This window comes from Micromonospora sp. NPDC048947 (genome assembly GCF_040649495.1).
In the GTDB taxonomy this organism is placed as follows: domain Bacteria; phylum Actinomycetota; class Actinomycetes; order Mycobacteriales; family Micromonosporaceae; genus Micromonospora; species Micromonospora alfalfae.
The window spans coordinates 1-44,778 of sequence record NZ_JBEZFO010000033.1; the positions used below are offsets into that span (position 1 = coordinate 1).

Genomic DNA, 44,778 nt, shown 5'->3' on the forward strand with positions numbered 1-44,778 from the left:
CTCGCCAACCCCCGCCCCGGCTTGGGCCCCCACCCCGTTTTTGCTCCGCACATCGCGGGGTTGGGCGCCCCCACCCGGGGTGCGGGGGCCCCCGCGATCCGGAAGGGCAGTTCGTGGCACGAACCGAACTCGGCGACTTCCTGCGGGCTCGCCGACAAGCGCTTCGCCCGGCCGACGTCGGGCTCCCTTCACGCGGGCGGCGCCGCACCCCCGGCCTCCGCCGTGAGGAAGTCGCACTCCTGGCAAACGTGTCCGTCGACTACTACGAACGACTCGAGCAGTCGCGCAACACCAGCCCCTCGGAGGCTCTACTCGGCAGCCTGGCCCGGGCGCTGCGACTCTCCGTCGACGAACGGGACTACCTCTACCGCCTCGCCGGGCATCCGGCGCCGACGGCCTCCACCATCAGCGGGTACGTCGATCCCGCGATGATGTTCCTCCTCGACGCACTCACCACGGTGCCCGCGCACGTCATCGACGACCGCACCACCATCCTCGCCCAGAACGCCCTCAGTCGCGCGCTGCTGGGCTCCTGGACCGACGGCGACGACCGGCACTCGAACGTGACCTGGCGCTGGTTCACCCACCCCGAATCCCGCGCGCTCAACGTGCCGGAGGAACACGAGGCGATCGGCCGCGGTTACGTGGCCGACCTACGGGCAGCCGCCGCGCGCGGCGGCCACGACCCCGTATCCGAGCAACTGATCGCCGATCTCACCACCGTCAGCCCGGAATTCGCCCAGTACTGGTCCGACATGCAGGTCGCCCCGCTACAGACCACCCGCAAAATCCTCGTCCATCCGCAAGCCGGGCGGCTGGACGTACAGTGCGACTTCGTTCTCAGCACCACCACGGGTCAGCGCTTGGTCATCTTCCGGCCGCAACCCGGCACGGCCACCGCCGACAGTTTCGACTTCCTGCGCGTCCTCGGCGAACAATCCTTCGATCGCTCCTGAATCGCTACGCCGATTCCGTCACTGTGCTGCGGCGGCCCGCTCCTGTGCGGCGTCTGCTCCCCAACTGGCCAGCAGCCGAAGCGCCTCTTCCGAGAGCGACCCGGGCTCGGCGTGGTAGGTGCTCAGCAACTGCTCCAGATCACCGGGGAGCGCGAGTGTCTCGTAGCGAAGAGTCAACTCACCCACGAGTGGGTGTGACAGGCGCATGATGCCGTGCGTCTTCTTCTTGACGTCGTGGGTGGCCCACAGCCTGCGGAAGTCCTCGCTCTTCAAGGACAGTTCGCCGACCAGGGACGCCAGCAACGGGTCGTCCGTGTGCAGGCCGGCACCCAGCCGTAGCTGTCCCACCACGTCGTACGCCTTGGCTTCCCAGTCAGGGAACAACGTCCGGGAAGCCGGGTCGAGGAAAGTGATCCTGGCCCAGTTCCGGTCCGCTGAGGCGCGAGCCGCCCAGTCACCGAAGAGGGCGGAGGCGGTCTGGTTCCAGGCCAGCACATCGGTGCGGGGGCCCCATACGTACGCTGGCACACCTTCCAGGGCGGCGAGCAGGTCTCGGATCTCGGGCCGCACCTGCTGGCGCGGTGGCCCGGGCCGGCGCTGAGGCCGCTTGGGCTGGGCGAGTCGCACCAGATGGGCGTGCTCGACTTCGGAGAGTTCGAGTACGCGGGAGATCGCGTCCAGCACCTCACGCGAGACGTTGCGGGCGTTGCCCTGCTCGAATCGCGTGTAGTACGCCGCGGAGACCCCCGCGAGTTGCGCGAGTTCTTCCCGGCGCAGGCCCGGGACGCGGCGGCGTCGGCTGTGGTCGGTCAGCCCAACATCTGCCGGTTTCCGGCGTGCCCTGCGGGTGCGCAGAAACTCGCTCAGTTCGGCGGCTGAGGAATCGCTCTGGGCGGCGTGGCCAGTTGCCATATCTCAATTGTTCCACGCTGTGGGCAGCCCAGCCTGTCCCTGCCAGTGATAGTCACACGAGACGTAGACCAAGCAGGTGGCTGGTTAGCACTGCGCGCCTGAAGCAGACTCGACGTGTCCTGAGGAAACAGTTTTCAAGCCCATCCGGGCCACGCAGGATTTCCGTCATCGGTCCACCCGGATGGGCTCACCGCCCTATTTCTGAAAGAGCACCATGACCACCACCGCATTCACAGGCCCGAGTCCGACGACCGCACGGCCGGGCCGCCTTCCGGGAAAAGCATTGTTCGGCCTTTTCTTGGCCGGCTTTATCAGCATCCTCACCGAATGCCTGCCGGCGGGCCTGCTGCCGGAAATGAGCCGCACTCTGCACACGAGCGTCTCGCTCACGGGCCAGACGGTGACGATCTACGCGCTCGCCACAGCGCTCGGCGCCATCCCTCTCGCGTGGGCGACAGCCAGCTGGCCGCGCAAGCACGTCCTGCAACTTGCCCTGGCCGTGGTCGCCGTCACCAACGCGCTCACCGCGCTGTCCGATGACTACAGGCTGACGATGGTGCTGCGCTTCGTCGCAGGTCTGGGAACCGGACTCATCTGGCCTCTTCTCGGCGGCTACGCTGCCCGGCTCGCGCCCCAGGGACGACAAGGCCGTGCCATCGCCATCGCCCTTGCCGGGACCCCGATCGGGTTGGCCCTGGGCATCCCACTGGGGACCTGGCTGAGCACCCTCGGGGGCTGGCAACTCGCCTTCCACGCCTCTGCTGCCGTGACCGTCATGACCATGGCCTGGGTCCTGGTGGCGGTGCCGAACCTGCCCGGCCAACCGGTCGACGCCCGTTTCAGGATCTCGCAGGTCCTGGTTGTGCCCGGACTGCGGCCCATTCTGTTCGCGCTGGCCACGTACATGATCGCTCACAACCTTCTCTACACGTACATCACCGACCTCCTGCTTCACCTGGGGATGGCCGACCAGACCGGCTGGGTGCTCTTCGTCTTCGGAGTCACCTCCGTGCTCAGCGTCCTCGTGGTCGGAACCCACATCGACCGCCACCTGCGCAAGCTAGCCGTGGGCAGCACCCTGCTCTTCGGGGCCAGCGTGCTCGTCCTGGGCGTCGTCGCGGACGCACCGGCGCTGGCCTACGTCGCCGTCGCCGCATGGGGCTTCGCGTTCGGCAGTTCCCCGAGCCTGTTCGTGGGCGCCACGATCAACGCCACCGGACAAGCCGCCAACGTCGCTCAGTCGATCACCATCACGGTCTTCTCGGCTTCTATCGCAACCGGCGGTCTCATCGGCGGTCTCCTGCTCGCCGGCCTGGGCACCGCCTCGATCACCTGGGCGGCACTCATCCTCCTGATCGTCGCGGCCGCCACCGTCGTCGGCGGCAAGAAGTACGCGTTCCCCAGGAACGGCTGAAGCCGGGCGGCAGCGGCGGTGAGTGAACCGTGTTCGAGCCACAGTTGGCAGTGCGCGAGAATCGACAGATGGAAGATCTCCTGAGATTCCTTCACCACCGGTACGAGGCCGACTGCCACGCGTACACCGACGTGTTTCACCGCTTCGGGAGCGAAGCTCTCCTCGACAGCCAACTGCCGATGCTCGACCTGGTCGACATGCTGGCGAAGGAGTACGAGGCGATGGACCCCGGCGACGAGCGCTTCGCTGGTCTCGCGTACGCGCTCCGAGTGCTCGTACAGTCGTACAATGAGCACCCCGACTACCGCAAGGAGTGGCGTCCCTAGCTGCTCAGAGGCCGCCGCCCGATGAGGCAGGTCGAGACGCGCGAGATGCGTCTCCTGCTGGGTGACAAGGGGTACGCCCGAAAGCCGGTCGGAACGGAAGGCTGCGGTGGGGTTGGTTCGTCGCTCTCTGGCTATCCCGATCGAGCTGACGTGATCCACGGATGCCCGGGGACAACCACGCTCTCCAGCGTCCGTGGGTCGATACTCCACTGACCGGCGAGCGTGAGCACGGTTTCCTCATCCGGCCACGGCGAAGTCTCGTCATCGTCGTCCCACGGTTCGTCCTCGTCGGGGGCGACCCCGACCCCGAGCGCCTGCTCTTCCATCGTGCGTTCGCCGACGTCGAACAGCACCTCGCCGCGCTCGCCGAGGTAGGCGAATGCTCGCTCCACCACGCCGTCACGGGCGCGTCCCCACCCGTGGTATTCCACGACGCGATGGGTGCCGAAGTACTGCACCTCACCGAGCAGTCGGCTCAGCGCCGCCAGCCAGGCGGCGAATCGGTCGTCTTCGGGCGCGGAAACGTCTCTCGAAGCGGCGAGCGTCCACCGGTCAAGCGGCGGCGTGACCAGCCACTGGCCGTGATCGTCATACGCGGCGGCGACCGCATCACGCCAGTTGGCGGGAGTGGGACGGCTGAGGTTCAGCGCGGCAGCGACGGCATCGGCGTCCCGGTCACGTACGGCGAGCCAATCAAGCTTGTAGCCGAAGCCGAGCGCGGCATCGGGAGCCATCAGCGGTTGAGGTAAGCGGTCAGGCCACCGAGCTCCTCGCTGGCGATGAACACCGATCGCACGTTGAGGATGGCCTCTTCGACGTGGGCGGGGCAGCCCCACGCCGCGTCGCCCCACGAATCGGCGATCTTGACCTCGGCTCGCGCGGTGCACCCCGCGGCACCGCCGAGCTGGCAGTGCTCGGGGTGCGGCGTGGCGGCCTGCGCGGCTGCGGCGGCACGCATCTGGGTGGCGAGTGCCGCAGCGGCGGCGGCGCGCTGCTCGGCCTCGGCGCGCAGTTCCCGCTCCACGCGCAGCACCTTGGCCAGCTCGTCATTTGCCGACTTGGCGCGTGCCTCGGCGGCGAGCTTCGCCTGCTCGATGTGGTGGCGTTCGATGGCCAGGGCCGCGGTGCCGGCGAAGAGCCGGGTGAGGGCGAGGTCGGTGTCCTGCGGGACGCGCGGGGTGCGGTGATACATCGCGAAGGTGCCCAACAGGCCGCCGTCGCGGGCCAGGATCGGCGTGGACCAGCAGGCCGCCAACCCGGCCTGGTCGGCCAGGCCCCGGAAGTCGTCCCAGAACGGATCGGTGGCGATGTCGGTGACGATGACTGGTTCCCGCCGGTGGGCGGCGGTGCCGCACGAACCGACACCTTCGCCGGTCGCGATGCCGTCGATGGCCTGGTTGTAGAAGTCGGGCAGGCTCGGCGCGGCGCCGTGGCGCAGGTGCCGGGCGTCGGGATCGGCGAGCAGGACGGAGACGAGCACCTCCTGCGGTGCGAGGTTCTCGATACAGCGGGCCATCCCGTCGAGCACCTCGGTCAGGGGCGCCTGGCGGGCGATCTGCTCCAGCAGGGCACGGTGTTCGGCCATCAACCGTTGGGCGTGCTTGACCTGCGTGGTCTCCACGCCGAGCACACGGATCCCGGTCACGTTGCCGTCGGCGTCCCGACGCGGCTCGTAGGTGAAGTCGAAGAACGCCTCCCGCGCCTGCGGGCCGTTGCCCAGCACGACCCGGACGTCACGGCCGGTGTACGGCTCACCAGTGCGGAAGACCTGGTCCAGGAGCGCGATGAATCCCTGACCGGCCAGTTCGGGCATCAGCTCGGCGATGGCCACCCCGACCCGGGCCCGCTCCTCGCCGATGGTGGCGAAGAACGCCGGGTTCGCCGTCTCCACCAGGTGCGACGGCCCCGCCAGAGACGCGAAGACGGCGATGGACTGCCCGAACAACGCGCGCAGGTCCTCCTCCGCTGCTTGCTCGGCAGCCGCCGAACCCGCAACAGCAGTAGACCGTTGGCCTGGTACTGCGGTCATGGTGTGGCTTCGCCTCTCGTCTGCGGATACGGGAACGCCTGTGGTGCCACCCGGGCGGTGAGGGTGGCCGTGGTGCGGAGGTGCTTGGCCGAGGCCACCGCCGGTGCAGCGTACCCATCTGCCCGACACTCAGGTCCTACCCACCAACCAGGCACCGCAACCCGGCACTCGAACGGCCACGAGAGCCAGCGAACCTGGTCCGGCCGGCTGTGTTCATCAGCCCAGCTGAGGTGTGTGCTCTGTCGGGGCGGGCTGGGGTTGCTGTTGCCAGGGATCATTGGAGGCGCCGGCGGCGAGGTGTTTCTCGTAGCTGGCCACTTTGCCGTTGATGAGTCCGAGGGTGTCGTGCAGCTGCGTGAGCTGCTCGCTGATGTGGAGCTGGTGTTCGCGAAGCAACGCGAGCCGCTCGGCCTCGTTGCCGCTGCCCTCGCGTACGAGCTGGGCCAGGCGGCTGATGGTGGTGAGCGGCATCCCGGAGGCACGGAACTTCACGCAGTTTGCCAGCCACTCGACGTCCCAGGCGCTGTAGACGCGCCTGCCGGACCCGTCGCGCCGCACCTCGCTGGCCAACAAGCCCTCACGCTCGTAGAGCCGCAGGGTGTGCACGCTCAACCCGGTGCGCTGCGCCACCTGCCCGATGCTCAGGCCGCTGTCCGCCATGGCGTCGACCGTAGCCATTGACCTAGACCTCGGTCTAGCACCTAGCGTCCGCGACATGAGCAGAGACACGACCCACACCAGGTTCGGTGCCCACAGTACGGCCGGAGACGTCCTCGCCGGGCTCGACCTCACCGGAAAGACCGCCCTCGTCACAGGCGGCTACTCCGGTCTCGGTCTCGCCACGACCCGCGCGCTCGCCCGAGCCGGGGCTCGGGTCGTCGTCCCAGCTCTCCGTCCGGATGCAGCGCGGCAGGCACTCGCCGGCGTACCCGGGGTCGAGGTCGACCAGCTCGATCTCGCAGACCTCACCTCCGTCCGCGCCTTCGCCGTACGGTTCCTCCGCAGTCACCCCGCGCTCGACATCCTGATCGCGAATGCCGGCATCATGGCCTGCCCGGAAACCCGGGTTGGACCCGGCTGGGAAGGGCACTTCGCGGTCAACCACCTCGGCCACTACGCGCTGACGAACCTGTTGTGGCCCGCGCTCACCGCCCCCGACACGGCTCGCGTCGTCTCGGTGGCCTCCGGGCGCAACCCGGCGTGGTGTATCCGGTGGGACGACGTGCAGTTCCAGCGCGGGTACGACAAGTGGGAGGCGTACACCCAGTCCAAGCTCGCGAACATCCTGTTCGCCCGCCACCTCGACCTGCTCGGCAGGCCGCACCGCGTCCGTGCCTTCTCCACAAACCCTGGCTGGATCCTCACTCCCCTGCAGCGGCACCTCGCAGCCGAGGAGATGGTCGCCGCCGGCTGGATCGACGCTGAAGGCGCTCCCACGCAGGGCCTGTTCAAGACCGTCGAGCAAGGCGCGGCGACCCAGGTCTGGGCCGCCACGTCACCCCAGCTCGACGCGAACGGCGGCGACTACTGCGTGGACTGCTGCATCACCGACGGCAGCCCCACGGACAGCGGCGAGGCGGCCCGCCTCTGGGCGCTCTCGGCCGACCTGACCGGCCTCGATCTCCTCGGGTGAGTCAGAGCCGCAGTCGGAGGTCAGATCAGGGCCGCGGCGAGGGCGCGGAACGCGTCGGCGGGGAACGACGTGTCGTCGCCGCCGTTGAGCACCTGGATCGCCACCTCGTCCGCGCCGGCCTGGTAGTGCTTCTCCAACCCGGCCACCACCTCCTCGACGCTGCCCCACGGGATCAGGGCGTCGACGAGGCGGTCACTGCCGCCGGCGGCGAAGTCCTCGTCGGTCCAGCCGAATCGCCGCAGGTTGTTGGTGTAGTTCGGCAGCGCGAGGTACCCGCTCGTGTACTGGCGGGCGGTGGCACGCGCGGTGGTGGGGTCCGCGTCGAGAACCACAGCGACCTCGGGGGCGAGCAGCCGGTCGGGCCCGATTGCCGCCCGCGCTTCGGCGGTGTGCTCGGCTGGGACGAAGTACGGGTGCGCCCCTGTCGAGCGGTCGCGGGAGAGTTCGAGCATCCGCGGGCCCAGTGCCGCCAGGATGCGCCGCTCGGGCGAAAGCCCGGCCGCGTCGAGGCCGTCGAGGTACTGCACCATCCGTGAGTACGGCTTGCGATAGTCGGTGCCGCCGCTCTCCACCACCACCGCGTGGCTGGCGCCGAGGCCGAGCAGGAACCGGCCGGGATGCGCCTGCTCCGCGTCCTTGGCGAACGCCGCCGCCTCGGGAGGCGACGAGTGCCAGATGCTGACGATCCCGGTAGCGACCCCGATGCGCGTGGTCCCGTCCAGGATCTCCCGGAAGCGGGGAGCGACGTTCTCGCCGAAACCACCGGAGAACCAGATCCGTGAGTAGCCGAGGTCCTCCAACTCGGTCGCGGCGTCGATGGCCGCGCCCTGACTCTCGCTAGCAAGGAAGAACGGTTGCCATACGCTGACGAGTCGTTGTGCCATAGCGCAACCCTACGACCCATCAACCGCCGACGGTGTCAGCTAGCGCTTCCAAGCCCGATGTGAACGGGCCGACGGGGCCGCCGGCAGAGTCTGTGGGATCAAGCGCCGAGCCGGTCCACGGTAGCCTCGCGGCATGGGTTCAACCTGGTCGATGACCAAGCGGCTCAGCCTGATGTGGATATCGACCGTGCTCCTGCTTGTGCTGTTCGCGCACGGACCGCGTGTCGAGTACCTGCCGATCGAGGCGGTCACCGGCGGCGTCTGGGCGGCGCTCCTCGGCGCGGGGGCGATCCTGTCGACCAGGTTGGCCAGGCGGGGGCACGGCAAGAGTGCCATTGGGCTGCTGTGCGTGGCGGCCCTGCTTGCCTGCGATGTCGCCGTCGTCGTCGACAGTGCGTTGATCTACGACGGGGCCGGTTACTGGACGCTCAACGGTGGTGTCGGCCTGCCGTACTCGTACGCGCCGTTGTGGTATCCGGCCTCGCTGCTGCCGGGGACCGATGTCGTCGGCATCGACCAGACGGCCATCACGGCCGGCGATGTCGAGTGGCAGGCCGAGCACGTCGCTCCGGTGGCCGTGGTGCTGACCATCGCGTCGGCCCTCGTCATCGCCGTCGTGGCGAGGGCGCTGACCGGGGGACGGCAGGCCAGCCCGCAGCGCCGGCCGATCCGCGCCGGCGCCTGACTCAGGGCGTCAGGCCGGCCTGGATCGCCAGGATGGCTGCTCGTACCCGATCGCGGCTGCCGGTCTTGGCCAGCACGTTCGTGACGTGGGTCTTGACGGTGCTCATGGACAGGTAGAGGCGTTCGGCGATCTCGTTGTTGTTGAGCCCCGCGCCGATCAGGGCGAGCACGTCGGTTTCCCGGGCGGTCAGCTGGTAGGCCGCCAACTCCACGCGGGTGGCCGGGCCGGTCGCGCGGACCCGTTCGAGGACGGCGCCGGTGACCTCGGCGGAGAGGACCGCCTCGCCGGCCGCGACGGTGCGCACCGCGGCGATCAGGTCGCGGGCGCTGGAACGCTTGAGCAGGAACCCTCGTGCGCCGGCGGCGATGGCGTCCAGGACGTAGGCGTCGTCATCGAAGGTGGTGACGACGATGACGGCCGGGGCGTGGGGGATCGTGGCCAGCTCGCGGGTGGCTTGCAGGCCGTCGAGCACCGGCATGCGGATGTCGACGAGGGCGACGTCGATGCGGGAGTCTCGACGTACGGCGTCGAGGAACTGCCTGCCGTCGGCCGCCTCGGCCGCGACCTGGATGTCGGGTTGGGACCGCAGGATCAGGCTGAAGCCGTCCCGGACCAGTTCCTGGTCGTCGGCGATCGCGACGCGGATCATGCGTTCGCCACCGGCAGGTCGGCCTGCACCACAGTGCCGCCGCCGGGGCGGTGGCTCAGCTCCCAGCTCCCGCCGCGCGCGGCAACGCGCTCCCCGATGCCGAGCAGGCCCGAGCCGCTCGTGGGGGCGCGGGGCGGCCCGATGCCGTCGTCGCTGACCCGAAGGCGGACGTGGTCGCCGACGCGGGCCAACTCGACCCAGGCCGCCGTGGCTCTCGCGTGGCGGGCGATGTTGGTGAGGGCCTCCTGGGCGATGCGGTAGGCGGTCAACACGCCGATCTCGTCCAGGCCCGGCTCGGGGTCCACCTGGACGCGCACCGTCACGCCCTGCTGGCGCAGCGGCTGGGCGAGCAGCTCGTCGATGTCGGACAGGCGAGGCGGGGCGCTCACCGCTATCGACGCGTCCGGATCGCGCAGGTGCACGACGAGCGTGTCCAGTTCGCTCAGTGCGGTGCGGCCACTGCCCGCGATCGCCCGCAGCGCCGCCCCCGGATCGTCGCTGAGCTGGCCCGCCTCGGCCTGCACCACCATCGCTGTGACGTGGTGGCCGACCACGTCGTGCAGCTCGCGGGCCAGATTGGTGCGCTGTTCGAGCCAGGCGGCCTGGCCGCGCAGGTCGTCGGTCTCCCGGGTGAGGGCCTTGCCGCGTGACCACGATCGCAACAGGATCGCCAGGAGGTAGCCGGCCGTCACGAAGAAGAACGGCTGTTCGTACAGCCCGTGCCCGTTGAGCAGCGCGACGCTGAGGGCGCCGGCCGCGCCGGCCAAGCCACCCACCCACCCCAGCCACGGGTGTCGGGCCGGGTCCTCGCAGACCGAGACGAACACCAGGCCGGCGGCTGCCAAACCCAACTGCACCGACTCGCCGGTGCTCACGATCGCCACGAACCCCGCGCAGACCGCGAAGACCGCGGTTCGGTAGCGGGGGCGCAGCGCTATGGCCCCGAGGCCGACCGGCAGCACCAGCCACGCCCAGCCCGCCGGCACCGACACGCCGTCCTCGACGGTGGTGACCACCGCGGCGATGATCAAAACCACCGCGGCGTACGCGAGTCGGCGCACTCGCTCGGGGTCGCGCACCAGTTCGCGGATTCCAGTCATCACCTGCACAGTCTCCGTGACCAGCCGGAAGACCGGCCAGTACCCAGGTACCGGATCGGCCGGCACCCCGGTGCCGCCCTCGGAACGAGATCGGCACCGTGGCACGTTCTGCGACAACGCTCACCGGACGACTCTGCGGAGGTGACTCTCGTCGACTCCCGCGCCGCCATCACCGTCGGCCCGCTCCGTACGGTTCCCAACTACATCACCGCCATCCGCACGGTCGCCGCTGTCACCGTCGGTATCGTGGCCCTCGTCTCCGGGTCGGTCGCATTGATGGCGGTATCGTACGGTATCTACTGGTTCGGTGACGTGCTCGACGGCTGGGCCGCCCGCCGGCTCGGACAGGAGACCCGCGCCGGGGCCGTCTTCGACATCGTGAGCGACCGCGCGTGCACCGCCGTACTCTGCGTGGGCCTGGTCTCCCTCGTGCCGGACGTCGCGGTCGTGGCAGTGGTCTTCCTGCTCTCGTTCCTGGTGCTGGACACCATGCTGTCGCTGGCGTTCCTGTGCTGGCCGGTGCTCAGCCCCAACTACTTCCACCTGGTCGACCGGCGGGTGTGGGTGTTGAACTGGTCGCCAGTGGCCAAGGTCGCCAACACCGCCGGCGTCATCGGCGCCATCGCGTTCGGGCAGCACCTGCTCGCGCTGGGCGTCGCCGTCGCCGTCGTCGCGGTCAAGCTGTGGTCGGTCGCAGCGGTGGTCCGGCTGCTCGAACGGGACGGCCGGGCATGAGCAGCCTCGCCGAGGCCGTGGTGGCGCTCGGCTACGGTGTCGCTTCGGCGCTCGTCCCGGTCGTCAACGCCGAGGCGTACGCAGTGGTCGCCGGTCAGCGTGCCGGCCACGCTCTCGTGGCCGTGGTCGCCCTGGCGCTCGGGCAGACCGCCGGCAAGCTGCTGCTGTTCGAGTCGGCGCGTCGCGGATCGGGACGGCTGGCCCGGACGGTCGCGAAACGGGAAAAGTCAGGTCGCGCGGCGGCTCGGGCCGCGCGGTGGACCGAGCCGATCCGGCGCTGGCTCTCCCGCCGCCGCACCGCCCTACCGACAGTGCTGGCCTCCGCCGCGGTCGGGGTTCCACCGCTGGCCGTCGTCAGCCTCGCCGCCGGCACCGCCGGTCTTCGACGCTGGGAGTTCGCCGTCGCCTGCCTCTCCGGGCGGGTGATCCGTTTCGCCCTCCTGCTCCTGCCAGCGGTGCTGGCCTGACCCCGGCTCCCCGTCAGAGGAGCCGACCGTCGTGGGCGAGCAGAGCGATCTGGGTGCGGTTGTCGAGATCCAGCTTGGTCAGGATGTGCGAGACGTGGGCCTTCACCGTCGTCACGCTCATCAGCAGCTCGCTGGCGATCTCGGCGTTGGAGCGCCCCTGCGCGATGGCCAGTACGACGTCGCGTTCCCGGGGCGTGAGCAGGGCCAACCGCTGCTGCGCCCGCTCGTGGGACTCGGCCCCCGACGCGACCCGCTGCATGAGGCGGCGCGTCACGCCCGGAGACAGCATCGGGTTGCCGGCCGCCACCGCGCGGACCGCCTGACTGATCTGCTCGGGCGGGGTGTCCTTGAGCAGGAAGCCGCTCGCGCCAGCCCGGAGGGCTCGCACCACGTGCTCGTCGGTGTCGAACGTGGTGAGCACGATGATCTCGGGTGGCCGGTGGCGGCGGCGCAGGCGCTCGGTGGCGGTGATGCCGTTGACGCCGGGCATCCTGATGTCCATCAGCACCACGTCGGGCAGGTGCCGGTCCACCGCCGTGATCGCCGTGGCGCCGTCGGCGGCCTCGCCCACGACGACGATCCCGTCGGCGCCGTCGAGCATCAGCGTGAGCATTCCCCGTACGAGGGGATCGTCGTCCACGATGACGACCCGGATCGGAACCGTCACGTCAGCCACGGCAGCCACGCGCTGAGCTGGAACCGGCCGGCGGCGTCGACGTGGTGGTCGACCCGACCGCCGGTGAGCGCAGCCCGTTCGGCAAGGCCGATCAGGCCGGTGCCTGCGCTGCCGGTGGCGCTGCTGTCGGGCGTCGTCGGGTTGCTCACCGCGATGCTGAGGCCGGAGCCGGGCGCGCCGCCGAGCACCAGCCGGACCGGCTGACCGACGGCGTGCTTGCGGGCGTTGGTCAGTGCCTCCTGCGCGATCCGGTACGCGGTGCGACCGACAGTCGGGGGGATCTCGACCGGCGGGCCGAGCCTGTCGTCGACCTCGATCTGTTGCCCGGCGGCCCGCGCCTCGTCGATTAGGCACGGCAGGTCGTCGAGGGTCTGCCCGGGTGGCGCGTCGGTCGGCGAGTCGGTGTCGTCGCTGCGCAGCAGGGTGATGACCTCGCGCAGCTCGTCGAGGGCGTGGTGTGCGCTGGCCCGGATCACCCCGGCGGCGGCGCTGAGCCGCTCGGGCGGCGCGTCCGGCCGGTACTCCATCGCACCGGCGGCGGCAGCCAGCAGTGACAGCCGGTGTGCCAGCACGTCGTGCATCTCCCGCGCGATCCGGCTGCGCTCCGCCGCCCGCGCCTCGTCGACCCGTCGTTCCTGCTCCTGCTCTGCCCGCCGGGCCCGGTCCCGCAGCGCCGCCAACAGGGCGTTCCGGGCCTGCGCCCAGGTGCCCCAGCCGAGCAGGGCCGCGTAGGCGATCGTCATCAGCACCAGCCGCCAGCCGTACGGCAGGCTGGGCACCGGTCGCCAGAACGCCTGCACCGCCTCGCCCGCCACGCCGACCGCCGCCACCGCCGCCGCTTGCCGAAACGGCCGGTTGCGGGCGATGAACAGCACCGCGAAACTGGCCACCGGCGTGAGCACCGGAGACAGCGCGACGAGCAGGCCGGCCAGCACGCCACCGACCTGCGGACGGCGGACGACCACTGGAACGAGGGCCAGGGCGGCCACCGCCAGCGCGACGTCGACGCCGACCAGGCCAGCGGAGCTGGACCGGGTGGCGGACCACAGCATCGTCGCGACGAGGACGCCGATCGCCACCGTCGTCACCACCACCGGGACGGAACGCCACGTCCGCGGCGGCTCGACCTCGCACGTCGCCGCATCCACATCGCGCACGCTACTGGGCTCGCGGCGGTCCGGACCACCTCCTTTGGTAGTACGCCGAGCGGCCGGCGGACGTACCCGCTGCGGCGTCTCGACCGACGCGTCCGGCAGGGCCCGGTCCGCAGACTCAGGCCATGACGAACAACCTTCTCCTGGGACGGGCCGCGGCGGTGGCCGGCGCGACAATGGTGGCGGTGGTCGAGTTCGCGCTGCTGAACTCGGCGGCCGGCGTCGACCTGGCGGTCAGGTCCGCAAACTCGACCCGGCAGATCACCGTGGCCGCGGTCATCGTGGCCACCGTGGTCGCGGCACTGGCCGGCTGGGCGCTGCTAGCGGTGCTGGAACGCCGCACCAACCGCTCCCGCGTCTGGTGGACCTCGATCGCGGTCATCGTGCTGCTGCTGTCGCTCGTGGTCGGGCCGCCGAGTGGCGTCGGCGGGGGAGCGAAGGCGACCCTTGCTCTGCTGCACCTGAGCGTCGGCGTCATCCTCATCCTCGGCCTGCCCCGGTCACGTCCGGCAGGGGCGAACCGATGACCACGCTGACCGTACGCAAACAGGACGGGGCCTTCGTCCTCGACTCCGGGGCGCGCGCGTCGCTGCGTACCGGCTGGACCTGGCGGTGCGGCGAGATCCGCACCGACACCGGCCGCTGGACCGTCGCGCCTACCGGCCGCCGACGCATCGGGTTCACCGCCCAGGGCGAGCACGGCGTGCCGGTGCGGCTCGATCCGGGCCGGTCGCACGTGCCGGGGCCCGGCGGGGTGGCCCGCTGGTCGCCCGGCCGCTGCGGCGGTGAGCTGGTACGCGACGGGCACCGCCTCGCGGTACGCCTGCCCGGCCGGCGCGGCGGGCCGATCCGCGTCGAGGTCACCGGCGAGTGGGCCGAGCTGGAGTTGGTGGTGCTCACCGCCTGTTTCGCGCTGATGAGTCAGCGGCGGCGACGCACCCTGATCGTGATGGCTGTCGTCAGCGCGGGCAGTGGGTGACCGCCGGCCCCGACGGTGAGGGTGAGTGCTCAGACGATGCGACGGAGCACCGTCTCCACGGCGTCGATCAGTGGATCACCCTCGGTCCGGGGGTGCCGGGCGAGACCGAACTCGACGTCCGGCAGGGCGGGCAGGGCATCAGTGTCGCGGCAGATCATGACCGGTTCGAGGTTCGCGGGCATGAGTGCCGCGACGCCGAGCCCGGCCCGTACCGCGGCGAGCACCCCGACCAGGCTGTTGCTCTCGAAGGCCACCCGCCAACGCCGATCGGCGGTCTCCAGCGCGTCCAGCACGGACGTACGCCAGGAGCACGGGTTGGAGAAGAGCACCACCGGCAGCGGATCGGCGCTCACGTCCACACCCTGCCCGGTGGCCCAGACCAGCGGGGCGCGCACCGTCCAGCGCGGCGGCCCGGGAATGTCCGGTACCGCGTCCAGCACGAGTTGGACGCGGCCCGTGTCGTAGGCCTCCCGCATGGCGACGTTGGAGCAGCTGAGCACCTCCAGCGTCGCGCCGGGGTGCAGCCGGGCGAGGTCGGCAAGGGCCTGCGGAAGGTGGGACGCGGCGAGGTCTTCGAGCAACCCGACGCCACAGTGGCCGGTGAGCGCGCGTCCGGTTTCGGCGAGCGCCTGTGCGGAGAGCGAGAGGATGCGTTCGGCGTACGGCAGGAGTTCCTCGCCCGCCCGGGTCGGCGATACACCAGACGACGACCGGTGCAGCAGTGGACGACCGACGACGCTTTCGAGCTTGCGTAGCTGCTGGCTGAGGCCGGGCTGGGTCTGCCCGAGAGCGGTCGCGGCACGGCTGATGCTGCCCTCCCGCACGGCCGCGACAAACGACCGCAGCAGGGCGGTCTCCAGGTCCTTCGCCATAAGCAATCATTATGCCAGCCTCAACGAAATCGAGTCTTCTTATGGCGGGCGGGCGGAACTAGCGTCAACCGGGTGACCAGCTACCGGCAGGTGCTCGCCGTGCCAGGGATGGCACCGCTGCTGGGCGTCTCGTTGCTCGCCCGCACCGCGATAACGGCCGACGTGATGGCGCTGACCCTCGTCGTCGTCCTCGGCCTGGAGCTGAACTACGCGGCGGCCGGTGCTGTCGCGGCGGCCCTGACCGCCGGAGTGGCGCTGGGCGGGCCGCTGCTCGGCCGCATGATCGACTCACGGGGCCTGCGCCTCGTCCTGCTGGTGACCGTCACCGCGCAGGTCGTGTTCTGGCTGGGTGTGCCGGTCCTGCCGTACGGGTTCCTACTGGTCGCCAGCTTCGTCGCCGGCCTGTTGATGGTGCCGGCCCAGGCAGTGAGCAGACAGGCGATCGCCGCGATGACGACGGCGGAACAGCGCCGGGCCGCGTTCGCGCTGGAATCGGTGCAGGGCGAACTGTCGTACATCGTGGGGCCGGCGGTGGTGATCCTGGGCGCGGCGACGGTGTCCCCCGACGTGGTGGCGTGGGGGGTCGGTGCCGCGATCCTGGCCGGCGGCGTCGGAATCGCCGTGCTCAACCCACCGATGCGCGGCCAGGACGAGGCGGACGCCGCAGCGGCGGAACGACCTCAGCGCCGGCAGTGGCTGGACGCCAGGATGACCGCCGCGCTCACGATGGCGCTCGGGACGACGACCCTGCTCAGCGGCGTCGACCTCGCCATCGTCGCCACCCTGCGGGAGGCAGGTCAGGTGTCCTGGGCAGCCGTGGTCGTCGTGGTGTTCGGCGTGTCGTCGGTCATCGGCGGGCTGGTCTACGGCGCGCTGACCAGGCCACTGCCCACCTGGCTGCTGCTCGGCCTGCTCGGGCTCGTGACGATCCCGGCCGGGCTGGCCCGCGACTGGCAGTGGTTGTGCGCGGCCGTCGTCGGCAGCGGGCTCCTCACCGCGCCGACCCTCGGCACGGTGGCCGACGCGGTGAGCCGGTTGGCGCCACCCGGTGTGCGGGGCGAGGTCATCGGTCTGCAGTCCTCGGCGCAGAGCGCCGGCTTCGCGCTCGGCGCCCCGCTGGTCGGCGTGGCGATCGACCTCTCCGTGCCGGCGGGTGGCTTCGCGACGGCCGGGCTCGCCGGCCTCGGCGCCGCACTGACCGGATATCTGCTGTCCCGCCGCCCGCCCGCGCGGACAGCGGAAACGAGCACGCCGATCAGCGTTCAGACCCGCGTGCCGTAGCTGAGGGACGAGCGCCGGTCGACGCCGGCCCGACGACGCGGCCCCGACGCGCGTCCACGGCGAGCAGCGTCAGGGCGGCCAGCGTCAGCAGACCGCCGGCGAGCGCCAGCGGGCGTGCCCCCAGGGCGGGCAGGAGGGCGCCGCCGAGCAGTGATCCACCGGCGATGCCGGCGTTGAAGGCGGTGCTCACCCCGGCCGACGCGATGTCGGTGCTGCCCGGGGCCAGTTGCAGCATCCGGTTCTGCACGGCGGAGCCGAACGCCGCGTATGCGAGGCCGATCCCGGCGAGAAGCGCTACCACGCCCGGTTTGAGCGCGCCGAGCGCGTAGAGCCCGAGCAGCGAGGCCGTGCCGATGCCCAACGGCGTCAGCAGCGAAGCGATCGGTCGGGTGTCCAGAGTCCGGGCCGCGACCAGGGTGCCGACGACACCGGCCGCGCCGGAGACGAACAGCAGCGGCGCCAGCACCGCGTCGGCGAAGCCGCTGACGTCGAGCAGGAACGGTGTCACGTAGGTCTGCAGGGTCATGAAGCCGCCGATGCCGAGGGCGGTGGCGATCAGCAGGACGGCGAAGCGCCGGCCGTCCGGCGCGCTGCCCCGGGCGGCGCCGCCGGCGGCCGGGGGATAGGAGGGGAGAAGGAGCAGCACCGCGGCGGCGATCGCCACACCGATCCCGGCGAGCACAGCGAACGCCGCGCGCCAGCCGGCTTGCTGCCCGAGCCAGGTGCCCAGGGGTACGCCGAGCACCGGAGCGAGCGTCGCCCCGGTCGCGAACAACGCCACCGCCCGACCGCGCACCGCGACCGGGAACGGCCCGATCACGGTCGCCGTGGCGACGGACCAGAACAGCGCCTGGGCGAGGGCGGTCACCAGGCGGGTGCCGGCCAGCACGGCGTACGTCGGCGCGAGCGCGGCGGCTGCGTTCGCGGCGGCGAACAGGAACATCGTGACACCGAGCAGGTGCCGCCGGGGGACCCGCTGGGTCAGTCGGGTCAGCGGTACGGACGCCAGCACCACCACGATGGCGTACCCACTGACCAGCAGGCCCACCTGCGAGCGGGAGCGGTCCAGATCGGGTGCGATGCGGGTCAGCAGACCGACCGGCAGCAGCTCGGTAGTGATGAACGCGAACGCGGCGAGCGAGAGCGTGACGAGCACCGCCCTGGCCCTTCGCGGCGACACCTCCGGTGCCATGGCCCCACCCCCCAGTGAAGTGGTCACCGTAACGAGGGCCTGACCTCGGGCCGCTCGCGGGCCTCGACGGAGGTGGACCACGTTGACGGAACAGTCCGGCCGCGCGCCGCGTCCGGCGGCCGGGCCTCCGGTCAGGTTCGGGTCCGGAACGGGGCAAGGACGGCGCGGATCTGATCGGCAGCGCCCCAGTCGTCGTCGAACTGGGCCAGCACCGCGAGGTGTTGTCGCAGCTGGATGACCGGCATCCGGGCCTCCCAGCCGGCGTCGAGCGCGGTCAGCTCCGCGTAGACCTCGAACATCCGTCGTGCCTCGGGCGGGGGCGAGGTGGACCACACGTGCGCGAGGTCGACCTCGGCCCACAGGTACGACACGGCCGGGTCGATCAGCGCCGGCTCTCCGTCCGCGGTGGCCAGGACGTTCTGTGCCCACAGGTCGCCGTGCGTCAGACACGCCGGACGCTCCGGCAGCAGGTCGGGCAGCCGGTCGCAGAGCCGTTCCAGCGCCGACCGGTCCTCCGCGTCGAGCGCCGCCCCGACGCGGGGCTCGTCGAGCCAGCGCAGCAGCCGGTGCTCCGCGAAGAAGGCGAAGCCGTCGTCGTTCCACGTGTTGACCTGGCGGCGACGGCCCAGCCAGTTGTCGTGGTGCCAGCCGAAACGGGGATGGGTGGTATTCAGGTGCAGGTGTGCGAGCACGTGCGCGAAGTGCTCCCAGAAGGCCTCGCTGCGCGGCCTCTCGCTCAACACCGACAACACCAGGACGTCCCGGTCCGCCAGGATTACCTCGGGTGTCGCCACACCGCCCAACTCGCGCAGGGCGGCCAGCCCTTCCGCCTCGGCGACGAAGACGTCGTCGGCCGGCGGGTCGTCGAATGCCTTGACGAACACCGGCGGGGCATCCCGACGGGTGGCGATGCCGGCGAGCGCCGCGAGCCCGCCGGTCACCGGCCGCACCGTGACGACCTCGCGCATACCGGCCAGGTGCAGACGCTCCAGCAGGGTCACGGCACGCTCCTCAGGTCCGGCGTACGAGGTCGTCCGATCCTATGTGGTTGATCACGGCTCGCCCTGCCGGCGGCGGGGGCGTTGGACGCTACTGGGCATGGGTCACGTGTCGGTGGATCAGCAGCGGCTGGAGCGGACCGTCCAGGAGTTCGGTGCCCGGTGGACCAGAGACGCCGCCGACATCGAGGCCTACCTGGCCGCACAGGTCTCCGAGGCCAGTCTGATCCGGGAGGTCTCTCGTACCGTCACGAGCCCCACGGGATGACCGGAGTTGATCCGGCGGTGGGCGCGGTCGAGAATCGACGTCGTGGATCTACCTCAGGACTGGGTCTCGCTGCTGGGCGAGCTTGACCGGCAGGTGTCGTCCGGGCGGCTCTCACCGGACACGGCGGCGCTGTCCGAGCTGATGAGCAGCTACGACGTGCCGGGGGTCAGCATCGCCGTCGGCCAGATGGGCGCGCAGGTCCGGGCGGCAGGGTTCGGCGTCACGGCGGCCGGGACGTCAACTCCGGTGACCGCGAGCACCGCCTTCGCCGCCTGTTCGATCAGCAAGCACGTCGCGGCGTTCGGCGCGCTGCGACTGGTCCAGGCCGGTGTCCTGGACCTCGACGGCGACATCGGCGATCACCTCACCTCGTGGCACCTGCCCGGCCGGGAAGACCAGCAGGGAGTCACGGTACGACAGCTGCTGGCGCACACTGCCGGACTGTCCGACACCTGGTACCGCGGCTACGCCGCGGATCGCGCCCCGTCGCTGTTGCAGGTCCTGGACGGCACCGGCACGACGAGTACGCCACCGGTTCGGCCGACCCTGTTGCCGGGTAGCCGTTTCCGGTACTCGGGCAGCCACTACTCGGTGCTTCAGCAGGTGATGGTGGACGCGACCGGAACCCCGTTCGAAGACCTCCTGCGAACTCTGGTGCTGGAACCGCTGGCCATGGCCGACAGCAGCTTCGACAAGCAGTTTCCGCACCGGCGACCGGATCAGGTGGCGCATGGTCACCACGGCGGCGGCACCAGGATTCCTGGCGGCTGGCGAACGCAACCGGAGCTGGCCGCGGCCGGACTGTGGAGCACCCCTACCGACCTGCTCCGGCTCGACCTCGAGATCGCCCGGGCCGTCTCGGCAGGTTCGAAGCTGCTCGACCACGACCTGGCCATCCAGATGTGCACGACGCAGATTCCTGGCGGCAGCTACGGCCTCGGTACCGAACTCGACGAACGCGCCGAGCGTCGTCGTTTCGGGCACACCGGGTTGAACGTCGGCTACACCTGCTTCTCCTACGTCTGGCCGGACAGCGGCATCGGGGTAGCGGCGATGACCAACTCGGAGGATGGCTGGGAGCTGCTGGTCAGCATCCGCGCCGCCGCGGACCGTCGCTACGCCGCCGCCAGAGTCACCGCCGCGCCGCCTGCGGATGTCACGGGCCGTTACGTGCTGCGCGACGACTACCCGATCGACATCGCGCTCACCGACGGCCACCTGACCCTCGCCGCCTCAACCCAGCAACCGGTTGTCCTCCTGGCAGGACCGGACGGTAGCTACCGACACCCGGACCTCGATCTGGAGGTGCGTTTCGTCCGGACCGACGACCAGCCCCACGTCCTCGAACTGCGCCAGGAAGGGCTCACGCAGACCGCGAGGCCGGTAACCGGGGGGCAACTGGAACAGCCAACGCTGTCAGGGTCGGTTGTGGACGAACCACGCGTCACCGGCCGGTAGGGCGACGGCGACCTCCCACTGGCTCAGTTCGAGGTCCGGAGCGAGCGCCTTGAGCTGACCGGCGGCAGCCCACGCCTCGTCACCCGGCGTCGGGCGACGACCCACCTGGAACTGGAGCATGGTGTCCCATGATGCGACCAGGCGGGCGTCCCACCGGTGCCGCCACCGCGCCAGCACTTCGGCGAGCCCTTGGTGTTCCTCCTCGGTGAGCGCACCGTAGAAGTCCACCCAGTACGCCGAGGCGCGGACGTCGCTGGTGGGCAGCAACATGAGCAGGACGCTGTCCGGCGTATACCAGTAGTCGGTCTGCGTCACGAGCCGCACGTTGCCAAGCACCTGGGCGTGCAGGTCGGCGTCGGCGAGCAGCCCGTCGTACAGCGCCCGCTCCAGCACCGGAAGTGGTGCCGGCAGCACCACATCCGGCACCAGGGCGCTCAGGTCGACGCCGGTCGTGCCACGCGCGTAGAACTCGATCTCGTCCTCGGCGACCTGGTGGTCCTCGCTGTGGTGGCGGTAGGTCAGCCAGGGTTCGCAAGACGCCGCCGCCTCGACGAACGCGCGCAGCTCCGACTCCGACGGGCCCCGCTCGGGCTCGGACCGGATGGTCAGCGCGTCGTCGAAGTCGTCGGTGACCATGACGGGTCGGCGTCCGATGACCGGCACCAGCGCGTCGGCGGCCTGCCAGACCTCGTGCAGCCGATCGGGGTCGACGTCGGCGACGAGGAGGGTGCCCGACGGGCCGTGCCCGATCGGCAGGCCGGCCAGTGGCGTGCCCACGAACGCCGCTTCGACCTGGGCCAGCTCGTCTCGCCCGTCGACGGGTTCGCCGATCACGCGAAGTGGTCGGCCAGCTTCGTCAGCTTGCTGACGTACGCCGGCCAGTCGTAGTCGTTGGGGATGTTGGGGTTGCCCTGTCGAAGGCCGATCGTTGTGTCGTGCTGTTCGCGGATGATGTCGGCGTGCCCGGCGTGACGGGCGAGATCGCAGGTCACGTGGATGATGATCCGCTGCAGGGTCACGTCCTGCGCGCCGGGCCGCCACCACGGCACCTGCCCGGGCGCGTCGAGCGACAACTCGTCGATCGTCTGGTCCGCGAACGCGCCGACCCGGCGATACAGGTCGATCAGCCCGTCCTTCGTCTCGTCCTCCCGGGCGTACCAGTCTGCCTGGGGGTCCTCGTCGAACGCCGCCATCGGGACCAGCTCGTCAGGGGTCGGGAAGTCGCGGCCGAAGGTGGGCCCGAAGTAGCCGGCTTCGACATTGAGGCAGTGCTTGATGATGCCCAGCAGGTTGTTGCCGGTCGCCGTGCGGGGCAGCCTGACCTCACGTTCGCTGAGCCCGTCGAGCTTCCAGATGAGGTCCTCGCGGGTCCCGCGAAGGTAGGCGTGCAGCGCGGCCTTCGCATCGCTCAGATCAGCCATGCCGGCCAGTCTTCCCTATCCGGCGGGCCGTCGCGCACCCACGGCGGGCCGGTGCCGAGGCACCGGCCCGCCGAGCGGATCGATTTGTCTGGGGTGTCAGCTTCCGGCGCAACTCGCTGTGGCTCCGCTGCCGCTGCCGGTGCCCTGGAATCCGAAGCTGGTGGCCTGACCTGCGGCCAGCCTCCCGTTGTAGCTCTGGTTGGCGACGGTGATGGTCCCGCTGGTGCCGCTGCTGACGCCGTTCCAGAGCGAGCTGACCGACGCGCCGCTCGGTAGGGTGAGGGTGACCCGCCAGCCGGTCAGCGCTGTGGATCCCGCGGTGACGCTGACGTTGGCGACGAATCCGCCGTTCCACTGGTCCTGGACGGAGTAGACAGCGGTGCAGCCGGGGGTGCCGGTCGGCGGCGGTGTCGTCGGCGGTGGCGTGGTCGGCGGTGGCGTGGTGGGAGGCGGAGTGCCGTCGTCGAGCGTCAGGTTCTTCTGCTGGACGCTCCACTGGCTGCGGCACAGACCGCAGTCGGCGCCGACGAAGTTGCGGCCGGCGGTGGTGTCGCCCTTCAGTCGCCATTTGAGGTAGAGAGTCGCCACCCGGCCGAACTCGCCGCCGTTGGCCTGGTCGTAGGTGCCGCCATGCCCGACGTTCAGGTTGCCCATGAACGCGGGCAGGCCGGCGGGCAGCTTGCCCCAGTCGTCGATGGCGTTCGGGTAGGCGATGTCGCTGGGCCCGCCGACGAAGTAGGCGATCGGCTTGGTCAGTCTCCTGAGCTGGTAGTCGTCGGCGTCGTTCAGCAGTCCGCTGCTGAAGATGCCGGTCGTGGTGACGCGCGGGTCGTTCGAGACGGCGTACGCCTCCAGGCCTCCGCAGGAGAAGCCCGCGACGGCGACCTTGCTCGTGTCGATCTTGTTGTAGTACTTGCTGCCCTGCCGGGAGTTCTCCGCTACCGCCCAGTCGATGGACTGGGTGAGCATCTGGGAGGTGGTGGAGCCGGAACCGTTCGGGGCGCCGTTGGCGATGGCGAGGAAGCCGTGGGAGGCGATCTCGCGGAGGAAGTTGCCCTGGGAGAGGCCGTTGGCCGAGCAGCCGCCGTTGCCCCACACGACGATGGGTAGGCGTTCGGACGGGAGGGTCTGCGGTCGGAAGATGGTGTGGTTGGCCAGGGTGGCCGAGGTTTCGTAGTCGGCGGGGTAGGGGCCGGAACCGCCGATGGCGGCGGACGCCGGTGTCCCGCCGAGCGCCATGATCACGGAGGTGACCGGGACGATGGCGGCCGCCAGCCCCGCGTAGATCTTCGCTCGCCTTCTCATTGCACCCTCCAGGAACAGTCACTGTGGCGCTCCCCGCGGTGGCGGTTGGGTCACTCGCGTCCCGACGAGAGTGGTCAGCGCTGGCCACGGGTCTGGTCGACGGGGGCGCGTCGCGGCCTGAGTGGCGGCCGTGCCCTCGGTCGCCACTGCCCGCTCATTCAGCGCCGGCGACCGCCCGGCCGCGGTCCCTACAGGCGCTCCGATGGGAGCTGTGTGCAGTTACTATCACTGTCGCAACGAAAAGTGTCAATGTCTGGTTGGCTCTGAGTGGCCGCGACGCTGTCAGCCGGGGCGTGGGCCGCTGCCGTGGGTTCCGCCGGTCGGCTCGGGCCTTGATGGATCCCTCGACGCCTGGAAGTGGATGATCCACGAGGCGGCATCCGGCCAGTGCGGAGTTGCCACCTCGACCAGGCGCGCCTGAGCGAGCGAGCCGAGCGTGGTGTGGATGTCGAGGAAGGTCTCCCTGGCCTGCTGGCGAGGCCAGTGCTCCGGCAGCAGGTGCGGGGGGAGGTCCGGGTCGATGTCGGCGAACTTCCGCCAACAATCCATCGCGGAGGTCCGAGCCACCAGCGCCCGGGCCGGATCCACCTCTCCGGTGCGCGCGGCTGCCCGCAGCTCCGCGTACTGCTCGATGAAGGCCGAGTACGCCGAGGCGAGGCCGGTCAGGTCGTACGCGGAAGCCGGCCCGTGTGGCCCTGCCTCCTCGTCGAACCGGGCGTGCAGGACCGACCATCGGGCACCCTCGACGTGCTGCAGCAGCGCGTGCAGCGCCTCCCGCGCCGGCGCGGCGTCGGATCCCGGCCGGATCCACACGCTGTCGTACAGGCCCACGAACCCCAGTGCGGTGAACGACCTGCGCAGCGCATGGCGGGACGCCTGGCCGGCGCTCGGAACGGAGAAGGAGGCCAGCACCCATTCGCCGGTCCAGGGCGTCGGGTGGGAGCCGAAGTTCAGGAAGTGCCGCATCCGGGAGCGGTGCTTGGCGATCGCCTGCGGCGTGAGGTGGTAGACCGGCGACCGGTCCTTCCTCCGCGCCGCGATGAGACCACGTTTGACCAGCCGGGACAGCGCGGCACGGGCGCTGGACTCGCTGATCCCGAACTCGCGCAGAATCGCGATGACCGCCGTCGACGGCAGGTCGGCGTCGGAGGAGTCCAGGTACTCGCCGAGCACTGTCGTCAGCAGATGCTGCGGGCTCGACCCCGCCTGGGCCCGGGGCACTCGGACGTCGTCGGCGTTCACCTCATCAGACTGCCGCACCCGGATGCCCACGGCTTGTCAGGTGCGGCGGGGCAAGGCGCCTTCCGGGGCGGGTGGAGGCACTATCGTTTCGGCGTGCACATCCGCTTTGACGTTCCCGCCGATCCCGCCTACCCGAGCCGGGTGGCCGCTGCCCTCGGCAACGTCCGGCTACGCAGATTCGGCTACATCGGGGCGGTCCTGACGGCGGTCGGGGTCATCGGTCTCGTCGTCTCGCGGGGGCTCGGGTGGGGCGAGCGGAGTTCGCCGCTGTGGACCGCGCTGGTGGTGGCCGGCGTGCTGTCGATGCTGTACCGGCCGTGGGTGCTGGCGCGCGCCCGACGCCGTTCCGGTAGTTACGCCGTCGAGGGCGCCTACGACATCACCGATGACAACATCATGATGCGCAGCGGCTCGGAGTCCGGCGGCATCGCCTGGGACGGGGTCGCCCAGGTGCAGGACGCCGGCGACTTCTGGGTCGTGTACGTCGGCCGAATGCCGGCGACCGTGATCCCCCGCTGGCTGATGTCCGCCGAGGATGCCGAGACGTTGCGGGCCTACATGACCGAACGAGGGCTGCTGCCCCGTCGGTGAACTCGGCATCCCCGCCCCTGATCGTCTGCGGCTACCTATCCTCGACGGGGATGCACCATTCCGAGTCATGGCCGTCGGCCCGACGGCTCACAGGAGGCCGTCATGAGCACCAAGGATCGACCTGAGGGGATCAGCCCCACAGCGGTGGAGTCAGCGCCAGGGCTGTGGCGGATCGATCTGCAACGGCACGACCTCAGCATCCCCGGGCGAGAGGTCATTCAGACTCGGGTGGAGTTCACTCCGGATTCGCCACCGTTCAAGCATTTCCACCCCGGCGAGGAAATCATCTGCGTTCTGCAGGGAACGCTCGAATATCGGCTGGAGGGGCAGCCGCCGGTGGTGTGCAATCCCGGCGACGCGCTCACCGTTCCATACGGTGTGCACCACCAGGCCCGCAACGTTGGCGAGGGTATCGCCGTCGAACTGGCCACGTACGTCGTCGAGAAGGGGAAACCACTTCTCACGAAGGTGCAGTGAGATCTCCACGGTCGGCCGTGGACCACCGCCGTCGTTTGCGCGATCGGCGCGCTGGGCAGAAGGCACCCCATGACGAATGAACGGGTCAGGTCTGTTGGTGGCTACACCATGCGGATCCTCGGCGTGCTGGCGGTCGTCGTGGGCGTGCTGGGGATCGTCTCCAGTCTGTCTCAGGGCAACCTCGTCGGGGTGATCCTCGGCGTCGTCTTCATCGTCGGCGGGGCGTTCCTGCTCAAGCGCTCGGGCCCAGCGGCGACACCGAGGCCGCGCAGCACGCACTGACGGCTGCGGGGTTCTGGTCGCCGGGGCCAGGCGAGGTCGCCTGGCCCCGCACGTTCGGGCTCGGTCAGCCCAGGTACTTCTCCCACGGACCGGTGATGGCCAGGGTGAGGCCCGGGTCCTGCATGTTGACGAAGAGCACCTTGCCGTCCGCGCTGAAGGTCGGCCCGCAGAACTCCGAGTCGTTGAGCTGGTTGCGGGCGATCGCGTACGTGGGCCCGCCCGGGATCGTGCTGAGCACGTGCGAGGCGCCGGTGCCGTCCTCGGCGAGCACGAGGCTTCCCCACGGAGTGACTGTCACGTTGTCCGGGCCGTCGAAGGTGAGGTCGGTGTACTTGACGGCCGCGCCCTCCTCGGACTGGGTCTGGTGCGGGAAGTACGTCACCAGCTGGATGGTCTGGTTCCGGTAGTTGTAGAACCACACCATTCCGTCGTGCGGCGCCGCGTCCGCCGGCAGGTCACCCTCATCCCAGGCGTACGAGTTGACCACGTACACGCCCTCGTCGGTGGCCCACACGCCTTCGAACTTGCGCCCGCGGGTGACCTGACCGTCGGCGAACTGCTCGCGCACCGACGTGGTGCGCGCGTCGCGGTCCGGCACCTCGATCCAGCGGACCGGGAAGGGGCGGCCCAGCTGGGCGGAGGTCAGGTACGCGACGTCCGGCAGCACCGAACCGTCATCCATGATGATCTGCATCGCGGCGAGGACGCCGGCGTTCGGTGCGAGGCGGGTGAGCACGCCCGGGCCCAGCTTGACGCCGTGTGGCGCGGTCCAGCGGTAGAAGAGGCCGTTGGGCTCGTCGGCGTCCTCGGAGAGGTAGATCCGGGTGCGGTCCTTGTCGACGGCCAGGGCCTCGTGGGAGTAGCGGCCCAGGCACTTGATCGGCTTCGGGTCGGCGCTGCCGTCGGCCCACACCTCGAAGACGTAGCCGTGGTCCTTCTGGTAGACGCCGGTCCGGCCGCCCTCTTCCCACGTGTCGCCGGCCCGGTCCTCGGTCTCCTCGCAGGTGAGCCAGGTGCCCCAGGGGGTCGGCCCGCCGGCGCAGTTGGAGATGGTGCCGGAGAGCGCCACGAACTCACCCAGGTTGCGGCCGGCGAGGTCGGTCCTGATCACGGTGCAACCACCGGCGTCGACGGCGCCCGCGTCGTAGACAGTGCCCTTGACGTGCGGCACGCCGAACTCGGCGCCCGGGTCGATCTCGTGGTTCTGGATGAGGGTGTACCGGCCGCGGCCGGCGTCGTAGACGGCCATGCCGTCGTGGTCCGACGGGGTGACGCCCTGGCCGCGGTCGAGTCGGGTGACACCGGTCCGGGTGACCACTGTGTAGCTGAAGCCCTTGGGCAGGGCCAGGATTCCCCTGGGGTCGTCCACGAGCGGCGGGAAGGGCACGTTGCCGGGCTTCACCGGCGGGTGCGGCCGGGCCGGGCTGGCCTGGGCCAGGGACGGCAGGCCGCCCGCGACGGCGAGGCCGACGCCGGCGGCGGCGCCACTGGCGAGGAAGGTACGACGAGAGGAAGGCACGTGGATCAACTCCTGGTCCAGGCAAGTGCGACGTCTGGCAGCCAACTCCTTCGGGCGAACAGCGACACGTCACCAATGGGATCGGGCGGTGACATCGGAGTTAAGAGTCAGGGTCGCGCACGCTTCGCCGGCAGCAGGGCGGGCCAGTCCTGGGCGGCGGCCCAGTCGGCGAAGCTGTGCCAGCCGACCTCGGGGTAGTCGCGACGCAGCGCGGCGACGTCGACGGTCAGGCCCACGGTGCTGAAGTAGTCGAACATGGCCGCCAGGTCGGTGGACCGCTGTCGAACCTGGGCCAGCGGCACCTGCACGTGGGTGATGGGGCTGCCGATGGCGCCCGCCAGGATCTCGGCCAGTTGGGTGGGTGTGCGTTCGTCGGAGGCGATGTCGATGCGGCGCCCGGCGAACTCGTCCGAGCGCTGGAGGACGAGCGCGGCGAAGGTGCCGATGTCGACCGCCGGGATGAGGGCGAGCGGCCGGTTCGCGGGCATCGGCCAGGCGAAGGTGCCCCTGCGCAGGCCGTCGAGCGTCCAGCCGCTGGCGTAGTTGTCCATGAAGGCGGCTGGCGCGATGACCGTCCAGGGCACCGTCGAGGTGCGCAGATGCTGCTCGACCAGGTGTTTGCTCTCGTAGTGCGGGACGCCGGTGTCGCGGTCGGCGTGCGCGACGGTGGTCAGCACGAGGTGGCTGAGGCCGGCGGCCGCCGCGGCATCGACGAGGGCCCGGCCCTGCCGGACCTCGGTGGCGAGGTCGCTGCCGAACGGTGTGGTGACAGCGAACAACGAGTCGGATCCGGCGAGCGCGGCGTCGAGGGACGCGCTGTCGTCGAAGTCGGCCTGGCGTACCTCCGCCCCGAGGTCGCGCAGGGCTTCGGCGGCCGGCGAGGTGGGCTGGCGGGTGATGGCGCGCACCCGCTGACCGGCCGCCAGCAGGGCGCGGGCGGTGGCACCGCCCTGGGCTCCGGTGGCGCCGGTGACGGCGACGGTGAGCATGGGTCCTCCAGGAGGTAAGATAGCTGCGTAACGCATTAACTGCGCCACGCAGCAGATTATGGCGGATTGCTGCGTCGCGCAACTGATTGGGATGTGATGCGGATGACTGCGAAGCGTCGAACCCGGCTGTTCGAGGAGCTGTCGATGGCGTCCCGGCGCTATCTGGCCTCGTACGTCCTGTTCAACCAGGCCATCGCCGACCACCTGGGGCTCCACCCGACCGACGTGCAGTTCCTGAGCCTGCTCTCGGCGGCTCCCGCGCCGCCCACTGTGCGCGAGGTCGCCGAGATGACCGGCCTGACCACGGGATCGGCCACCCGACTGGTCGACCGGCTCGAACGTGGCGGCTACGTCAAACGGACGCCCGATCAGGAGGACCGGCGTCGGGTGCTGGTCACCCCGGTGCCGGATCGCCTCGACCGGGTCACGGCGGTCTGGGACGACCTCGGCCAGTCCTGGCAGGCACTTCTCGACGAGCACACCGACGAGGAGCTGGAGGTGGTCACACGCCACATGAACCGAGCGCACGACCTCAGCCACGCCCAGATGCGTCGCCTGCGGTCCCAACCCAAGCCCGACTGAGACCCGCGGCACCGGGCTTGACCTTGACGCTGCGTCAACCCTCCATGCTGCCGCCATGAGCAATTCGCACACAACAGCTCAGGCCGAGCAGCCCGCGATCCACGTACACGGCCTGGAGAAGTCGTTCAAGCAGCTCACGGTGCTGCGCGGCGTCGACATCGAGGTCGCGCGGGGCAGCATCTTCGCCCTGCTCGGCTCGAACGGTGCCGGCAAGACCACAGTGGTGAGGATCCTGGCCACGCTCCTCAGGGCCGACGGCGGGACGGCCCGGGTCGCCGGCTTCGATGTGGCGACCCAGGCCGCCGACGTACGGCAGTCGATCAGTCTCACCGGGCAGTTCGCGGCGGTCGACGAGATCCTCACCGGGCGGGAGAACCTCGTCCTGGTCGCCCGGCTGCGGCACCTCAAGGAGCCCGGTTCGACAGCGGACGACCTGCTGCGGCGCTTCTCGCTGACCGAGGCCGGCGCCCGGAGGGTGCGGACCTACTCCGGCGGCATGCGTCGCCGTCTCGACATCGCGATGAGCCTGATCGGGAACCCGCCGGTCATCTTCCTCGACGAGCCGACGACAGGGCTCGACCCCGAGGCGCGCATCGAGGTGTGGCAGGCGATCAGGGAACTCGCCCGCGGCGGCACGACGGTGCTGCTCACCACCCAGTACCTCGACGAGGCCGAACAACTCGCCGACCGGATCGCGATCCTCCATGAGGGACGGATCGTCGTGAACGGCACCCTCGAAGAGCTCAAACAGCTCCTGCCACCAGCCGAGATCGAGTACGTCGAGAAGCAGCCGACCCTTGAGGACGTCTTCCTCACCCTGGTGGGCGCCAAGACCGAGAAGGAACAACGATGAACAGGCACTTCCTCGGCGACACCACAGTCCTGCTGGGACGCTCGCTGCGCCACATCGCCCGCAGCCCGGACACCATCATCACGACGGCGGTCATGCCTGTCGCCTTCATGCTGCTGTTCGTCTACGTCTTCGGCGGCGCTATCGAGACCGGCTCCGACTCGTACGTGAACTATCTGCTCCCCGGCATCCTGCTCATCACGATCGCATCGGGCATCTCGTACACCGCCTTCCGGCTCTTCCTGGACATGCAGGGCGGCATCTTCGAACGGTTCCAGTCCATGCCGATCGCACGATCCTCGGTGCTCTGGGCGCACGTGTTGACCTCACTGGTCGCCAATCTGATCTCGTTGGTCGTCGTCGTCCTCGTCGCTCTGCTCATGGGCTTCCGCACCGGGACGGGCGTGCTGGGGTGGCTCGCCGTGGCCGGCATCCTGGTGCTGTTCACCCTGGCGCTGACCTGGATCGCCATCATTCCCGGCCTCACCGCCCAGTCAGTCGACGGTGCGAGCGCCTTCTCGTACCCGCTGATCTTCCTGCCGTTCGTCAGTTCGGCCTTCGTGCCCACCGCGTCGATGCCCGGCCCGGTGCGCGCCTTCGCCGAGCACCAGCCGGTGACCGCGATCGTCAACGCGATCCGGGACCTCTTCGCGCAGGAGCCGGTCGGATCGGGCATCTGGACCGCCCTCGCCTGGTGCGTCGGCATCCTCGCGGTGGCCTACCTGTTCGCCAACCTGACCTACCGCCGCAAGATCTCCTGAGCTGGATTCGGGTGGGGCCGAGCGAGTCGAGGGGCAGGATCAGGGCATGCTGACGATCAGTCAACTGGCGGCGTACGCCGGCGTCACGGTGCGGGCGGTACGGCACTACCACCAGATCGGCCTGCTGCCGGAGCCCGAGCGGGACGCCTCGGGCTACCGGCGGTACAGCGCGGGAGCTGTGGTGTCCCTCATCAGGATCCGGATTCTCGCCAACGCCGGCGTGCCGCTGTCCCAGATCGGTCAGATGCTGGAGGCCGACCCGTCGACCTTCGCGGCCGCGGTCGAGGAGATCGACAGGCAACTGGGCGACGAGATCGCACGACTGGAGGCCAGCCGGAAGCAGATCGCGCAACTCGCCGCCGGGGATCGTCTGGCGCTCGCACCAGAGGTGACCACCTACCTGGACCGGCTCCGGGACATTGGCGTCTCCGAGCGGGTGGTGGCGGGTGAGCGGGACAGTTGGATCCTGATGTCGGCGCGCTGGCCCGATCGTGTCCGCGAATGGATGCCTGACAAGATCGCGCAGCTCGACGACCCGCAACTCATACGGCTCTATCGGATCCTGTCGGAGATCTTCGAGAGTGACAGCGGCGACGACGCGGGTCTGGTGGAGGCTGCCGACATCCTGGCCAGCCTGGCCGAGCAGGCATACCGCTCTGGCGAGATCGACCTCGGTGAGGTGGCGCAGGACGATCTACCGTTCGACCTTCTGGACGCGCTGGCCGTCGAGGCGGACCCGCGGGTGAAGCGACTGCTGGGTCTGATGCGTGAGCGTGGCTGGGATGGTCTGGCGCGGCTGGAGCGGCTGGCAGAGCCGCCGACATGATCGACTGTCAGCTCTGTTGGTAGTTCACCGCGGCGAACCCGCACGGCTGGTGCAGGTGCAGGTAGTAGGCGCCCTCGCCGACGTCGTCCAGGTCCGCGCCGCCGATCAGACCCAGGTAGTCCATCGGTTCCCCGCAGCCGGGGCAGTCGGCGTGCTCGGCGTCCTGGATCCAGTCCGGTCGGCCACCCAGGGTGGAGCCGCCCTGATTCCAGGCGCTGGCCTGGTACGGGCTCGCCAGTGCCGGCCCCGCAACCGGGAGCAGTGTCGGCGGGTCCTCCGGCCCGGCATCGGCGCCCAGGTAGCTCGGACGGGTGTTGTCGGCCCACCAGGTGGTGGCGCCGGCCGGCGTGACCCGGCTGTACAACGTCGTGTAGCAGGCGCAGAAGTGGCAGGTCTCGATGACCAGGCGGCCGGACCAGCCGGTGTGGGCCAGCGCGGCACCGATGGCGGGGTCGGTGGTGTCGAGGTCGGCAGCGACCCAGAGCGGAGACGCGCACCAGGGGCAGGCGGTGCGGTCCGCGGGCGCCGGCGCGTCCCGCATGACCCATCGGTACGCGACGTCAGCGCACAGGTCGCGTCGGTTGCCGTCCGGGCCGATCGTCCAACCGCCCTCGACCGCGTAGCTCAGCGCGCCCACGTGCAGGTCGTCCGCGCCGGCTGGCGGGTGCGTCGACCAGCGACGCAGGGCGTTCTCGGCGAGTGGGTGGGCGCTGTGGGCCAGGATGAGGAGCAGATGGTTGAGTCGGTCCGGTGTCCGCCCGCCGTCGACCTGCTCGACGACCCGGCCGACCACGTCGGCGCCCGCCGCCCGGTACAACGTCGGCGGCCACAGCAGGTCGAGGTCGAGAAGGGCCCCGTGGTACGGCGACAGCCTCTGTGGATCGGCAGCGGCGATCTCGCTCAACTCCTCGATCGCGTCGTCGTCCTCGTCCGCCGCTCTCCTGATCAATTCCTCGATCACCTGCGGATGGTAGCTCCCTCCTCCGACGCTCAGCGTCGCGCTGCCGGGGCCGGCCGAGGATGACTATCTGTGGACGCGTCGGGCTTGACCGGCCACCAACGGCGTGACGCCAGCGCCGCCAGCCCGGCGCCCGCTGCGTTGAGCAGGACGTCGTCCACCGAGGACACCCGGTCCAGCCGCAGTACGTACTGGGCGGTCTCGACCACTACCGAGCAGCCGGCCGCGAGGACCAGGATCCGCGGCACCGACGCCAGCGCCGGGATCCGCAGCGGGGCGAGGATCCCCAGAGCCGCGAAGACCAGCAGGTTGCCGACGACCTGGACCGTCGCCGTCAGCGGCCCCCCGTCGGAGAAGATCGTGAGCAGGTCGCGCAGCGGCACCAGTGTCACCCGGCCGGAGACGGCACCGGCCTTGTCACCCGGCAGCATGATCATCCATACCCAGGGGACCGTGCCGTAGACGATGCCGACGTCGGCCAGCGACGTCCGCCACGCCGACGTGGCGCCGGCGGCCCGTCGGCGGCGGGCCAACGCCCACACCGCAAGCGCGGCCAACGGCAGGACGACCACAGTGATGAGGACGACGCCGTTGAACGTACCGAGCCAGCCGTGCCAACCCTTGACCATCCGACCCCCGCTGTTCGCCAGCCCCGAAACATACCCGCACCGGGTCGCCGGCCGGCGCAGCTGCGGGCCGCCAAGCAACTAAAGGTCGTGCCGCCCCCGGTGGCACTGCGGGGGCGGCACTGGTGATCAGTCGTGCGGTGGGTCAGCTGCGGGTGGACCACCGTTGGTTGGTGCCACCGTTGCAGGCCCAGAGAATGAGCTTGGTGCCGTTCGCGGTGCCGGCGGCGTTGGCGTCGAGGCAGAGCCCGGACTGGACGCCGGTGATGGTGCCGTTGGAGTTGAGGTTCCACTGTTGGTTGGTGCCGCCGTGGCAGTCCCAGATGATGGCCTGGGTGCCGTTGGTGGTGCCCTGGCCGAAGGCATCGAGGCACTTGTTGCCGTACACCTGGAGTTGTTTGCCGGCGGTGTAGGTCCAGCGCTGCGCGGTGTTGCCGGTGCAGTCCCAGAGTTGGACCTGGGTGCCGTTGGTGGTGCTGCCGTTCGGTACGTCGATGCAGCGGCTGGACTGGGCGCCGACGACCTGGACGTTCTGTTGCGGGTTGCCGCCGCCGGACGGCGCGTAGGCGGCGGCGTTGATGTTGGCCTGGACGGCGTTCTCGGTGGCCGCCGTCGGGTAGCCGGAGGTCAACACGCCCTCGAAGAAGGTGCCGCGACCGGTGATGCTGTTGTCACCGCCGATGCCGAGCAGGATGGCGCCCTCCTTCTTCATCGGGTGGTAGCCGTTGGGGCGTGGCCCGTCGAAGTAGGTCGTCAGGCTGCCCGACTGGGCGTTGCCGCCCCGGATCGCCCAGTGGTTCGGCTCGCCCTTGACCATGGCGGTGACGAAGCGGTGGTTGATCGACGCGATGTTGTTGTAGCCCGCGTTGACCCCGGAGAACAGCCCCCACTCCAGGTCGGCCATGATCCAGGGGCCGGCTCCCGCGCCGTAGCCCCACTGCTTGTTGGCGCCGAAGTAGACGGTCTCCATGATGGCGCGTTCGTCGGCGAGGCTGTTCGTCTGCGCGTTGCCGTAGTCGAAGCAGCACCACTGGTTGTAGTGCGTGCCGTCGACCACCGCGTAGATGCCCTCGGGCTGGTCGCCGGTCGCGACCCCGTTCGTGTTGTTGTTGCGGTAGCCGGTGCCGGGGGCGATGTAGACGCCGTACGCCTTCTGCCCGCCGACGGTGACCGGCGCCGCCTTCGCGTCGGCTAGGTTGTCGAATCCGCCGGGAGCGGGGCCGACGAAGTAGCCGGGGGGCGCCTGGGTGAGACGGTTGTTGCGGCCGGACTGGTCGTAGATGATCGTGATGACGCAGTTGGTGTTGGCGCAGAACGTGTCCTGGGTGGCGGCGTTGGCGTAGCCGCCCTCGCTGAGCACACCGACGTCGCGGGTGGTGTTGTCCGACGATCGTCGGACCTGGTAGAGCGGGCCGTTGTACGCGCCGTACAGCGCGCGGGTGGTGCTGTGCGCGGCCACGCACGGCGTGCCGCCGGAGGCGTAGATGTCACACGGGCCGGTGCCGGCGGCGTGGGCGACGCCCGGCGCGTCCGAGACCGCGTAGGCGCCAGCGCCGACGACGAGGACGAACAGGGTCCCGGCGGCGGCCATCAGGCGACCCAGTCTTCTCTTCACCTTCATTGGAACCTTCCGGTGGGTGGTGTGGGGTGGGATGCGGCGATGGAATTGACGTCACACGTCATACCTGTGACATTAATGGTCGTCCATCTATTGGCGCTAGTTGGCACGCGTTGGTCATCGATCGATGAGCCTGAGGACGGATATGCTGGTCAGCGGAGCACGGTGCGTCCCCGTATCGGGGCAAAAATCGATTCGAGGGCGATTGATGAACATCGGGGAGATCGCTCGCCGGGCGGGGGTGTCCCGCAGCACCGTTTCCTACGTGCTCAGCGGAAAACGCAGCGTGTCGGAGGCGACCCGACAACGGATCCAGTCGGTCATCGACGAGTTGGACTACCGGCCGAACGCCAGCGCCCGTGCTCTGAAGGAGGGGCGCACCCGTACCCTCGGGCTGGTCATCCCGCCAGCGAGCCAGCGGTTGACCGACATGCAGCTGGGCTTCGTCGCCAGCGTCGTCGAGGCCGCCGCCCGACACGACCTCGACGTGCTGCTGTCCCCCTCCGGTGGCGACCATGACCGGTCGTTCGAACGGATCGTCACCGGGCGTCGGGTGGACGGCGTGGTCCTCATGGAGATCCGGTTGGCAGACGACCGGGTGACCCGGCTGACCAGGGCCGGGCTGCCGTTCGTCACCATCGGCCGGACGGCCGAGCCGCACGGGATGAGCTGGATCGACATCGACTACGCCGGGCTGATCGCCCGGTGCGTGCAGCACCTGGCCGATCTGGGGCACCGGCACGTGGCACTCGTGAACCGCTCCGCCGAGTTGGTGGCCGCCGGGTACGGCCCCAGCCATCGCGCGCTGACCGGCTTTCGCGCGGCGGCGGTGGAGCGGGGGTTGACCGGCGTGGAGGTCTGCAGCGGCGATGACACCGCCTCCGGCGAGGCGTGTATGGAGCAACTGCTCGCGACGCACCCGGAGGTCACGGCGGTGGCCACCATCAACGAGGCCGCACTGCCCGGAATGCAGCGCGCGTTGACCGGCGCCGGGCTGTCCGTGCCACGCGACTTCTCCGTCACCGGAGTCGCCGCGCAGCACTGGGCCGAGGATTTCCGTCCGCCGCTGACCGCCGCCGACGTGCCGATGGTCGAGATGGGCGCCGAGGCGGTGTCGCTGCTGCTGGAGAGCATCGCCGCCCCCGGCGCCGTGCCACGACACCGCCTCTACAGCCCGCCCATCTCGTTGCGTTCCAGCACCGGCCCGGTCCGGGCCCGCTGATCCGAACCGGCTACCCGCCGGTGACCCGCCGTTCCTCCTGGGCGGCGGCGAGGATGAGATAGCTGCTGGCGGTCCAGGTGTAGGCACGGTCCCGCAGCCCGGTGCCGGTCTCGGCGTCGAAGTTCTCCGCGAAGCCGGACTTCTCGCACAGCGCGAGGAAGCGCCGACTGATGTCGCCGGCGATCCTGGTCTGCCCGGCCCGGCGCAGGCCGTCCTCGACCAGGACGGTGGAGGGTGCCCAGATCGGGCCACGCCAGTAGCCGTCGGCGAGGTAGTGGGCCGAGTCCGTCGGCTCGGTGGCCAGCCCGTGCGTGGTCAGGTGGGTTTCGACGCCGCGGGCCAGCGCGGCGGCGACTGGGGCCGGTAGGTCGGCCCCGAGCGCGACGGGCATCAGGTCGAGCAGGCTGCGGCTGGGTCGCCGGTGCCCGGTGCGGGGGTCTCGGGCGCAGAAGCGTTCGCCGTCCCACAGGTCGCGCAGCATGGCCTGATGGATCCGGTCGGCCTCCCGGGACCAGCGGGTGGTGGGCTCACCCAGCTCGGTGGCGAGGTCGGCGAGGCAGCGCAGCTGCGAGACCAGGAATGCGGCGAGGTCAGCCGTCTCGAGGACCCGGTTCTCGTCGAAGGTGGTGGCGTTGTCCCAGCCGCTGTCGTTGCCGTGCTGGTAGTGCGGCAGGTCGTGGCCGGGGGCGCGCCGCGCGTCGAGCCAGAACCCGGTCCAGCGGGCGAGCCGGTCGTACGTCTGCGCCAGCGCCGCCCGGTCCGGCGGCTGGGGAAGGCGGCGGCGCAGGTGCCGCAGGGCCCAGCCGTGGATGGGGGGCTTGACGTAGTTGTGCAGGACCTCGGAGTGGGTGACCGAGTCGGGCAGGGCGCCGGCCTCGTCCTGGTGGTCGAAGGGCAACTGGAACTGGTGCCAGGCCAGCTCCGGCTCGCCGGCAGCCAGGGCGATCGCGTTGAAGCAGTGGTCCCAGCTCCACACCTTGTCCATCCAGTGCTTGGACATCAGGACGGCCGGCCGGGTGACGAAGCCCGCCGGGGCGACGGTGGCCGACCACAGGACGTACGCGGCCAGCTCGGCGGCCGGGGTCTCCGGGCCGCGCCAGGGCGCGATCGCGTCGACGAACGCGGTGAACTCCGCGAACCGGTCACGGCACAACTGCTCGAACGGAACGGATCCGGCGTACGGGCGGCGGGCGGTGGCGTACTCCTCGATCGCGATCTCCCAGGGCTGGTCGCCGGGAAGGTCCAGGAACCGGTCGGCGGTGCCGAGCGCCTGGGCGCCGTTGGTGCGCAGCAGGGCGCCGGAGAGCACAGTGATCCGGTATCGGCGACCGGTCTCGTACGAGGTGAACACGTGTGATCCGTCGACCGGGTCGGCGTACAGGTAGGTGCCGCTGAAGGGGGTGAGGGTGGGCGCGGCGGCTGCCACCCGCAGGCCGAGTCGGTGGCCCCGGATCCGGACCGTGTCCGGCCCGTCGTAGACGGCCTCGATCCGGTCGGCCCCGTTGCGCCAGGTCAGCAGCGCGGGCGTGGCGACGACGGTGGTGCCGGCGACGGTGGGGGTGAGCCGCAGCACGGGGTGCAGCCCGGTCTGGTGGGAGACCAGGTGCAGGTCGTCGGCGTACGTCTTCTCGGCTACCACCGGGGAGATGTTGAACCAGGATCCGCGGTAGCTGAACGGGATGTCCTGGATTCCGAACTCCGGACCGGACGGGGCGACGGTCATGGGTGGCGGGTGCCTTTCTGTGGTGCGGGTGGTCAGTCCTCGACCGCCGCGGATGGTCAGTCCTTGACGGCGCCGGCGGTCACGCCCATCGAGACGTACCGCTGGGCCAGGATCAGCAGCACGGCCGCAGGGATCGAGGCGACGACGGCGGTGGCCATGATGGCGTTCCACTGCTGGTTGTTGTTGCCGATGTAGTGGTAGATGCCGAGGGTGATGGGCTGGTAGTCGCCGCCGCCGGCCAGGGTCGAGGCGAAGATGAAGTCCGACCAGGACCACAGGAACGCGAAGAGCGACACCGTGACGATCGAGTTGCGGCTGACCGGCAACACCACCGACCAGAAGGTCCGCAGCCGTCCGGCGCCGTCGACCACGGCGGCCTGGAGCAGCTCGTCGGGGATGCCGGACATGAAGGCCGTGAAGATCAGGACTGCGAACGGCACCGCGAGCGTCGTGTCGGCCAGGATCAGGCCGGGCAGCGTGTTGAGGACGCCGAGGGTGAGGTAGATGGCGTAGAAGCCCATCGCCATGATGATCCCCGGGATCATCTGCGCGATCAGCAGCACGAAGCTCAGCGCCGGGCCGCCGGGTGGCCGGAGCTTCGCCAGCGCGTAACCGGCGGGAGCGGCCAGCGCCACTGTCAGCGCCACAGTGCCGAGGCCGACCAGGAAGCTGGTGCCGAGGTACGGCAGTTGCTGGTCGAGCACCGCCCGGTACCCGTCCAGCGTGCCGTTGGTGGGGAACAGGTGCGGGGGACTGGCCCGCATGTCCTGGTCCCGGGTGAAGGACACGTTGACCATCCAGTAGACGGGGAAGAGCATCAGCCCGGTCAGCACCAGGCCGACGCCGGTCTTCCACCAGGCCCGAGGCGTCGAGGTGGTCATCGCAGCTGCTGCCTCCGCTCGATCCGGATGTAGAGGAGGCCGGCGATCAGCGCCAGCACGATGAGCAGGTTTCCGATGGCCGCGCCCGGGCCGAACTCGGGCAGCAGGTTGCCGAAGCCGAGCCGGTACGACCAGGTGGCGAGCGTTGCCGAGGAACTGGTCGGGCCGCCCTTCGTCATGATCCAGATGATGTCGAAGACCTTCAGCGTGTAGATCAGCCCCAGCAGCAGCGTGATCAGGGAGACGGGCCGCAGCAACGGGAAGGTGATCCCCCAGAACCGTTGCCACCCCGTCGCGCCGTCGAGCGCGGACGCCTCGTACATCTCGGTCGGGATCGCCTGTAGGCCGCTGTAGAGCACCACCAGGTTGAACGGGATGCCGATCCAGACGTTCGCGATGATCACCGAGGTGAGTGACCAGCCCGGCGAGGTGAGCCAGTTGACCGGGTCGATCCCGACGACCCCGAGTGCCGCGTTGACCAGCCCCGAGTCGCTGTTGAGCAGCCACGACCAGGTCGACGCCGAGACGATCAGCGGCAGCAGCCACGGTACGAGGATCAACGCCCGCAGCGTGCGCGACAGCGGGAAGTGCTGGTGGAAGAAGAGGGCCAGGGCCATGCCGATGGTGAACTGGAAGGCGAGCGAGGCCGCTGTGAAGACCACTGTGTGCGTCAGCGTCGGCCCGAACGCCGGGTCGGTCAGGACCGTCCGGTAGTTGTCGAGGCCGGCGAAGGGCGCCCCGCCCTGCACGAACGAGCGGACTGTGTACTCCCGCAGGCTCAACTCGACGTTGCGGTAGAGCGGGTAGGCGTAGAAGGCCGCCAGGTAGATGGTCACGGGTGCCAGGAAGCCCCACGCCCACCATCGGCTGGGCCGGCGGGCACGGGACGGGGGAGGCCCAGGTGGGACGGCGGTCGCCGCCCCACCCTGGTCCCGTACGTCGGTGGAGGTCTCTGTCGTGGAGGGCATGGTGTCGGGTCGGATCGCTTACCTGGTGGTGGCGGCGGTCTGCGCGGCGGCCAGTGCCTCCTGTGGCGACTTCCCGCCGCTGAGGGCCGACTGCACCGCTGTCCACAGCGCTTCGGAGATCTTCGGGTACTTCGTGCCGAGGTCGTCACCGGTGCGGCCCTTGGCTGCCCGGACCGCCTCCACCCAGACCTTGAGCTTGGGGTCCGCGGTGGCCTGTCGCTCCTGCACGGCGGCGACGGGTGCGACGTAGGAGAGCGTGGTGTCGGTGGTGAGGAGGTTGTCGGCGTTTGTCAGGCAGGTGACGAGCTTCTGCGACGTCTCGTACCGGCCGGTCTTCTTCTGCACCGGAATGGAGACGAACTCACCGCCGGTGGGCGCCGGGGCGGGGCCGCCCGCACTGGCCGGGATCGCGATCGTGCCGTACGAGAAGCCCAGCTTCTCCGCGTTCGCCAGCTGCCAGGTGCCGTTCTCGGCGAACGCGTAGTCGCCGGTGGCGAACTCCTGCCAACTCGTGGTCTGGGTGTTGTTGATGACGGAGTTCGGGGCGTGGCCCTGCTTGAGCCAGTCGGTCCAGAGCGTCAGCGCGGACACCGCCTGCGGCGAGTCCAGGCTCGTCAGTTGGGCACCCGATCCCCAGAACCAGGGCAGGAACTGGAAGCTGCCCTCCTCGGTGCCGATCGCGGAGAAGGTGATGCCCTTCTTCCCCTTGGCCTTGACCTTTGTCAGTGCCGCGGTCAGTGCGGTCCAGTCCTTGACGGCGGCGGGATCGACGCCGGCGGCGGTGAGCAGATCCTTGTTGTAGTAGAGGGCGAGGGTGTTCGCCCCGATCGGCACGCCGTAGGTCTTGCCGCCGCTCTGGCCGGCGCCGAGCAGGTTCTTCTCCATGGCCGAGACGTCCAGCTTGTTGTCGTCGGTGGTGGTGAGCGCACCGGCCTCGGCCAGAGTTGAGATGACCGGGTTGTCCACGATCAGCACGTCCGGTGAGTTTCCCTGCTGGGCCGCGAGCAGCGCCTTGTTGGTCAGGTCGGTGGTGTCGTAGCCGGTCCGCTCGACCGTCACCCCCGCTGAGGTGCCGCACTTCTTGAGCAGCGCGACCCACTCGGAGTCGTCGGCGAACTGCGGGTACGGGTCCCAGACGAGGTAGGCGCCACCGTCAGCGCCACTGTCGGCGGACGACGAGCAGGCGCTGCCTGTCACTGCGGCGAGTGCTATCACGGCGACGGCGGCCAGGCGCCGCCGACGACTGAGTCCGGTCATGTGTGGCCTCACTTCACATCGATCATCAGGGGTCGTGCGGATGTGATCGTCGCGGGCCGGACCAGTCCGGCCAGTATGCGAATCGATTCGACGAATCGGTTCGCCCGAAGATAGGTCTGGCCATACCCAGGGGTCAAGGGCTGGTCGGCCGCGTCAAGAGGAAAGCCGGGCAACACGGTCTTCATCCGGCCGTCACTTCATTGACATCGTTCAGTCCCCGGTCCTACGATCCGTGCGAATCGATTCGCAAGCGCTGCCCTCCGGAGAGCGTCCCCCGCGCCCCACCAAGGAGCCGCCCGTGAAAACCCCGTCCCGCAGCAGGTCAGGACGAGCCCGCGTGCTCGTGGCCCGACTCGTCGTCGGCCTGCTCGCCGCCGCTGCCGCCGTCACCGTCGTCTCGTCCCCCGCCCAGGCCGCCGACGAGTCGATCAGCGTCAACTTCGCCACCACCAACGGAGCGCCGACCTACCGCGCCTCCGGCTGGATCTACGGCATGACCGAGAACGCCAGCGGTCCGGCCGACCACTTCTACCGGGACGTCAAGTTCCAGTACATGCGCGCCGGCGGCGCGCAGCTCCCGGGCAGTGGCTGGGTCGGTGGCACCTACGACCGTCGCTGGAACTCCACACTCGCCCAGGCGCGTCGCACCACAGCCCTCGGCGGCAAGTTCATCATCCTGCCGCACGACCTCTGGGGTGCCGACGGCGCCGGAATCTCCCGCTTCCCCGGTGACAACGGCAACTGGACCGACTACGACAGCTTCCTGACCCGCCTGATCAACGACGTCCGGGCGTCCGGCCTGTCGGTGCAGTGGGACATCTGGAACGAACCCAACATCACCATCTTCTGGAACCGGCCGATCTCCCAGTACCTGGAGTTGTGGCGCCGGACCTACCAGCGCATCCGGGCGGAGTTCCCCAGCCAGCTCATCGTCGGGCCGAGCTGTGCCTGCGTGCCGTCGACCAACCACGCCTTCTGGAACCAGTACCTGGACTTCGTCCGCTCGACGAACACGGTGCCGGACATCATCAGCTGGCACTCGCTGCCCGGTGACCCGGTGGCGAACGTGGCCGCCGCCAACGCCACCCTCGACCCGCGCGGCATCGCCCACCCGCGCCCGTACCAGATCAACGAGTACGGCGCGCCCGACGAGCAGAACCCGGCCGACGGCGCCTGGTACATCGCGCGCCTGGAGCGGGCCCGCGCCGACGGCCTGCGGGCGAACTGGGCCAGCGGCGGCAGCCTGCACAACGACCTCGGCAACCTGTTGATCCGTAACTCGGCCGGCCAGCACCAGCCCAAGGGGGAGTGGTGGAACTACCGCTTCTACGCCTCCCAGGTCGGGGAGATCGTCGCGGTGACCCCCAGCCAGTCGTACGACGCGTACGCCACGAAGACGGCCGGGGTGGCGAAGGTGCTGGTCGGCGGTGGTCGTACCACCGGGAACCTGACCGTCAACCTGCAACGCCTGGACACCACCAGTGGCATCGTGCAGAACAACCAGGTCAGGGTCCTCACCCAACGCATCCCGCACAACGGTGGCGGCGCCGTGGCCGGGCCGGTCACTGTCTCGAACAGCGTGGTCGGGGTGTCCAACAACAACGCCACAGTGACACTGCCGTACACCAACCAGACCGACACGTACGCGGTCACATTGCTGCCACCGTCGGACGATGGCTTCCAGTCGGTGGCGGTGGCCCAGCACTCCCAGCAGTGCCTGAACAACCCCGGCCTGAGCACCACCGACGGCAACGTCCAGCAGCAGAACTACTGCGACGGTGGTGACCAGCAGTTCTGGAACTTCCGCCCGGTCGCCGGCGTGGCCAACACGTACACGGTGGTCAACCAGCAGAGCGGCAAGTGCCTCGACGTCAGCGGAGTGTCCACCGCCGACGGCGCGGCAGTGCACCAGTGGACCTGCCTGAACAGCCTCAACCAGCAGTTCACGCTGCGGAAGGTGACCTACTCGGGCAACGACTCGCACGACTACCAACTGGTCGCCCGGCACAGTGGCAAGTGCGTCGACGTCAACGCGGTCTCCACGGCGGCCGGCGCGCTGGTTCACCAGTGGACCTGCAAGGCGGTCAACCAGGGCAGCCCGTTGAACCAGACGTGGCGGCTCCTGGGGCGGTAGGCGTCCCTGGGGAGGTGGTGCGCTGGCCGTCCGCCCAACGGCCAGCGCGCCACCCCGTCATTGCATTCATTGACATGAATTAAACAAAGGTCATACGATTCGCTGCGAATCGATTCGCCATTACCGCCACCCCCTGCGGCGCGTCGACACCCCCACCACGCTTCCACGACTCCGAGGAGCCACCTCGTGCGAACCCCGTCCCCCACCGGGCCAGGAAAAGCCCGTGAACTCATCCCGAGACGTCATCGCGCCCGACGTCTGACAGCCCTGGCGGCCGCCCTGGTCGGCGTTGTCGTCGGCCTCGGCGCCACCCCCGGCGCCTCGTCGCCGTTCGCCGGATCGGCCGCGATGGCGGCCGCCATCACGCCGGGGCAGAGCACCACCATCGTCGGTACGCCGTCCGGCCGCTGCATCGAGGTGCCCAACTCCAGCACCACCAACGGCACCCAGACGCAACTCTGGGACTGCAACGGCGCCGCCGGCCAGACCTGGACGTGGACGTCGGCGAAGCAACTCCAGGTGTACGGCAACAAGTGCCTGGACGCGAGCGGCCGCGGCACCACCAACGGCACCCAGGCGATCATCTGGGACTGCAACGGCCAGAACAACCAGCAGTGGAACGTCAACAGCAACGGCACCATCACCGGCGTGCAGTCCGGGCTCTGCCTGGACGCCAACGGCGCGGCCACCGCGAACGGCACCAAGCTGATTCTCTGGGCCTGCAACGGCGGTGCCAACCAGCAGTGGGCCTCGCCGACCACCACCCCGCCGACGGACCCGCCGACGGACCCGCCGACCGGCGCGCGCCCCTGCGACATCTACGCCTCGGGCGGCACTCCCTGCATCGCGGCGCACAGCACCACGCGGGCGCTCTACGAGGCGTACGCCGGCAACCTTTACCAGGTCCGGCGCTCGTCGGACAACACGACCCGCAACATCGGGCTCACGGGTACGGGCGGCACCGCCAACGCGGCGACGCAGGATTCGTTCTGCACCGGCACGACCTGCGTGATCACCGTCGTCTTCGACCAGTCCGGGCGCGGCAACGACCTCTGGTACCAGGGGTCGAGCGTGGTCCCGGGGTCACCGCAGAGCCGGCCGGCGACCGCGACGACGGAGTCTCTGACGGTGGGCGGCTCCAAGGCGTACTCGCTCTACATCAACCCCGGCAACAGCTACTGGCGGGACGGGCACCTGACCGGCGTACCGACCGGCGCCGCGCCGGAGGGCATGTACATGGTGACCAGCGGCACCCACGTCAACAGCGGCTGCTGCTTCGACTACGGCAACAGCGAGACGACCAGGAAGGCCGACGCCGCCGGTGCGATGGACGCCATCAACTTCGGCAAGCAGTGCTGGTTCGGCGGCTGCTCCGGCACCGGCCCCTGGGTGCAGGCGGACCTGGAGTGGGGCCTGTTCCCCGGCGGGAGCAGCTCCTGGAACCCGAACCAGCGTGCGTTCACCAGCAAGTTCGTGACCGCGACGCTGAAGAACAACGGCACGTCCCGCTTCGCGATCAAGGGCAGCAACGCCCAGTCCGGCAGCCTCTACACGCTCTATGACGGCTCGCTTCCGCCGGGATACAGCCCGATGAAGAAGCAGGGCGCGATCATCCTGGGCAGTGGCGGTGACTGCTGCAAGCCCGACGGCGGCGCGAACCTCAGCGCCGGCACCTTCTACGAGGGGGCCATGGTCGCCGGTTATCCGTCCGACGCCACCGAGAACGCCGTGCAGGCCAGCGTGATAGCCGCCGGCTACCGCTGACTCCGGGCAACGCACGAATCGTGCGCCGGTCACCACTGTCGTGGTGACCGGCGCACGCTCGTGGGCGGGGCAGGCCCCAGGCGGCGGGGGCGGAAGCGCCCGGGGGGGGGGACG

48 protein-coding genes are annotated in these 44,778 nt (G+C 70.0%); 22 read left to right on the forward strand and 26 right to left on the reverse strand.

What is annotated here, in order from left to right; genetic code table 11:
- Nucleotides 1–113: 113 nt before the first annotated feature.
- The gene (locus AB0B98_RS31290; RefSeq protein ID WP_357367273.1) at nucleotides 114–956 is read left to right on the forward strand and encodes a helix-turn-helix transcriptional regulator; all 843 of its coding nucleotides are present in this window, start codon (nucleotides 114–116) and stop codon (nucleotides 954–956) included.
- 18 nt (nucleotides 957–974) lie between these two features.
- On the opposite strand, the gene AB0B98_RS31295 is transcribed toward AB0B98_RS31290, so the two are convergent.
- Complete coding sequence (locus AB0B98_RS31295) at nucleotides 975–1,868, reverse strand: helix-turn-helix transcriptional regulator (RefSeq protein WP_357367275.1); 894 nt, start codon at nucleotides 1,866–1,868, stop codon at nucleotides 975–977.
- A gap of 214 nt (nucleotides 1,869–2,082) precedes the next feature.
- Here AB0B98_RS31295 and AB0B98_RS31300 point away from each other — a divergent pair, with 214 nt between their 5' ends.
- Nucleotides 2,083–3,282 (forward strand): MFS transporter, encoded by a 1,200-nt coding sequence (locus AB0B98_RS31300; protein ID WP_357367277.1) that lies wholly within the window; start codon nucleotides 2,083–2,085, stop codon nucleotides 3,280–3,282.
- A 68-nt stretch (nucleotides 3,283–3,350) separates the two neighbouring features.
- Nucleotides 3,351–3,608 carry a DUF6221 family protein gene (locus tag AB0B98_RS31305; RefSeq protein ID WP_357286717.1) on the forward strand — a complete coding sequence of 86 codons (258 nt, stop codon included), beginning with the start codon at nucleotides 3,351–3,353 and terminating at the stop codon, nucleotides 3,606–3,608.
- Nucleotides 3,609–3,739: 131 nt separating this feature from the next.
- Here the strand turns inward: AB0B98_RS31305 and AB0B98_RS31310 are convergent, their stop codons facing one another.
- From AB0B98_RS31310 to AB0B98_RS31320, 3 genes are all read right to left on the reverse strand, one after another.
- Entirely contained in the window at nucleotides 3,740–4,342 is a 603-nt protein-coding gene (locus AB0B98_RS31310; protein ID WP_357286714.1) for a hypothetical protein, read from the reverse strand.
- Nucleotides 4,342–5,637, reverse strand: a complete 1,296-nt coding sequence (locus AB0B98_RS31315; protein ID WP_357367279.1) for a GAF domain-containing protein — start codon at nucleotides 5,635–5,637, stop codon at nucleotides 4,342–4,344. The genes AB0B98_RS31310 and AB0B98_RS31315 overlap by 1 nt, the downstream gene beginning before the upstream one ends.
- 216 nt (nucleotides 5,638–5,853) lie before the next feature.
- A complete protein-coding gene (locus tag AB0B98_RS31320) occupies nucleotides 5,854–6,297 on the reverse strand; it encodes a MerR family transcriptional regulator (protein ID WP_238666801.1) in 444 nt (147 codons plus the stop codon).
- Between the two features lie 55 nt (nucleotides 6,298–6,352).
- On the opposite strand from AB0B98_RS31320, the gene AB0B98_RS31325 reads away from it, so the two are divergent.
- Nucleotides 6,353–7,270: an oxidoreductase gene (locus AB0B98_RS31325; RefSeq protein ID WP_357367281.1), complete on the forward strand. Its 918-nt coding sequence runs from the start codon at nucleotides 6,353–6,355 to the stop codon at nucleotides 7,268–7,270.
- Between the two features lie 20 nt (nucleotides 7,271–7,290).
- On the opposite strand, the gene AB0B98_RS31330 is transcribed toward AB0B98_RS31325, so the two are convergent.
- Nucleotides 7,291–8,154, reverse strand: a complete 864-nt coding sequence (locus AB0B98_RS31330; RefSeq protein ID WP_357367283.1) for an LLM class F420-dependent oxidoreductase — start codon at nucleotides 8,152–8,154, stop codon at nucleotides 7,291–7,293.
- 133 nt (nucleotides 8,155–8,287) lie between these two features.
- Between AB0B98_RS31330 and AB0B98_RS31335 the strand changes: the two genes are divergently transcribed.
- Nucleotides 8,288–8,839 (forward strand): hypothetical protein, encoded by a 552-nt coding sequence (locus AB0B98_RS31335; RefSeq protein WP_357367285.1) that lies wholly within the window; start codon nucleotides 8,288–8,290, stop codon nucleotides 8,837–8,839.
- 1 nt (nucleotide 8,840) lies between these two features.
- Here AB0B98_RS31335 and AB0B98_RS31340 read toward each other — a convergent pair whose 3' ends face one another.
- Nucleotides 8,841–9,488, reverse strand: a complete 648-nt coding sequence (locus AB0B98_RS31340; RefSeq protein ID WP_238666805.1) for a response regulator transcription factor — start codon at nucleotides 9,486–9,488, stop codon at nucleotides 8,841–8,843.
- Nucleotides 9,485–10,588 carry a sensor histidine kinase gene (locus AB0B98_RS31345; protein ID WP_357367288.1) on the reverse strand — a complete coding sequence of 368 codons (1,104 nt, stop codon included), beginning with the start codon at nucleotides 10,586–10,588 and terminating at the stop codon, nucleotides 9,485–9,487. The genes AB0B98_RS31340 and AB0B98_RS31345 overlap by 4 nt, the downstream gene beginning before the upstream one ends.
- Nucleotides 10,589–10,729: 141 nt before the next feature.
- On the opposite strand from AB0B98_RS31345, the gene AB0B98_RS31350 reads away from it, so the two are divergent.
- Together AB0B98_RS31350 and AB0B98_RS31355 are read left to right on the forward strand one after the other, a co-directional pair.
- Nucleotides 10,730–11,323, forward strand: coding sequence for a CDP-alcohol phosphatidyltransferase family protein (locus tag AB0B98_RS31350; RefSeq protein ID WP_357367290.1), 594 nt, complete (start codon nucleotides 10,730–10,732; stop codon nucleotides 11,321–11,323).
- On the forward strand, nucleotides 11,320–11,790 hold the full coding sequence (locus AB0B98_RS31355; protein WP_357367292.1) for a VTT domain-containing protein: 471 nt from the start codon (nucleotides 11,320–11,322) through the stop codon (nucleotides 11,788–11,790). Before AB0B98_RS31350 ends, AB0B98_RS31355 begins: the two co-directional genes overlap by 4 nt.
- A 13-nt stretch (nucleotides 11,791–11,803) precedes the next feature.
- Here AB0B98_RS31355 and AB0B98_RS31360 read toward each other — a convergent pair whose 3' ends face one another.
- Nucleotides 11,804–12,457, reverse strand: a complete 654-nt coding sequence (locus tag AB0B98_RS31360; protein ID WP_357367295.1) for a response regulator transcription factor — start codon at nucleotides 12,455–12,457, stop codon at nucleotides 11,804–11,806.
- Nucleotides 12,454–13,614 (reverse strand): histidine kinase, encoded by a 1,161-nt coding sequence (locus AB0B98_RS31365; RefSeq protein ID WP_357367297.1) that lies wholly within the window; start codon nucleotides 13,612–13,614, stop codon nucleotides 12,454–12,456. The genes AB0B98_RS31360 and AB0B98_RS31365 overlap by 4 nt, the downstream gene beginning before the upstream one ends.
- A gap of 131 nt (nucleotides 13,615–13,745) precedes the next feature.
- Between AB0B98_RS31365 and AB0B98_RS31370 the strand changes: the two genes are divergently transcribed.
- Nucleotides 13,746–14,147, forward strand: a complete 402-nt coding sequence (locus AB0B98_RS31370; RefSeq protein ID WP_357367299.1) for a DUF6069 family protein — start codon at nucleotides 13,746–13,748, stop codon at nucleotides 14,145–14,147.
- A complete protein-coding gene (locus tag AB0B98_RS31375) occupies nucleotides 14,144–14,599 on the forward strand; it encodes a hypothetical protein (RefSeq protein WP_357367301.1) in 456 nt (151 codons plus the stop codon). The genes AB0B98_RS31370 and AB0B98_RS31375 overlap by 4 nt, the downstream gene beginning before the upstream one ends.
- Nucleotides 14,600–14,628: 29 nt before the next feature.
- Here AB0B98_RS31375 and AB0B98_RS31380 read toward each other — a convergent pair whose 3' ends face one another.
- Nucleotides 14,629–15,471, reverse strand: coding sequence for a LysR family transcriptional regulator (locus AB0B98_RS31380; RefSeq protein ID WP_238666813.1), 843 nt, complete (start codon nucleotides 15,469–15,471; stop codon nucleotides 14,629–14,631).
- Between the two features lie 72 nt (nucleotides 15,472–15,543).
- On the opposite strand from AB0B98_RS31380, the gene AB0B98_RS31385 reads away from it, so the two are divergent.
- Nucleotides 15,544–16,752 (forward strand): MFS transporter, encoded by a 1,209-nt coding sequence (locus AB0B98_RS31385; RefSeq protein WP_357367303.1) that lies wholly within the window; start codon nucleotides 15,544–15,546, stop codon nucleotides 16,750–16,752.
- On the opposite strand, the gene AB0B98_RS31390 is transcribed toward AB0B98_RS31385, so the two are convergent.
- On the reverse strand, nucleotides 16,727–17,944 hold the full coding sequence (locus AB0B98_RS31390; protein WP_357367305.1) for an MFS transporter: 1,218 nt from the start codon (nucleotides 17,942–17,944) through the stop codon (nucleotides 16,727–16,729). The genes AB0B98_RS31385 and AB0B98_RS31390 overlap by 26 nt on opposite strands.
- Before the next feature lie 131 nt (nucleotides 17,945–18,075).
- On the reverse strand, nucleotides 18,076–18,945 hold the full coding sequence (locus AB0B98_RS31395; protein ID WP_357367307.1) for a fructosamine kinase family protein: 870 nt from the start codon (nucleotides 18,943–18,945) through the stop codon (nucleotides 18,076–18,078).
- 97 nt (nucleotides 18,946–19,042) lie between these two features.
- Here AB0B98_RS31395 and AB0B98_RS31400 point away from each other — a divergent pair, with 97 nt between their 5' ends.
- Both AB0B98_RS31400 and AB0B98_RS31405 read left to right on the forward strand, forming a co-directional pair.
- A complete protein-coding gene (locus AB0B98_RS31400; protein WP_357367309.1) occupies nucleotides 19,043–19,210 on the forward strand; it encodes a hypothetical protein in 168 nt (55 codons plus the stop codon).
- Between the two features lie 42 nt (nucleotides 19,211–19,252).
- Nucleotides 19,253–20,668, forward strand: a complete 1,416-nt coding sequence (locus AB0B98_RS31405) for a serine hydrolase domain-containing protein (protein ID WP_357367311.1) — start codon at nucleotides 19,253–19,255, stop codon at nucleotides 20,666–20,668.
- On the opposite strand, the gene AB0B98_RS31410 is transcribed toward AB0B98_RS31405, so the two are convergent.
- From AB0B98_RS31410 to AB0B98_RS31425, 4 genes are all read right to left on the reverse strand, one after another.
- Nucleotides 20,627–21,502 carry a DUF4253 domain-containing protein gene (locus tag AB0B98_RS31410; protein WP_357367313.1) on the reverse strand — a complete coding sequence of 292 codons (876 nt, stop codon included), beginning with the start codon at nucleotides 21,500–21,502 and terminating at the stop codon, nucleotides 20,627–20,629. The two genes, AB0B98_RS31405 and AB0B98_RS31410, sit on opposite strands and share 42 nt — an antisense overlap.
- The gene (locus AB0B98_RS31415) at nucleotides 21,499–22,089 is read right to left on the reverse strand and encodes a DinB family protein (protein ID WP_357367315.1); all 591 of its coding nucleotides are present in this window, start codon (nucleotides 22,087–22,089) and stop codon (nucleotides 21,499–21,501) included. Before AB0B98_RS31415 ends, AB0B98_RS31410 begins: the two co-directional genes overlap by 4 nt.
- Before the next feature lie 96 nt (nucleotides 22,090–22,185).
- Nucleotides 22,186–23,394: a cellulose binding domain-containing protein gene (locus AB0B98_RS31420; RefSeq protein WP_357367317.1), complete on the reverse strand. Its 1,209-nt coding sequence runs from the start codon at nucleotides 23,392–23,394 to the stop codon at nucleotides 22,186–22,188.
- Between the two features lie 282 nt (nucleotides 23,395–23,676).
- Nucleotides 23,677–24,636: a PaaX family transcriptional regulator C-terminal domain-containing protein gene (locus tag AB0B98_RS31425; RefSeq protein WP_357367319.1), complete on the reverse strand. Its 960-nt coding sequence runs from the start codon at nucleotides 24,634–24,636 to the stop codon at nucleotides 23,677–23,679.
- Between the two features lie 93 nt (nucleotides 24,637–24,729).
- On the opposite strand from AB0B98_RS31425, the gene AB0B98_RS31430 reads away from it, so the two are divergent.
- From AB0B98_RS31430 to AB0B98_RS31440, 3 genes are all read left to right on the forward strand, one after another.
- On the forward strand, nucleotides 24,730–25,227 hold the full coding sequence (locus tag AB0B98_RS31430; RefSeq protein WP_357367321.1) for a YcxB family protein: 498 nt from the start codon (nucleotides 24,730–24,732) through the stop codon (nucleotides 25,225–25,227).
- A gap of 102 nt (nucleotides 25,228–25,329) precedes the next feature.
- Entirely contained in the window at nucleotides 25,330–25,704 is a 375-nt protein-coding gene (locus AB0B98_RS31435) for a cupin domain-containing protein (protein ID WP_357367323.1), read from the forward strand.
- A 69-nt stretch (nucleotides 25,705–25,773) separates the two neighbouring features.
- Nucleotides 25,774–25,986: a hypothetical protein gene (locus AB0B98_RS31440; RefSeq protein ID WP_357286633.1), complete on the forward strand. Its 213-nt coding sequence runs from the start codon at nucleotides 25,774–25,776 to the stop codon at nucleotides 25,984–25,986.
- 64 nt (nucleotides 25,987–26,050) lie between these two features.
- Here AB0B98_RS31440 and AB0B98_RS31445 read toward each other — a convergent pair whose 3' ends face one another.
- Together AB0B98_RS31445 and AB0B98_RS31450 are read right to left on the reverse strand one after the other, a co-directional pair.
- On the reverse strand, nucleotides 26,051–27,505 hold the full coding sequence (locus AB0B98_RS31445; RefSeq protein ID WP_357367325.1) for an alkaline phosphatase PhoX: 1,455 nt from the start codon (nucleotides 27,503–27,505) through the stop codon (nucleotides 26,051–26,053).
- Between the two features lie 107 nt (nucleotides 27,506–27,612).
- Nucleotides 27,613–28,494, reverse strand: a complete 882-nt coding sequence (locus AB0B98_RS31450) for an NmrA/HSCARG family protein (protein WP_357367327.1) — start codon at nucleotides 28,492–28,494, stop codon at nucleotides 27,613–27,615.
- Nucleotides 28,495–28,596: 102 nt separating this feature from the next.
- Here AB0B98_RS31450 and AB0B98_RS31455 point away from each other — a divergent pair, with 102 nt between their 5' ends.
- The 4 genes from AB0B98_RS31455 to AB0B98_RS31470 are packed head-to-tail and all read left to right on the forward strand — an operon-like array spanning nucleotide 28,597 to nucleotide 31,513.
- The gene (locus tag AB0B98_RS31455; RefSeq protein ID WP_357367329.1) at nucleotides 28,597–29,076 is read left to right on the forward strand and encodes a MarR family transcriptional regulator; all 480 of its coding nucleotides are present in this window, start codon (nucleotides 28,597–28,599) and stop codon (nucleotides 29,074–29,076) included.
- A 55-nt stretch (nucleotides 29,077–29,131) separates the two neighbouring features.
- Nucleotides 29,132–29,929 carry an ATP-binding cassette domain-containing protein gene (locus AB0B98_RS31460; RefSeq protein WP_357367331.1) on the forward strand — a complete coding sequence of 266 codons (798 nt, stop codon included), beginning with the start codon at nucleotides 29,132–29,134 and terminating at the stop codon, nucleotides 29,927–29,929.
- On the forward strand, nucleotides 29,926–30,687 hold the full coding sequence (locus AB0B98_RS31465) for an ABC transporter permease (RefSeq protein ID WP_357367333.1): 762 nt from the start codon (nucleotides 29,926–29,928) through the stop codon (nucleotides 30,685–30,687). The genes AB0B98_RS31460 and AB0B98_RS31465 overlap by 4 nt, the downstream gene beginning before the upstream one ends.
- Nucleotides 30,688–30,733: 46 nt before the next feature.
- A complete protein-coding gene (locus tag AB0B98_RS31470; protein WP_357367335.1) occupies nucleotides 30,734–31,513 on the forward strand; it encodes a MerR family transcriptional regulator in 780 nt (259 codons plus the stop codon).
- 7 nt (nucleotides 31,514–31,520) lie between these two features.
- Here AB0B98_RS31470 and AB0B98_RS31475 read toward each other — a convergent pair whose 3' ends face one another.
- The 3 genes from AB0B98_RS31475 to AB0B98_RS31485 form a co-directional block, all read right to left on the reverse strand.
- Nucleotides 31,521–32,474 (reverse strand): hypothetical protein, encoded by a 954-nt coding sequence (locus AB0B98_RS31475; protein ID WP_357367337.1) that lies wholly within the window; start codon nucleotides 32,472–32,474, stop codon nucleotides 31,521–31,523.
- 29 nt (nucleotides 32,475–32,503) lie between these two features.
- On the reverse strand, nucleotides 32,504–33,100 hold the full coding sequence (locus tag AB0B98_RS31480) for a VanZ family protein (protein ID WP_357367339.1): 597 nt from the start codon (nucleotides 33,098–33,100) through the stop codon (nucleotides 32,504–32,506).
- A gap of 142 nt (nucleotides 33,101–33,242) precedes the next feature.
- On the reverse strand, nucleotides 33,243–34,718 hold the full coding sequence (locus AB0B98_RS31485) for an arabinofuranosidase catalytic domain-containing protein (RefSeq protein ID WP_357367341.1): 1,476 nt from the start codon (nucleotides 34,716–34,718) through the stop codon (nucleotides 33,243–33,245).
- A gap of 205 nt (nucleotides 34,719–34,923) precedes the next feature.
- Here AB0B98_RS31485 and AB0B98_RS31490 point away from each other — a divergent pair, with 205 nt between their 5' ends.
- Nucleotides 34,924–35,937, forward strand: a complete 1,014-nt coding sequence (locus tag AB0B98_RS31490) for a LacI family DNA-binding transcriptional regulator (protein ID WP_238666837.1) — start codon at nucleotides 34,924–34,926, stop codon at nucleotides 35,935–35,937.
- Between the two features lie 10 nt (nucleotides 35,938–35,947).
- Here the strand turns inward: AB0B98_RS31490 and AB0B98_RS31495 are convergent, their stop codons facing one another.
- The 5 genes from AB0B98_RS31495 to AB0B98_RS31515 form a co-directional block, all read right to left on the reverse strand.
- A complete protein-coding gene (locus AB0B98_RS31495; RefSeq protein WP_357367343.1) occupies nucleotides 35,948–37,660 on the reverse strand; it encodes a trehalase family glycosidase in 1,713 nt (570 codons plus the stop codon).
- 56 nt (nucleotides 37,661–37,716) lie between these two features.
- Nucleotides 37,717–38,541 (reverse strand): carbohydrate ABC transporter permease, encoded by an 825-nt coding sequence (locus tag AB0B98_RS31500; RefSeq protein ID WP_357367345.1) that lies wholly within the window; start codon nucleotides 38,539–38,541, stop codon nucleotides 37,717–37,719.
- Nucleotides 38,538–39,377, reverse strand: coding sequence for a sugar ABC transporter permease (locus AB0B98_RS31505; RefSeq protein ID WP_357286598.1), 840 nt, complete (start codon nucleotides 39,375–39,377; stop codon nucleotides 38,538–38,540). Before AB0B98_RS31505 ends, AB0B98_RS31500 begins: the two co-directional genes overlap by 4 nt.
- 150 nt (nucleotides 39,378–39,527) lie before the next feature.
- Nucleotides 39,528–40,766: an extracellular solute-binding protein gene (locus AB0B98_RS31510; RefSeq protein ID WP_238666841.1), complete on the reverse strand. Its 1,239-nt coding sequence runs from the start codon at nucleotides 40,764–40,766 to the stop codon at nucleotides 39,528–39,530.
- Nucleotides 40,767–40,774: 8 nt separating this feature from the next.
- On the reverse strand, nucleotides 40,775–40,951 hold the full coding sequence (locus tag AB0B98_RS31515) for a hypothetical protein (protein WP_357367348.1): 177 nt from the start codon (nucleotides 40,949–40,951) through the stop codon (nucleotides 40,775–40,777).
- 113 nt (nucleotides 40,952–41,064) lie between these two features.
- Between AB0B98_RS31515 and AB0B98_RS31520 the strand changes: the two genes are divergently transcribed.
- Together AB0B98_RS31520 and AB0B98_RS31525 are read left to right on the forward strand one after the other, a co-directional pair.
- Nucleotides 41,065–42,900 (forward strand): RICIN domain-containing protein, encoded by a 1,836-nt coding sequence (locus AB0B98_RS31520; RefSeq protein WP_357367350.1) that lies wholly within the window; start codon nucleotides 41,065–41,067, stop codon nucleotides 42,898–42,900.
- Nucleotides 42,901–43,086: 186 nt separating this feature from the next.
- Complete coding sequence (locus AB0B98_RS31525) at nucleotides 43,087–44,664, forward strand: arabinofuranosidase catalytic domain-containing protein (RefSeq protein WP_357367352.1); 1,578 nt, start codon at nucleotides 43,087–43,089, stop codon at nucleotides 44,662–44,664.
- The last annotated feature ends 114 nt before the right edge of the window (nucleotides 44,665–44,778 follow it).

Bases quoted from the DNA above. Each gene is read 5' to 3' on its own strand.
- AB0B98_RS31295 (WP_357367275.1), bottom strand. From the start codon at position 1,868: ATGGCAACTGGCCACGCCGCCCAGAGCGATTCCTCAGCCGCCGAACTG.
- AB0B98_RS31300 (WP_357367277.1), top strand. From the start codon at position 2,083: ATGACCACCACCGCATTCACAGGCCCGAGTCCGACGACCGCACGGCCG.
- AB0B98_RS31305 (WP_357286717.1), top strand. From the start codon at position 3,351: ATGGAAGATCTCCTGAGATTCCTTCACCACCGGTACGAGGCCGACTGC.
- AB0B98_RS31310 (WP_357286714.1), bottom strand. From the start codon at position 4,342: ATGGCTCCCGATGCCGCGCTCGGCTTCGGCTACAAGCTTGATTGGCTC.
- AB0B98_RS31315 (WP_357367279.1), bottom strand. From the start codon at position 5,637: ATGACCGCAGTACCAGGCCAACGGTCTACTGCTGTTGCGGGTTCGGCG.
- AB0B98_RS31320 (WP_238666801.1), bottom strand. From the start codon at position 6,297: ATGGCGGACAGCGGCCTGAGCATCGGGCAGGTGGCGCAGCGCACCGGG.
- AB0B98_RS31325 (WP_357367281.1), top strand. From the start codon at position 6,353: ATGAGCAGAGACACGACCCACACCAGGTTCGGTGCCCACAGTACGGCC.
- AB0B98_RS31330 (WP_357367283.1), bottom strand. From the start codon at position 8,154: ATGGCACAACGACTCGTCAGCGTATGGCAACCGTTCTTCCTTGCTAGC.
- AB0B98_RS31335 (WP_357367285.1), top strand. From the start codon at position 8,288: ATGGGTTCAACCTGGTCGATGACCAAGCGGCTCAGCCTGATGTGGATA.
- AB0B98_RS31340 (WP_238666805.1), bottom strand. From the start codon at position 9,488: ATGATCCGCGTCGCGATCGCCGACGACCAGGAACTGGTCCGGGACGGC.
- AB0B98_RS31345 (WP_357367288.1), bottom strand. From the start codon at position 10,588: ATGACTGGAATCCGCGAACTGGTGCGCGACCCCGAGCGAGTGCGCCGA.
- AB0B98_RS31355 (WP_357367292.1), top strand. From the start codon at position 11,320: ATGAGCAGCCTCGCCGAGGCCGTGGTGGCGCTCGGCTACGGTGTCGCT.
- AB0B98_RS31370 (WP_357367299.1), top strand. From the start codon at position 13,746: ATGACGAACAACCTTCTCCTGGGACGGGCCGCGGCGGTGGCCGGCGCG.
- AB0B98_RS31375 (WP_357367301.1), top strand. From the start codon at position 14,144: ATGACCACGCTGACCGTACGCAAACAGGACGGGGCCTTCGTCCTCGAC.
- AB0B98_RS31380 (WP_238666813.1), bottom strand. From the start codon at position 15,471: ATGGCGAAGGACCTGGAGACCGCCCTGCTGCGGTCGTTTGTCGCGGCC.
- AB0B98_RS31390 (WP_357367305.1), bottom strand. From the start codon at position 17,944: ATGGCACCGGAGGTGTCGCCGCGAAGGGCCAGGGCGGTGCTCGTCACG.
- AB0B98_RS31400 (WP_357367309.1), top strand. From the start codon at position 19,043: ATGGGTCACGTGTCGGTGGATCAGCAGCGGCTGGAGCGGACCGTCCAG.
- AB0B98_RS31415 (WP_357367315.1), bottom strand. From the start codon at position 22,089: ATGGCTGATCTGAGCGATGCGAAGGCCGCGCTGCACGCCTACCTTCGC.
- AB0B98_RS31420 (WP_357367317.1), bottom strand. From the start codon at position 23,394: ATGAGAAGGCGAGCGAAGATCTACGCGGGGCTGGCGGCCGCCATCGTC.
- AB0B98_RS31435 (WP_357367323.1), top strand. From the start codon at position 25,330: ATGAGCACCAAGGATCGACCTGAGGGGATCAGCCCCACAGCGGTGGAG.
- AB0B98_RS31440 (WP_357286633.1), top strand. From the start codon at position 25,774: ATGACGAATGAACGGGTCAGGTCTGTTGGTGGCTACACCATGCGGATC.
- AB0B98_RS31450 (WP_357367327.1), bottom strand. From the start codon at position 28,494: ATGCTCACCGTCGCCGTCACCGGCGCCACCGGAGCCCAGGGCGGTGCC.
- AB0B98_RS31455 (WP_357367329.1), top strand. From the start codon at position 28,597: ATGACTGCGAAGCGTCGAACCCGGCTGTTCGAGGAGCTGTCGATGGCG.
- AB0B98_RS31460 (WP_357367331.1), top strand. From the start codon at position 29,132: ATGAGCAATTCGCACACAACAGCTCAGGCCGAGCAGCCCGCGATCCAC.
- AB0B98_RS31465 (WP_357367333.1), top strand. From the start codon at position 29,926: ATGAACAGGCACTTCCTCGGCGACACCACAGTCCTGCTGGGACGCTCG.
- AB0B98_RS31470 (WP_357367335.1), top strand. From the start codon at position 30,734: ATGCTGACGATCAGTCAACTGGCGGCGTACGCCGGCGTCACGGTGCGG.
- AB0B98_RS31480 (WP_357367339.1), bottom strand. From the start codon at position 33,100: ATGGTCAAGGGTTGGCACGGCTGGCTCGGTACGTTCAACGGCGTCGTC.
- AB0B98_RS31485 (WP_357367341.1), bottom strand. From the start codon at position 34,718: ATGAAGGTGAAGAGAAGACTGGGTCGCCTGATGGCCGCCGCCGGGACC.
- AB0B98_RS31490 (WP_238666837.1), top strand. From the start codon at position 34,924: ATGAACATCGGGGAGATCGCTCGCCGGGCGGGGGTGTCCCGCAGCACC.
- AB0B98_RS31495 (WP_357367343.1), bottom strand. From the start codon at position 37,660: ATGACCGTCGCCCCGTCCGGTCCGGAGTTCGGAATCCAGGACATCCCG.
- AB0B98_RS31500 (WP_357367345.1), bottom strand. From the start codon at position 38,541: ATGACCACCTCGACGCCTCGGGCCTGGTGGAAGACCGGCGTCGGCCTG.
- AB0B98_RS31510 (WP_238666841.1), bottom strand. From the start codon at position 40,766: ATGACCGGACTCAGTCGTCGGCGGCGCCTGGCCGCCGTCGCCGTGATA.
- AB0B98_RS31515 (WP_357367348.1), bottom strand. From the start codon at position 40,951: ATGAAGACCGTGTTGCCCGGCTTTCCTCTTGACGCGGCCGACCAGCCC.